The sequence below is a fragment of the Gordonia sp. SID5947 genome, from assembly GCF_009862785.1.
Taxonomy (GTDB): Bacteria; Actinomycetota; Actinomycetes; order Mycobacteriales; family Mycobacteriaceae; genus Gordonia.
Genome location: NZ_WWHU01000001.1, coordinates 1207121 through 1264133, shown reverse-complemented (window position 1 = coordinate 1264133; position 57013 = coordinate 1207121). Strand labels below are relative to the sequence as shown.

The 57013-nt window shown below is 67.3% G+C and carries 54 protein-coding genes and 1 pseudogene (2 of these 55 cut by a window edge); 36 read left to right on the top strand and 19 right to left on the bottom strand.

Annotated features, from left to right (window positions below):
• The 3 genes from GTV32_RS05880 to GTV32_RS05870 all read left to right on the top strand — a co-directional run.
• Positions 1-2229, top strand: the 3' portion of a protein-coding gene (locus GTV32_RS05880) for a polyribonucleotide nucleotidyltransferase (RefSeq protein ID WP_161059332.1). 42 nt of this gene lie to the left of the window's left edge; the window shows 2229 of its 2271 coding nt (coding positions 43-2271); its start codon lies off the left edge, out of view; its stop codon occupies positions 2227-2229.
• A 126-nt stretch (positions 2230-2355) separates the two neighbouring features.
• On the top strand, positions 2356-3843 hold the full coding sequence (locus GTV32_RS05875) for a putative nucleotidyltransferase substrate binding domain-containing protein (protein ID WP_343287223.1): 1488 nt from the start codon (positions 2356-2358) through the stop codon (positions 3841-3843).
• A gap of 11 nt (positions 3844-3854) precedes the next feature.
• Complete coding sequence (locus tag GTV32_RS05870) at positions 3855-4622, top strand: NRDE family protein (protein WP_161059331.1); 768 nt, start codon at positions 3855-3857, stop codon at positions 4620-4622.
• 132 nt (positions 4623-4754) lie between these two features.
• On the opposite strand, the gene ald is transcribed toward GTV32_RS05870, so the two are convergent.
• On the bottom strand, positions 4755-5861 hold the full coding sequence (ald, locus tag GTV32_RS05865) for an alanine dehydrogenase (RefSeq protein ID WP_161059330.1): 1107 nt from the start codon (positions 5859-5861) through the stop codon (positions 4755-4757).
• A 138-nt stretch (positions 5862-5999) separates the two neighbouring features.
• Here ald and GTV32_RS05860 point away from each other — a divergent pair, with 138 nt between their 5' ends.
• From GTV32_RS05860 to GTV32_RS05845, 4 genes are read left to right on the top strand one after another with little or no spacing between them, the layout of a single operon-like run.
• Positions 6000-6488, top strand: coding sequence for an Lrp/AsnC family transcriptional regulator (locus GTV32_RS05860; protein WP_161059329.1), 489 nt, complete (start codon positions 6000-6002; stop codon positions 6486-6488).
• Positions 6489-6543: 55 nt separating this feature from the next.
• Positions 6544-7296 (top strand): 4-hydroxy-tetrahydrodipicolinate reductase, encoded by a 753-nt coding sequence (gene dapB, locus GTV32_RS05855; RefSeq protein ID WP_161059328.1) that lies wholly within the window; start codon positions 6544-6546, stop codon positions 7294-7296.
• 5 nt (positions 7297-7301) lie between these two features.
• Positions 7302-7781, top strand: coding sequence for a hypothetical protein (locus GTV32_RS05850; RefSeq protein WP_161059327.1), 480 nt, complete (start codon positions 7302-7304; stop codon positions 7779-7781).
• Positions 7778-8233 (top strand): flavodoxin family protein, encoded by a 456-nt coding sequence (locus GTV32_RS05845; RefSeq protein WP_161059326.1) that lies wholly within the window; start codon positions 7778-7780, stop codon positions 8231-8233. The genes GTV32_RS05850 and GTV32_RS05845 overlap by 4 nt, the downstream gene beginning before the upstream one ends.
• Positions 8234-8262: 29 nt before the next feature.
• Here GTV32_RS05845 and GTV32_RS05840 read toward each other — a convergent pair whose 3' ends face one another.
• Positions 8263-8955, bottom strand: a complete 693-nt coding sequence (locus GTV32_RS05840; protein ID WP_161059325.1) for a TetR family transcriptional regulator — start codon at positions 8953-8955, stop codon at positions 8263-8265.
• A gap of 65 nt (positions 8956-9020) precedes the next feature.
• Here GTV32_RS05840 and GTV32_RS05835 point away from each other — a divergent pair, with 65 nt between their 5' ends.
• From GTV32_RS05835 to GTV32_RS05820, 4 genes are read left to right on the top strand one after another with little or no spacing between them, the layout of a single operon-like run.
• Complete coding sequence (locus GTV32_RS05835) at positions 9021-9338, top strand: hypothetical protein (protein ID WP_161059324.1); 318 nt, start codon at positions 9021-9023, stop codon at positions 9336-9338.
• A 43-nt stretch (positions 9339-9381) separates the two neighbouring features.
• Entirely contained in the window at positions 9382-10218 is an 837-nt protein-coding gene (locus tag GTV32_RS05830; protein ID WP_161059323.1) for a thymidylate synthase, read from the top strand.
• A complete protein-coding gene (locus GTV32_RS05825) occupies positions 10218-10754 on the top strand; it encodes a dihydrofolate reductase (protein ID WP_161059322.1) in 537 nt (178 codons plus the stop codon). The genes GTV32_RS05830 and GTV32_RS05825 overlap by 1 nt, the downstream gene beginning before the upstream one ends.
• Positions 10751-11974 (top strand): crosslink repair DNA glycosylase YcaQ family protein, encoded by a 1224-nt coding sequence (locus GTV32_RS05820; RefSeq protein WP_161059321.1) that lies wholly within the window; start codon positions 10751-10753, stop codon positions 11972-11974. The genes GTV32_RS05825 and GTV32_RS05820 overlap by 4 nt, the downstream gene beginning before the upstream one ends.
• 6 nt (positions 11975-11980) lie before the next feature.
• Here GTV32_RS05820 and GTV32_RS05815 read toward each other — a convergent pair whose 3' ends face one another.
• Complete coding sequence (locus GTV32_RS05815; RefSeq protein WP_161059320.1) at positions 11981-13000, bottom strand: NADP-dependent oxidoreductase; 1020 nt, start codon at positions 12998-13000, stop codon at positions 11981-11983.
• A gap of 87 nt (positions 13001-13087) precedes the next feature.
• Here GTV32_RS05815 and GTV32_RS05810 point away from each other — a divergent pair, with 87 nt between their 5' ends.
• Entirely contained in the window at positions 13088-13663 is a 576-nt protein-coding gene (locus tag GTV32_RS05810; protein WP_161059319.1) for a TetR/AcrR family transcriptional regulator, read from the top strand.
• A 91-nt stretch (positions 13664-13754) separates the two neighbouring features.
• Positions 13755-14519 (top strand): HAD-IIB family hydrolase, encoded by a 765-nt coding sequence (locus GTV32_RS05805; protein ID WP_161062372.1) that lies wholly within the window; start codon positions 13755-13757, stop codon positions 14517-14519.
• Between the two features lie 39 nt (positions 14520-14558).
• On the opposite strand, the gene GTV32_RS05800 is transcribed toward GTV32_RS05805, so the two are convergent.
• Both GTV32_RS05800 and GTV32_RS05795 read right to left on the bottom strand, forming a co-directional pair.
• The gene (locus GTV32_RS05800; protein ID WP_161059318.1) at positions 14559-15383 is read right to left on the bottom strand and encodes a tyrosine-protein phosphatase; all 825 of its coding nucleotides are present in this window, start codon (positions 15381-15383) and stop codon (positions 14559-14561) included.
• Positions 15384-15435: 52 nt separating this feature from the next.
• Entirely contained in the window at positions 15436-17067 is a 1632-nt protein-coding gene (locus GTV32_RS05795; RefSeq protein ID WP_237421714.1) for an alkaline phosphatase D family protein, read from the bottom strand.
• Between the two features lie 274 nt (positions 17068-17341).
• On the opposite strand from GTV32_RS05795, the gene GTV32_RS05790 reads away from it, so the two are divergent.
• The 6 genes from GTV32_RS05790 to GTV32_RS05765 all read left to right on the top strand — a co-directional run bounded on the left by GTV32_RS05790 (position 17342) and on the right by GTV32_RS05765 (position 25726).
• The gene (locus GTV32_RS05790) at positions 17342-18121 is read left to right on the top strand and encodes a DUF427 domain-containing protein (RefSeq protein ID WP_161059316.1); all 780 of its coding nucleotides are present in this window, start codon (positions 17342-17344) and stop codon (positions 18119-18121) included.
• 135 nt (positions 18122-18256) lie between these two features.
• Positions 18257-19009, top strand: coding sequence for an FAD-dependent thymidylate synthase (gene thyX, locus GTV32_RS05785; protein ID WP_161059315.1), 753 nt, complete (start codon positions 18257-18259; stop codon positions 19007-19009).
• A 62-nt stretch (positions 19010-19071) separates the two neighbouring features.
• A complete protein-coding gene (gene dapA, locus GTV32_RS05780) occupies positions 19072-19977 on the top strand; it encodes a 4-hydroxy-tetrahydrodipicolinate synthase (protein WP_161059314.1) in 906 nt (301 codons plus the stop codon).
• On the top strand, positions 19977-22028 hold the full coding sequence (locus GTV32_RS05775; RefSeq protein WP_161059313.1) for a ribonuclease J: 2052 nt from the start codon (positions 19977-19979) through the stop codon (positions 22026-22028). The genes dapA and GTV32_RS05775 overlap by 1 nt, the downstream gene beginning before the upstream one ends.
• Before the next feature lie 43 nt (positions 22029-22071).
• Positions 22072-22704 carry a TIGR03085 family metal-binding protein gene (locus GTV32_RS05770; RefSeq protein ID WP_161059312.1) on the top strand — a complete coding sequence of 211 codons (633 nt, stop codon included), beginning with the start codon at positions 22072-22074 and terminating at the stop codon, positions 22702-22704.
• Between the two features lie 97 nt (positions 22705-22801).
• On the top strand, positions 22802-25726 hold the full coding sequence (locus GTV32_RS05765) for a DNA translocase FtsK (protein ID WP_202421653.1): 2925 nt from the start codon (positions 22802-22804) through the stop codon (positions 25724-25726).
• A gap of 47 nt (positions 25727-25773) precedes the next feature.
• Here the strand turns inward: GTV32_RS05765 and GTV32_RS05760 are convergent, their stop codons facing one another.
• On the bottom strand, positions 25774-26196 hold the full coding sequence (locus GTV32_RS05760) for an MmcQ/YjbR family DNA-binding protein (protein ID WP_161059311.1): 423 nt from the start codon (positions 26194-26196) through the stop codon (positions 25774-25776).
• 245 nt (positions 26197-26441) lie between these two features.
• On the opposite strand from GTV32_RS05760, the gene GTV32_RS05755 reads away from it, so the two are divergent.
• Positions 26442-27428 carry a TerC family protein gene (locus tag GTV32_RS05755; RefSeq protein WP_161059310.1) on the top strand — a complete coding sequence of 329 codons (987 nt, stop codon included), beginning with the start codon at positions 26442-26444 and terminating at the stop codon, positions 27426-27428.
• A 30-nt stretch (positions 27429-27458) separates the two neighbouring features.
• Here GTV32_RS05755 and GTV32_RS05750 read toward each other — a convergent pair whose 3' ends face one another.
• Both GTV32_RS05750 and GTV32_RS05745 read right to left on the bottom strand, forming a co-directional pair.
• Complete coding sequence (locus GTV32_RS05750; RefSeq protein ID WP_161059309.1) at positions 27459-27743, bottom strand: YciI family protein; 285 nt, start codon at positions 27741-27743, stop codon at positions 27459-27461.
• A 17-nt stretch (positions 27744-27760) separates the two neighbouring features.
• Positions 27761-28360: an amino-acid N-acetyltransferase gene (locus tag GTV32_RS05745; protein WP_202421651.1), complete on the bottom strand. Its 600-nt coding sequence runs from the start codon at positions 28358-28360 to the stop codon at positions 27761-27763.
• 156 nt (positions 28361-28516) lie between these two features.
• On the opposite strand from GTV32_RS05745, the gene pgsA reads away from it, so the two are divergent.
• The 7 genes from pgsA (at position 28517) to GTV32_RS05710 (ending at position 34109) form a co-directional block, all read left to right on the top strand.
• The gene (pgsA, locus tag GTV32_RS05740; protein WP_161059308.1) at positions 28517-29242 is read left to right on the top strand and encodes a CDP-diacylglycerol--glycerol-3-phosphate 3-phosphatidyltransferase; all 726 of its coding nucleotides are present in this window, start codon (positions 28517-28519) and stop codon (positions 29240-29242) included.
• A 239-nt stretch (positions 29243-29481) separates the two neighbouring features.
• Positions 29482-29838: a helix-turn-helix transcriptional regulator gene (locus GTV32_RS05735; RefSeq protein ID WP_161059307.1), complete on the top strand. Its 357-nt coding sequence runs from the start codon at positions 29482-29484 to the stop codon at positions 29836-29838.
• A gap of 132 nt (positions 29839-29970) precedes the next feature.
• Positions 29971-30792 (top strand): PspA/IM30 family protein, encoded by an 822-nt coding sequence (locus GTV32_RS05730; RefSeq protein WP_161059306.1) that lies wholly within the window; start codon positions 29971-29973, stop codon positions 30790-30792.
• A 124-nt stretch (positions 30793-30916) separates the two neighbouring features.
• Positions 30917-32122, top strand: a complete 1206-nt coding sequence (locus GTV32_RS05725) for a nucleotide disphospho-sugar-binding domain-containing protein (RefSeq protein ID WP_161059305.1) — start codon at positions 30917-30919, stop codon at positions 32120-32122.
• Positions 32123-32131: 9 nt separating this feature from the next.
• Complete coding sequence (locus tag GTV32_RS05720) at positions 32132-32326, top strand: DUF3046 domain-containing protein (protein ID WP_161059304.1); 195 nt, start codon at positions 32132-32134, stop codon at positions 32324-32326.
• Positions 32327-32539: 213 nt separating this feature from the next.
• Positions 32540-33583, top strand: a complete 1044-nt coding sequence (recA, locus tag GTV32_RS05715; protein WP_161059303.1) for a recombinase RecA — start codon at positions 32540-32542, stop codon at positions 33581-33583.
• 7 nt (positions 33584-33590) lie between these two features.
• Positions 33591-34109, top strand: coding sequence for a regulatory protein RecX (locus GTV32_RS05710; RefSeq protein WP_161059302.1), 519 nt, complete (start codon positions 33591-33593; stop codon positions 34107-34109).
• Positions 34110-34137: 28 nt separating this feature from the next.
• Here the strand turns inward: GTV32_RS05710 and GTV32_RS05705 are convergent, their stop codons facing one another.
• The 4 genes from GTV32_RS05705 to GTV32_RS05690 are packed head-to-tail and all read right to left on the bottom strand — an operon-like array spanning position 34138 to position 37490.
• Entirely contained in the window at positions 34138-35031 is an 894-nt protein-coding gene (locus GTV32_RS05705) for an amino acid ABC transporter permease (RefSeq protein ID WP_161059301.1), read from the bottom strand.
• Entirely contained in the window at positions 35028-35711 is a 684-nt protein-coding gene (locus GTV32_RS05700; RefSeq protein WP_161059300.1) for an amino acid ABC transporter permease, read from the bottom strand. Before GTV32_RS05700 ends, GTV32_RS05705 begins: the two co-directional genes overlap by 4 nt.
• Before the next feature lie 20 nt (positions 35712-35731).
• Positions 35732-36760, bottom strand: coding sequence for a glutamate ABC transporter substrate-binding protein (locus GTV32_RS05695; protein ID WP_161059299.1), 1029 nt, complete (start codon positions 36758-36760; stop codon positions 35732-35734).
• A gap of 1 nt (position 36761) precedes the next feature.
• Positions 36762-37490: an amino acid ABC transporter ATP-binding protein gene (locus tag GTV32_RS05690; RefSeq protein ID WP_202421649.1), complete on the bottom strand. Its 729-nt coding sequence runs from the start codon at positions 37488-37490 to the stop codon at positions 36762-36764.
• Between the two features lie 226 nt (positions 37491-37716).
• Between GTV32_RS05690 and miaB the strand changes: the two genes are divergently transcribed.
• Together miaB and GTV32_RS05680 are read left to right on the top strand one after the other, a co-directional pair.
• Positions 37717-39228, top strand: coding sequence for a tRNA (N6-isopentenyl adenosine(37)-C2)-methylthiotransferase MiaB (gene miaB, locus GTV32_RS05685; protein WP_343287434.1), 1512 nt, complete (start codon positions 37717-37719; stop codon positions 39226-39228).
• Positions 39228-39878 carry a hypothetical protein gene (locus GTV32_RS05680; RefSeq protein ID WP_237421485.1) on the top strand — a complete coding sequence of 217 codons (651 nt, stop codon included), beginning with the start codon at positions 39228-39230 and terminating at the stop codon, positions 39876-39878. Before miaB ends, GTV32_RS05680 begins: the two co-directional genes overlap by 1 nt.
• Before the next feature lie 21 nt (positions 39879-39899).
• Here GTV32_RS05680 and GTV32_RS05675 read toward each other — a convergent pair whose 3' ends face one another.
• Positions 39900-41324 carry a DUF349 domain-containing protein gene (locus tag GTV32_RS05675; RefSeq protein WP_202421647.1) on the bottom strand — a complete coding sequence of 475 codons (1425 nt, stop codon included), beginning with the start codon at positions 41322-41324 and terminating at the stop codon, positions 39900-39902.
• A gap of 195 nt (positions 41325-41519) precedes the next feature.
• On the opposite strand from GTV32_RS05675, the gene GTV32_RS05670 reads away from it, so the two are divergent.
• The 4 genes from GTV32_RS05670 to hflX all read left to right on the top strand — a co-directional run bounded on the left by GTV32_RS05670 (position 41520) and on the right by hflX (position 45724).
• Positions 41520-42257, top strand: a complete 738-nt coding sequence (locus tag GTV32_RS05670) for a hypothetical protein (RefSeq protein WP_161059296.1) — start codon at positions 41520-41522, stop codon at positions 42255-42257.
• On the top strand, positions 42254-43165 hold the full coding sequence (gene miaA, locus GTV32_RS05665; RefSeq protein ID WP_161059295.1) for a tRNA (adenosine(37)-N6)-dimethylallyltransferase MiaA: 912 nt from the start codon (positions 42254-42256) through the stop codon (positions 43163-43165). The genes GTV32_RS05670 and miaA overlap by 4 nt, the downstream gene beginning before the upstream one ends.
• Positions 43166-43213: 48 nt before the next feature.
• Complete coding sequence (gene dapF / locus GTV32_RS05660) at positions 43214-44146, top strand: diaminopimelate epimerase (protein ID WP_161059294.1); 933 nt, start codon at positions 43214-43216, stop codon at positions 44144-44146.
• Positions 44147-44221: 75 nt separating this feature from the next.
• On the top strand, positions 44222-45724 hold the full coding sequence (hflX, locus tag GTV32_RS05655) for a GTPase HflX (RefSeq protein WP_161059293.1): 1503 nt from the start codon (positions 44222-44224) through the stop codon (positions 45722-45724).
• 129 nt (positions 45725-45853) lie between these two features.
• Here hflX and GTV32_RS05650 read toward each other — a convergent pair whose 3' ends face one another.
• The 4 genes from GTV32_RS05650 to GTV32_RS05635 all read right to left on the bottom strand — a co-directional run bounded on the left by GTV32_RS05650 (position 45854) and on the right by GTV32_RS05635 (position 50199).
• Positions 45854-46114, bottom strand: a complete 261-nt coding sequence (locus tag GTV32_RS05650; RefSeq protein ID WP_161059292.1) for an HPr family phosphocarrier protein — start codon at positions 46112-46114, stop codon at positions 45854-45856.
• Between the two features lie 107 nt (positions 46115-46221).
• The gene (locus GTV32_RS05645; protein ID WP_161059291.1) at positions 46222-48357 is read right to left on the bottom strand and encodes a fructose-specific PTS transporter subunit EIIC; all 2136 of its coding nucleotides are present in this window, start codon (positions 48355-48357) and stop codon (positions 46222-46224) included.
• 68 nt (positions 48358-48425) lie between these two features.
• A complete protein-coding gene (locus GTV32_RS05640; RefSeq protein WP_161059290.1) occupies positions 48426-49415 on the bottom strand; it encodes a 1-phosphofructokinase family hexose kinase in 990 nt (329 codons plus the stop codon).
• Positions 49416-49428: 13 nt separating this feature from the next.
• Positions 49429-50199, bottom strand: a complete 771-nt coding sequence (locus GTV32_RS05635; protein WP_161059289.1) for a DeoR/GlpR family DNA-binding transcription regulator — start codon at positions 50197-50199, stop codon at positions 49429-49431.
• A gap of 179 nt (positions 50200-50378) precedes the next feature.
• Between GTV32_RS05635 and ptsP the strand changes: the two are divergent.
• Positions 50379-52090: pseudogene (ptsP, locus tag GTV32_RS05630) on the top strand (phosphoenolpyruvate--protein phosphotransferase).
• 2 nt (positions 52091-52092) lie between these two features.
• On the opposite strand, the gene lexA reads toward ptsP, so the two are convergent.
• Positions 52093-52851 carry a transcriptional repressor LexA gene (lexA, locus tag GTV32_RS05625; protein ID WP_161059288.1) on the bottom strand — a complete coding sequence of 253 codons (759 nt, stop codon included), beginning with the start codon at positions 52849-52851 and terminating at the stop codon, positions 52093-52095.
• 239 nt (positions 52852-53090) lie between these two features.
• On the opposite strand from lexA, the gene GTV32_RS05620 reads away from it, so the two are divergent.
• Both GTV32_RS05620 and nrdR read left to right on the top strand, forming a co-directional pair.
• The gene (locus GTV32_RS05620) at positions 53091-53657 is read left to right on the top strand and encodes a LysM peptidoglycan-binding domain-containing protein (protein ID WP_161059287.1); all 567 of its coding nucleotides are present in this window, start codon (positions 53091-53093) and stop codon (positions 53655-53657) included.
• A gap of 103 nt (positions 53658-53760) precedes the next feature.
• The gene (gene nrdR / locus GTV32_RS05615; protein WP_202421643.1) at positions 53761-54240 is read left to right on the top strand and encodes a transcriptional regulator NrdR; all 480 of its coding nucleotides are present in this window, start codon (positions 53761-53763) and stop codon (positions 54238-54240) included.
• Between the two features lie 34 nt (positions 54241-54274).
• Here nrdR and hrpA read toward each other — a convergent pair whose 3' ends face one another.
• A protein-coding gene (hrpA, locus tag GTV32_RS05610) for an ATP-dependent RNA helicase HrpA (RefSeq protein WP_161059285.1) crosses the window boundary here: on the bottom strand, positions 54275-57013 show its 3' portion. Its footprint extends 1170 nt past the window's final position; the window shows 2739 of its 3909 coding nt (coding positions 1171-3909); its start codon lies beyond the right edge, outside the window; it ends in the stop codon at positions 54275-54277.

The following is a 57013-nucleotide window of genomic DNA, read 5'->3' as shown; positions in this document are numbered from 1 at the left end:
ACCGAAGCGACCGCCGTGATCGACAACGGCAGCTTCGGCACCCGCACCATCCGATTCGAGACCGGCCGCCTTGCCCTGCAGGCCGCCGGATCGGTCACCGCCTACCTCGACGAAGAGAGCATGCTGCTGTCGACGACGACGGCCTCCAAGCAGCCCAAGGAGCATTTCGACTTCTTCCCGCTGACCGTGGACGTCGAAGAACGCATGTATGCCGCCGGCCGCATCCCCGGATCGTTCTTCCGTCGCGAGGGTCGCCCGTCGACCGACGCGATCCTCACCTGCCGTCTGATCGACCGTCCGCTGCGCCCGACCTTCGTCGACGGCCTGCGCAACGAGATCCAGGTCGTCGTCACCGTGATGTCTCTCGATCCGAAGGACCTCTACGACGTCGTCGCGATCAACGCGGCGTCGGCATCCACACAGCTCGCAGGCCTGCCGTTCTCCGGACCCGTCGGCGGCGTGCGCGTCGCGCTGATCCCGACAGAGGAGAACAAGGCCGGCCAATGGGTCGCGTTCCCGACCGTCGAGCAGCTCGAAGGCGCCGTTTTCAACATGGTCGTCGCCGGGCGGATCGTATCCGGTCAGGGAGATTCGGCCGATGTCGCGATCATGATGGTCGAAGCAGAGGCCACCGACAACGTCCTCGAGATCATCGCCGGTGGCGCGCAGGCGCCGACGGAGGCGATCGTCGCCGAGGGCCTCGAGGCCGCCAAGCCGTTCATCGCGCGTCTCTGCGAGGCGCAGAAGTCGCTCGCCGACGCGGCCGCGAAGGAGACCGGCGAGTTCCCGCTGTTCCCGCCGTACGAGAGCGATGTCTATGACGCCGTCGCCGCTGCCGGGACCGATCGCCTGAGTGAGATCCTCACGATCGCCGGTAAGCAGGAGCGCGACGACAAGACCGACGAACTCAAGGCCGACATCCTGGCCCAGCTCGGCGCGCAGTTCGAAGGCCGCGAGAAGGAGATCGGCGGTGCCTACCGCTCGCTCACGAAGAAGCTCGTGCGTCAGCGGATCCTGACCGATCACTTCCGCATCGACGGCCGTGGCATCACCGACATCCGGTCGCTCTCGGCCGAGGTCGCCGTGATCCCGCGTGCCCACGGCAGCGCACTGTTCGAGCGCGGCGAGACCCAGATCCTGGGTGTCACCACCCTCGACATGGTCAAGATGGCCCAGCAGATCGACTCGCTCGGACCCGAGACCTCCAAGCGCTACATGCATCACTACAACTTCCCGCCGTACTCCACCGGTGAGACCGGTCGGGTCGGCTCGCCGAAGCGGCGCGAGATCGGACACGGAGCGCTCGCCGAACGTGCCCTGATGCCGGTGCTGCCGAGCGTGGAGGAGTTCCCCTACGCGATCCGTCAGGTCTCGGAGGCGTTGAGCTCCAACGGTTCCACCTCGATGGGATCGGTCTGCGCGTCGACCATGTCGCTGCTCAATGCCGGTGTGCCGCTGAAGGCCCCGGTTGCCGGCATCGCGATGGGACTGGTGTCCGACACCGTCGAGGGTGAGACCCGCTACGTGGCGCTGACCGACATCCTCGGCGCCGAAGATGCCTTCGGCGACATGGACTTCAAGGTCGCAGGCACCAAGGACTTCGTCACCGCGCTACAGCTCGACACCAAGCTCGACGGCATCCCGTCGTCGGTGCTCGCCGGGGCGCTCGGTCAGGCCAAGGACGCCCGGCTGACCATCCTCGACGTGATGGCCGAGGCCATCGACGAGCCCGACGAGATGAGCCCGTACGCACCGCGGATCACGACCATCAAGATCCCGATGGACAAGATCGGTGAGCTGATCGGCCCCAAGGGCAAGACGATCAACGGGATCACCGAGGACACCGGCGCCAACATCTCCATCGAGGACGACGGCACCGTGTTCATCGGCGCATCCGACGGCGAGTCCGCACAGGCGGCGATCGACAAGGTCAACGCCATCGCCAACCCGCAGCTCCCCAAGGTCGGCGAACGCTTCCTCGGCACGGTCGTGAAGACCACCGCCTTCGGTGCGTTCGTGTCACTGCTGCCGGGACGCGATGGACTCGTGCACATCTCGAAGCTCGGCAAGGGCAAGCGGATCAACAAGGTCGAGGACGTCGTGAACGTCGGCTCCAAGCTCCGCGTCGAGATCGCCGACATCGACGAGCGCGGCAAGATCAGCCTGGTGCCGGTGGACGACGACGCCGCCGCCGAGAGTGCGCCGGAGGCCGCCGAGGCCAACGCCTGATCGGCTGAACGCCTGATCGTCTGACGACGCGTACGGCCCGTCACCCAGAATGTGGGTGACGGGCCGTTTGCATCCGGCGTGGATAGGCTGTCGGATACCCCCGTGACGACCGGAGGACGAGGACCCGTGCCGGAGCCCGAAGACAGGATTCCCACCGACAAGCTCACCGTCGCGCGCCGGCGGGACACCGGCGTGCGCGATCGCGGCACCGTCGACGAGTTGGTGGTGACCGAACCCGTCGTCGGGTGGGCGGGCATGACCGTGCAGGATGCGGCCGCGCTCATGACCGAACGGCACCAGGACTATGTGCTGATCCCGATGGATGGCCACGAGTACGGGTTGCTGACCGACGCCGACATCAGGTCCCGGGTGGTGGCGACCGGACTCGGCGTCGACACCCCGATCGGCGATGTGGTCTCCGGTCCGGTCCGCGGCGTGCGCCGCGACACGGCGGCCGTCGACGCACTCGGCGAACTGCTCGACCGAGAGCTCGGTGTCCTGCCGGTGGTCGAGGCGAGCGGTGACGTCGTCGGTGTGGTCGCCGCGGCGGATTTCGTCGCCGCGCCATCCGGGCCGGCGATGTCGTTGCGCGGTCAGGTGTCCCGCGCCACCACGATCGACGACCTGCAGACGCGCGGGCGACGCGTCCCGTACCTGCTGGCCGATCTGTTACGCCGCGGGCAACCCGTCCACGAGATCACCGCGGTCGCGGCACTGATCCACGACGCCGTCGTGCGGCGCGCTCTGGAGCTCGTCCTCACCGGACACCCGGACCTGAATCCCGGTGCGCTGACCTGGCTCTCGCTGGGCAGCAATGCCCGCCGCGAACCGGTCCTGACCTCGGACATGGATTCCGCGGTCTCGTTCGACGACGAGGTCGGCGACGAACAGATCCCGGCGTACCGGTCGGCGTTCGCCGAGGTCGACGCGATCCTCCGCGGTGCCGGGATGGCGGTCGACGAGAACGGCGCGATCGCGTCGAAGCCGCTGTTCTCGCGGACACACGCACGCTGGCGGGCTTCGGCGCGGGACTGGATCGAGGCGCCGCTGGAGAACAAGGGGATGATCTTCACGTCCCTGCTGCTCGACGGCCGACCCATCTGGGGGGACCAGGGATTGTCGGCCGTCGGCGAGGTCTTCACGGACCTGCGTTCCCATCCCGGTACGTTGGGCCTGTTGTTGGCCGAAGCCTTGTCCTACAGGGCGCGTCTGCGGTCGATGCGCGACACCCTGGCCCGCCGCGGCGACGTCTTCGACATCAAGGCGCACGCGCTCACCCCGTTGGTGAACATCGCTCGATGGGCCGCGCTGAGCGTGGGGAGTGCGGAGCTGAACACGAGGTCGCGTCTGCGGGCGGCGGCCGGCAGTCCGATGTTGACCGACGACCAGGCCGCCACGCTGGTGGAGGTGTTCGATGTTCTGCAGCGGGTCCGGCTCACCTATCAGGTGGCCCAGTTCGACCGGGGCGAGCCGGTGAGCGACGTGTTGACCATGAAGCGTCTCTCGCCCCTCGATCGCAGCCTTGTCGCCCAGGCGGTACGGGAGATCGCCGGGGTCCAGCGCCGGATGTCCAATCTCAGCAACTATCTGCCGATCACCGACCAGTCGAGGTGAGTTGACAAGCCGTGTGTCTGATCCTGTTCGCCTGGAACACCGATCCCCATCGCCGACTGGTGGTTGCCGCGAATCGCGATGAATACCACCGCAGGCAGACGGCGCCGCTGTCGCGGTGGTCCGACCTCCCGATCATCGGGGGACGTGATCGCGTGGCAGACGGGACATGGATGGGTCTCGACGCCGTGAATCCGTCGCGCGTCGCGATGGTGACGAATGTTCGCGTGGGCCGTCCGGGCGCTCCGGGTCCGCGCTCACGCGGTGCGCTACCTGTGCAATTCCTCGTGGGAGCCGATGACCCCGGCACGTTCGCGCGGCGGGTGCGCCGCGAGGGACATGAGTACCTACCGGTGAACCTGCTGGTCGGTGACGAGCACGAACTCTGGTGGATGACGAACTGGCCGGAGCCACATGCCGCCCAGGTGGACGCCGGGGTGCACGGTCTCTCCAACGGTGCGCTCGACAGCGACTGGCCGAAGGTCATCGACGGGCGCGCGACCCTGGACGAGCTGCTGAGGCGTCCCGTCGAGCCGCCGACCGTCGAACCCTTTCTCGAGATGCTCGCCGACCGGAGTCGTCCCGCCCCGCGGCGTCTGCCCGCCACCGGGATACCGGACGAGCTCGAGGCCGACCTGTCACCGATGTTCATCGACATGCGCGGATACGGCACCAGGGCCTCGACGGTCCTGCGGATCGGTCGGGACGGACGCGGTGACATCACGGAGCGGCGGTTCACCTACCGCGGCCGTCGTCGAGGCACCTCCTCGATCCGCTTCTGACGCGGGCACAGGACCTCGTCGATCGGGCACGCAACCTCGCCGATCGCAGGTCGACGAGTAGCAGCGCCCGGTCCGCGAGAACCTGCGCCCGATCGATGAGAAAGTGCGCCCGGTCGGCGGAGGACGGGTCGGTCAGAACGGCATGGGGGAGACCGGGATGTCGAGGGCGGCACCGACCTCCGGGGTGAAGAGCGCGCCGTCGTGGGTGCTTAGTCCTGCGGCGAGCGACGCGTCGTCACGACAGGCCTGTTCCCATCCCTTGTCGGCGAGACGCAAGACGTAGGGAAGGGTCGCGCCGGTCAGTGCGGAGGTGGATGTCCGGGCGACGGTGCCGGGCATGTTGGCCACGCAGTAGAAGACCGTGTCGTGCACGGTGAAGGTCGGGTCGTCGTGGGTGGTGGGACGTGAGTCCTCGAAGCATCCACCCTGATCGATCGCGATGTCGACCAGCACGGCGCCCGGCTTCATCTGTGCCACAAGGCTGTTGGACACCAACACGGGAGCCTTCGCGCCGGGGACCAGGACCGCGCCGATCACGAGGTCGGCGCCGCGGATCGCTTCGGCCAGCGCCAGGCCGGTGCTGTAGCGGGTGTGGACGCGGCCGGCGAAGCGCGCGTCGACGGCGCGGAGCTTGGCGATGTCGACGTCGAACACCGTCACCTGAGCACCCATGCCAACGGCGATCGTGGCCGCGTTGACACCGCTGACGCCGCCACCGATCACGACGACATCGGCCGGTTCGGTACCGGGCACGCCGCCCATCAGCACACCGCGCCCGCCCTCGGAACGCATGAGGTGATAAGCGCCCACCTGTGGCGCGAGACGTCCGGCGACCTCACTCATGGGTGCGAGCAACGGGAGCGAACCGTCGGCGCCGCGGACGGTCTCGTACGCGATGGACGTCGTCTTCGACTGCACGAGCGCCTCCGTACACGGGCGGCTGGCGGCGAGATGCAGATAGGTGAAGAGGGTCTGTCCCTCTCGCAGCAGCGGATACTCGGCCGCGATCGGCTCCTTGACCTTCAGCAAGAGGTCGGACTGTTCCCAGACCTGTTCGGCGGTCGAGAGGATCTGTGCTCCGGCCTCCTTGAAGTCGTTGTCGTGGATGGCCGAACCCTCGCCTGCCCCCGCCTGGATCACCACGTCGTGTCCGCGATGGTGGAGTTCGGCGACGCCCGCGGGCGTGATCGCCACTCGGTACTCGTTGTTCTTGATCTCGGTGGGGATGCCGACGCGCATGACGGGTCTCCTAGCGGATGGTTGCGGAACGGGAGTGTTGAGTTCAGAGTGAAGGAACTACGGAAGTAGCACAATGTTTGTGTAGATCATTCTCTCATCGCTGTTGCTGGCGAATAATCGACGATATGGAGCGATGACATGTCCATCCAGCCGAAGGATGTTCGGAGCGCGGATCGTGCCCTCGACGACACCGATCGAACTTTGCTGCGTCTGCTGCAGGCCGATGCGCGGATGCCGAACAGCGAACTCGCGTCGCGCGCGGGTATCGCGGCCTCCACCTGCCACGGGCGTGTGCGACGGCTGACCGATCTCGGGGTGATCCGCGGATTCTTCGCCGATGTCGATCCGGCAGCGGTGGGACGCCCACTGCGGGCCATGGTGGCGGTCAGCCTGCAGTCAGAGGCCCGAGGTGAGATCCGCCATTTCGTCGGTGAGATCGCCCGGCAGGACGCCGTGATCGATGTCTTCTTCTTGGCCGGCGCCGACGACTACATGCTGCACGTCGCGACCGCCGACACCGAAGCCCTCCGCGAGTTCGTCGAGATGCTCAATTCGCGGCGCGAGGTCTCCGGCACCACCACGTCGCTTGTCTTCGAGCATCGCCGGGGTGGTGCGCCGATCTTCTGACGACGACGCGCAATAGACTCGGGTGCGGTGTATCGCGGAACGAAGGGACTTCTCGATGTCAGGTGAGATCCGGGTCGGTGTGCTCGGCAGTGCGGGCAAGGTCGGCCAGGCCATCGTCGCCGCGGCGGAGGCCGCCGACGACCTGACGTACACGGTCGGGGTGGACAAGGGCGACTCGCTGGAGAAGTTCACCGAGTCCGGCACCACCGTCGTCGTGGACTTCACGCATCCCGCCGTGGTGATGGACAATCTCGAGTTCTTGATTCGCAACGGAATTCACGCGGTGGTCGGAACCACGGGCTTCACCGACGAGCGACTCGATCAGGTCCGGACCTGGCTGTCCGACAAGCCGGGGGTAGGCGTCCTGATCGCGCCGAACTTTGCGATCGGGGCGGTGCTGTCGATGCGTTTTGCGGCGCAGGCCGCACGGTTCTACGACTCGGTCGAGGTGATCGAGTTGCACCATCCGCACAAGGCGGATGCACCCTCGGGGACCGCGTACCGGACCGCCGGCCTGATCGCACAGGCGCGTGCCGACGCCGGCGTCGGGCCGAGTCCCGATGCCACCACGGAGGAACTCGACGGCGCACGAGGCGCCGAGGTGGACGGCGTCCGCGTGCACTCGGTTCGCCTGGCGGGCCTCGTGGCGCATCAGGAGGTGATCCTCGGCACCGAGGGGGAGACGCTCACGATCCGCCACGACTCGCTCGACCGCACGTCGTTCGCCCCGGGTGTGCTGCTGGGGGTACGTGAGATCGGTGACCGGCCGGGTCTCACCGTCGGCCTGGAAGAATTGATGGACCTCTGAGAGACATGGCCGCCGAACCGAAACAACGGGATGCCCGCCCGATCGTCTGGATGATCGGGTTCCTGGTGGTGGCGATGATCGTGTACTTCGTCATCCTCGGGGAGCGCGGTATCGATCTGATCTCGTCGGGGACCGTCGCCGGGATCGGCGTGGGAATCGGTGTGCTGATCCTTCCGTTCATCGGGGCGTGGCTGATCTATGCGACGCTTCGGGCAGGCATCGAACACCAACGGCTGGCCAGGATCATGGCCGAGGAGGGGCGCGAGCTCGACGTTTCCGCGCTGCCACGCCGACCCTCCGGACGCATCGAGCGTGACGCAGCAGACGAATTGTTCGCGCAGGTCAAGGCGGAGTGGGAGGCCGATCCGTCGGAGTGGCGCAACACGTACCGGATCGCGCGCGCCTACGACTACGCCGGCGACCGGGGACGAGCGCGCCAGATGATGAAACGGGCCGTCGCGCAGTTCAAGGGGGAGGAGTCGTGAGCACCCTGCTGATCGTCCATCACACGCCCTCGCCGTACTGCCAGGCGATGTTCGAGGCGGTGGTCTCCGGCGCGACCGATCCGGAGATCGACGGGGTGGACGTGGTGCGGCGGGCGGCGCTCGCGGTCACTGCCACCGACATGTTGGAGGCAGATGGATACGTACTCGGCAGTCCCGCCAACCTCGGTTACATCAGTGGCGCGCTGAAACACGCCTTCGACAGCACGTACTACCAGATCCTCGACTCGACGAAGGGGCGTCCGTTCGGGCTGTACCTGCACGGCAACGAGGGAACCGAGGGCGCGCAGCGCGCAGTCGACTCGATCACCACCGGACTCGGGTGGGCCAAGGCGGCGGAGTACATCACGGTGTCCGGCAAGCCGGAGAAGGCCGACCTGGAGCGCTGCTGGGAACTCGGGGCGACGGTCGCCGCCGGACTGATGGCGGACTGAGCGGGGTCGACTCACGTCCCCACGAAGGGTCAGGCCGTCGGGTCGCCGGATCCGTCCTCGTCGAGGAGCAGGCGACACCACGCGTCGAACAGCCACTCGCCGAAACGCTGCTCGGACCACCCGCGGTCGATCACCAGCAGTGAGTAGTACTCGGAGCTGTTCATCGTCCAGATGACGTCGGCGATCTCGTCAGTGGTGAGGTCGGCCCGCGTGGCACCTGTGGACGCGAGATCCGCTGCGAGCACGCGCATGTTGTCAGATCGTCGTCGGGTGATCTCGTCCCACAGCGCCTTGAGTTCGGTGTCCACGGCGGAGGCTTCGCGCAGCACCAGGAACAGTGGGGCCAGGCGTGCCTGGATGGCGGTGATCGCCTCGGCGTAGACGGCCAGTTTCCGACGCGGATCGGTGGTGGCACGGATTCGCATGGCGTAGTCGCGTTGCGCGCCGGGCACCGGCCGGCCGGTCCCCGAGAGCGCGAGCTCGATGAGTACCCGGAACAGCTCCGCTTTGCGGCCCACCGTCGCGTAGACGGTGTCCGGCACGACATCTGCCTGTCGGGCGATCGCAGCGATCGTCGTCGCGGCGTACCCGTCGGCGATGAACAACCGTCGAGCAGTCGCGAGGATGCGTGCGCGTGTCTCCTCCGCAGCTGCGCGCCGCCGACTGGAATCGTAGCGGCGGGTGCGTTGACCTGGGGATCGACCATTGACGGAGTCGGACATCGGGTCTAGCGTAGCGTTCAACCAATTGATCCGATACAGAGTCGGATGAAAAGTGGGTGATCATCATGAGCTTCTACGCCTGGACTCAGAATGTCCCGATCACAGCCGAGATCTACGGTGAGATCGCCGATCGGATGGGTGCCACCCCGATGCCTGGTCTGATCGTTCACGTCGCCGTCGAGAACGAGGACAAGACCGTGAGTTACCTCGATGTGTGGGAGTCGGAGGCGAGCTGTGAGGCGGCGCTGGAGACTGTGGTGCACCCGGCGGTCCATCCTGTTCTCGCAGCGCGCGGGATACATCCGCCTGGTGAGCCGCCGCGCACACCTGCCACCGTCCTCGAGGTCCGCTTCGGCGACGGAAACCACCGACGTCTCGCGTAGGCGCTACGAGAGATCACGCGCGGCCGCCCGTAAGCTGTTCACCGTGAGCACGGCCACCCAGTCGGCGACCTCCCACGCCGCGAAGATCCCGACCCCGTACGAAGACCTTCTGCGTCTGGTCCTCGAGACCGGCACGCCCAAAGCCGACCGCACCGGAACGGGAACACGTAGCCTGTTCGGCCATCAGCTGCGATATGACCTGGCTGAGGGCTTTCCGCTGATCACCACCAAGAAGGTTCACCTCAAGTCGATCGTCTACGAGTTGCTGTGGTTTCTGCGCGGCGACTCCAATGTGCGCTGGCTGCAGGAGCACGGGGTGACCATCTGGGACGAGTGGGCGAGCCCGGACGGGGATCTGGGTCCGGTCTACGGCGTGCAGTGGCGAAGCTGGCCCACCCCCTCGGGTGAGCACGTCGATCAGATCTCTGCGGCCCTCGATCTGCTCAGGACCAACCCGGACTCGCGCCGCAACATCGTGTCAGCATGGAATGTCGGGGAGATCCCCCAGATGGCGCTGCCGCCGTGCCACGCCTTCTTCCAGTTCTACGTCGCCGACGGCAAACTCTCGTGCCAGCTCTACCAGCGCAGCGCCGACATGTTCCTCGGCGTCCCGTTCAACATCGCGTCCTACGCCCTGTTGACGCACATGATGGCGCAGCAGGCCGGGCTCGAGGTCGGCGAGTTCGTCTGGACCGGCGGTGATTGCCACATCTACGACAACCACCTCGACCAGGTGCGCAAACAGCTGTCCCGCGACCCGTTTCCATATCCCGAACTCGAACTGCGGAAACGTGATTCGATCTTCGACTACGAGTTCGACGACATCGCGGTGATGGGATACGAGTCGCACCCGGGGATCAAGGCGCCGGTGGCCGTCTGATGGCGACCACGGTCACGTTGCTGTGGGCCCAGGATCGGGTGGGTGCCATCGGGCGCGACAACACCATCCCGTGGCGGGTGCCCGAGGACCTGCGGCGTTTCCGCGAGCTCACCGGAGGCGGCGCGGTGGTGATGGGACGCAAGACCTGGGAGTCCCTGCCGGACCGTGTCCGTCCTCTGCCGGGCAGGCGAAACATCGTGATCACCCGGTCTGCCGCGTTCTCGGCCGAGGGTGCCGAGATCGTGCACACCATCGGCGACGCCCTCGACCTGGTCGACGGACCGGTGACCGTGATCGGTGGCGGACAGATCTACGAGGCGTCGATGAATGTTGCGACGCACCTGCGCATCACCGAGATCGACATGCTGGTGGAGGGCGCCGACGCCTTTGCGCCAGAAGTGGATCCGTACACGTGGGAGGTCGCCGTCGCCGGGGGCTGGGAACCGTCGTCGACGGGCGTCCACTACCGGTTCGTCGACTATCTCCGACACGCGAGCGCGCCGTCGAAGCGTCGAGGCACACAGCCACTCGCATGACCCGTACCCGTCTCTCGGCCGCGCAGGCGCGGCGAATCGCGCTCGCCGCCCAGGGATTCACCGATCGTCAACCGTCTGGCGCCCCGACGTCGGCACACTTACGCAGGGTCGTCGGGCGGACCAGGTTGTTGCAGATGGATTCGGTGAACATCGCCGCGCGTGCGCATTACATGCCGATGTTCAGCAGGTTGGGGCCGTACGATCGCGACATCCTCGACCGTGCGGCGTGGCGGCCGCGGCGCGGTACTCGACTCCTCGTGGAGTACTGGGCACATGAGGCGGCGCTCATCCCGATCGACGATTGGCCTCTCTTCGGTTGGCGCAGAGATGAATTCCGTGATGGACGCTATCGGTTCACCCGCGACGTCATGCGTCGTAACCGGGAGCTCGCCCGCGATGTGCACGCGGTCATCGCCGACGGTGGGCCCAGCACGCCGAAGCAGATCGAAGATCATCTCGGCATCGTCCGGCCGGCGGGTGTCCCCGGGGGTTGGTGGCATCGCGGGGAGGTCAAGCACCTCTGCGAGGCCATGTTCGCCGCCGGTGACCTGTCGGCAGTGCGCAACGAGAACTTCGTGCGCCACTACGATCTGACCGAGCGTGTCATCGGTACCGACGTCGCAGGTGTCCATGTCGAACGCGACGACGCCCACCGGGAGCTGACCGCGCGGGCGGCGGCCGCACTCGGCGTCGCGACCCTCGCCGATCTCGCCGACTACTACCGCACCAAGACCGCTGATGTGCGGCCGGCCGTCGACGAGCTCCTCGACGCGGGTGAGCTGACGCCGGTCACCGTCGACGGGTGGCGCGACCAGGCATACCTGCACGCCCGCGCCGTGATCCCGCGCCGGATCGACCGTGCCGCGATCATCTCGCCGTTCGACCCTCTGGTGTTCTTCCGCCCACGCGCCGAGCGGCTCTTCGACTTTCACTACCGCATCGAGATCTATGTGCCGGAACACAAACGGGTGCACGGATATTACGTGCTCCCATACCTGATGGGCGAGGACATCGTGGCCCGCGTGGACCTCAAGGCCGATCGCAAGGCAGGTTCGCTCCTGGTACTCGGTGCCTTCCTCGAGGACGGGCGGCCCGAGAAGGTCGTCACCGAACGGCTCGCCGCCGATCTGTCGGCGATGGCGCACTGGCTGGGCCTGGACCGCGTCGTGGTCGGGGAGCGGGGTGACCTCGTCCGCGCTCTCGCGAGAGCCGTTCGGTGAGTGGGGTCAGGACGGGATGCGCACGACCATCTTGCCGGTGTTCTGGCCGCGCATGAGGCCGAGGAAAGCATCCACCGCGTTGTCGATCCCGTCGACCACGGTCTCGTCGTGTACGACCTCACCGTCGGCGAACCACTGACCCATCGTCGCGGTGAACTCCGGCAGCTGATCGAAATGGTGGCCGACGGTGAACCCGGTCAACGTGAGGCCGCGAGTGATGATGTTGGCCATGTTGCTGGGTCCTGGAGTACGAGTCGTGCTGTTGTACTGGGCGATCGCGCCGCAGAGCGCCGCACGACCGCCGTCGTTGAACGAGTCGAGGGCAGCCTCGAGGTGATCACCGCCGACGTTGTCGAAGTAGACGTCGATGCCGTCCGGTGCGGCCGCGCGGAGCTGCTTGCGGACCGATGGCTCGTCCTTGTAGTTGAACGCGGCGTCGTAGCCGTAACGCTCGGTGAGCAGCGCGACCTTCTCGGCCGATCCGGCGGACCCGATGACGCGTCCGGCACCCTTGAGGCGGGCTATCTGTCCGGCGGCGGTCCCGACGGCACCTGCGGCGCCCGAGATGAACACGGTGTCCCCGGCGCGCATCTGCGCGATCGTCAGGAGTCCGACGTACGCGGTGAGGCCGGTCATGCCGAGCATGCCCAGGTACACCGACGACGAAACGCCTTCGGGTGGTTCGGGCAGGGCACGGAACCCCGTGGCGTCCTCCTGCACGAGGTCTCGCCATCCGTACTGATGCGACACCAGGGTGCCGACCGGTAGGTCGTCGCTCGTGGACTCGACGACGCGGCCGACGGCACCGCCGGTCATCGTCTCGTCGAGGACGAACGGGGGGATGTAGCTGCGGGTGTCGATCATCCGGCCGCGCATGTACGGGTCGACCGAGACGAACTCGTTGACGACACGCACCTGCCCGGGCGCCAGAGCGCCGTACTCGACGGTGACGGTGCGGAAATCTGCGTCTGTGGGCCAGCCGGTCGGCCGGTTCGCGAGCTGGATCTGGGTGCTGGTCTGAGTCATCGTCGACTCCCTTCCGGATTGTGTACCGATCAGTCCACAACAGCGTACACTCGCTGTGGAGACGAACGACCGAGTCAGAGGACGACCATGGGTAGAGCACCGGCGTACGACACCGCCACCGTTGTTGCCTCGGCGCGGAATCTGTTCTGGAAGAAGGGGTTCGACGCGGTTTCGCTGTCCGATGTGGAGAAGGCGACCGGATTGTCGCGGTCGAGCATCTATCACGCGTTCGGGAACATGCGTGGTCTGTTCGATGCGGCGGTGCAGGACTATCTGGACACCGTCGTGCGGCCCCGTATCCGGCCGCTGCAGGCGCCGGATGTGGCGTCCGACGCGTTGGCCCGGTACCTCACCGGGTTGGCCGACGCGATCGGGCGGCTCGGGGATTCCGACGAGCCGACCGGTTGTCTGCTCGTCGGCACCGCGGGGACCGCACTCGGGGACGACGCCGCGATCCGGCAGGTCGTAGGTGCCTATCACGCCGAACTGCTGGCGGCTGTCACCAGGGGAGTTGCGGCACGCTTTCCCGACGATGACGCGGAGACCGTGGCCGCACGCGCCACGTCCATCGCAGGCGCAACCATCGCAGCGATGACCCTCGCGCGTGTCGACCGGCGTGAGGCGATTCGGCTCCTCGACGTGACGTCGGCCATGATTCGCTGACGGTGCACCCCGACTGGTGCACGTTCGACGGCGAGATGCCATGCTTCTGCTCGACCACTGCGCACCGACGCGCTCGACCGGAAGGCTGATGATGGCGGTTACGTACCAGGGCAAGGACTACCGGTTGGTCATGTTCGATCTCGACGACACGCTGGCGCCGTCGAAGAGTCCGATGGCCGACGACATGGTCGCCCTGATGCGCCGCATGCTGGACCAGAGTCTCGGCTGCATCATCTCCGGCGGCCGGTTCGAACAGTTCGCCGCACAGGTGCTGGCCCGGCTCGGGACCTTCGACTCGATCGGAAACCTCCATCTGATGCCCACCTGCGGCACGCAGTACGTGCGCTGGTCGGGCTCCGAATGGGAGACCGTGTACGCCGAGTACCTCACCGACGATGAGAAGTCGCGCACGCTCGCCGTCCTGGAAACCGGCGCCAAGGAACTCGGTCTGTGGGAGACGGAGACCTGGGGACCGATCCTCGAGGACCGCGGAAGCCAGATCACGTTCAGTGCGCTGGGTCAGGCGGCTCCGGTGGAGGCCAAGGCCGCGTGGGATCCCGACGGTGTCAAGAAAGAGTCGCTACGCGCTCATGCCGCCGCGCGACTGACCGACCTCGAGGTGCGCAGCGGCGGATCCACCTCGGTCGATGTCACCAAGAAGGGCATCGACAAGGCTTACGGGGCAAGGAAATTGATGGACATCCTCGATCTCGGAACCGGTGACATCCTGTTCTTCGGGGATCGTCTCGACGAAGGTGGCAACGATCGCCCGGTCCTGGATCTCGGGATCGAGTCCATCGCCGTCGACGGCTGGCAGGACACCTACGCGAAGCTGTCGGCGATCGTCGACGGGTAGTCGCCGACGATCGCCGAGAGGCGCCGGGCGTCGCGGCGACTACGCGTGCTTGACGAGGAGGGCCTTCTTGAGCCCGGCGATGTCGGCACCGGTCAGACCCAGACCCTTCGAGACGTAGTTGTCGAAGCTGCCGTAGGTCGTGTCCGCGGCCGAGAAGGACGCCCGCAGCCAGGAGATGTTCACACCGTTCAGCGGGTCGTCGGCATTGGCATGCCGGAACGTGTTGCTCGCCAGGTAATCCTGCTCGACCGTGCCGCGGTCGACTCCAAGGACGGACAGCAGGACCGCGGATGCCCAGCCCGTACGGTCCTTGCCCGCGGTGCAGTGGTAGAGCGCCGTGTTGCCCTTGGCCGCCGTGTTCTTGATGTCCAGCAACGTCTTTCGGAAGGCTGCGCGTGCCGACGGATCGGTGACGAACGACCGGTAGGAACTCTGCATGTCGACCAGGGTGGTGGGAGGTTGTGCGCCCAGCACGTCGAAGTACTGGATCGTCGCCCCGGGAACCGAGCGGTCGGGCTGTACGGCGCGTTCGATCTGGGTGCGCAAGTCGATGATCGATGTCACGTGAGCCCGGGCGAGCTTCTGCCGATCGGCCGCGGTGAGCTGTGACAGGTTGTCGCTGCGGAGCACGCGACCGTTGATCGTGTGACCGTCGACGGTGCGGTAGTTCGTGAACGTCCGGGTGTTGTCGGTGCCGGCGAGGTCGAAGGCGGCAGGAGCGACCGTCGGCGCGGCCTGCGACGGGACGGCAGTTGCCGTTCCGATCGCGGTCGGTGCGATCGCCGGTGCACCGATCACGGCGAGAGCGGCCGCTGCGGACACGAGCCGGCGTCGTCGTGCGGAGCGGTGCGAAGGTGTGGTCATCTCGGGCCTTTCGATTCCTGGGTGGACGTGACGCTCGCGGTTACGGCCGACGCTAGTCGGCGGGTCCGGTGGCGGCTTCGACGTGTGGTGATCCGGACCGTACCCGGAACGATCTGGCGTGATAGCGGCTGGTCCGCGGGTCGGCCTTGTCGACGAGGAAATACCAGTCCATCTGCGCAGCCGCCCGGGTGACGGTCAGCACCGCGTAACCGTGCGCATCGAAATCGTTCCATCGGACGTGCCGGTTGGCGGCCATGATCGCGGTCGGTACGGCAGCCCCGACGGTGTGCTCGGGGACTCCGAGGATGTCGTCGATGTTGGACGACGTCACGGAGGGGACGACCAGCTCTGTCGCGACCGAGCCGGCGGGGTAGCGGGCCGCGTCCAGCGGGATGTCGCATGCCCAGGACGAATGGATGTCGCCGGTGACGAAGACCACGTTGTCGACACCATGGTCGTGGATGGTGTCGAGCAGTCGGCGGCGGTCGGCGGTGTAACCGTCCCACTGATCGGCGTTGTACGGCACGCCGCCCGAGGGGAGGCCGAGCACTTCGGTGACCGCCGCGGTGTTGCGTGCATCGAGCGGCGGGATCAGGACGGGCGCGATCATCACCGGGTTCCCGACGATCTGCCAGCGTGTCGTCGACGAAGTCAGACCGCCCGTGAGCCATCGCATCTGAGCTCGTCCGGTGATGCTCCTTCGCGTGTCGTCGACGTCGGCCGAGGTTGCGGACACCTGCTGGTCCCGATACGTCCGCAGGTCCAGCATCGACAACTCGAGCAGACGGCCGAAACGGAGCCTGCGGTAGATATGCCTGCCGGTTCCCGCGGCCTCCGGCCGCACTGGCATCCACTCGTAATACGCGCGCTCGGACGCGGCTTTGCGTGCCGCCCAGGGGCCTTCACCCGGGCCGTGGTTCTCGGCGCCGCCCTTCCATGCGTCGTTCGACGACTCGTGGTCGTCCCATGTGCAGATCCACGGCAGGAGACGGTGGAGTTCGGCGAGATCGGCATCGGTCTTGTAATGGGCGTGCCGAATCCGATAGTCGCGCAGCGACACCGTCTCGTTGGCCGGTTTCGTCCGCCGCACCACGCCGGACTTCCCGCCGTAACCGCCGGTCTCGTATTCGTAGAAGTAGTCGCCGAGGTGCACGATCGCACTGAGGTCGTGATGCGCCCGCAGGTGCCGGTACGCCCCGAAGTACCCCGCCTCCCAGTTGGCGCACGAGACCACCCCGAAGCGCACCCGCTCGACCTCGGCGTCGACGGCCGGTGCGGTACGGGTGTGCCCGGTCGGCGACGTGGCGCCCACCGGCGGCCCCGAGGTGACCCGGAAGCGGTAGACGTACCGCGTGTCGGGCTCCAGGCCGCTGACATCGATCTTCACCGTGTGATCCGACTCGACCGATGTGCGGATGGAGCCGGATGCGACCGTGCGCGCGAACGTGGCATCCCGTGCGACCTCCCAGGTGACGTCGACGGCGGGCCCGCGACCGGAACCCGGCGTCGCCGCAGTCGTCGGCGTGACGCGCGTCCAGAGGATCACGCCGTGCGGCAGCGGATCGCCCGAAGCGACGCCGTGGGCGAACACCGCGGATGATCGTGGCACGGGCGCGCCCGGGGCGGGGGAGACGACGAGGCCTGCGGTCGACACCCCGGCTGCCACGGCGCCGGTGCGCAGCATGGCGCGGCGGCTGATCCCGGTACGTTCCGACGGTTCGGCAGGTTGGACGCCGGACTGATCGGCGTCGCGGGGCGATGTGGGCACGTCGCTCATCATGCGGCACCCGATGCCATCGTGGCGAGCGGGGTGCTCGTCTCGGATCCGCAGCGCCGTGGGCTTTCTGACGAGGGCCGCCGAACGTTCATCTGCCGGCCGCCCGACGGACATCCGGCAGTCTGCCGTCGAGCCGCCGCGGGTCTGGTGTCCACCGGACAAGAGGAGCAGGATCGGCGGCATGGCGATCGAGATGGACCGGTTCACGATGTCCCGACTCGGCGAACTCCGCTGGTGTGCGATGCGGCGCCGCGTTCGTGCCTTTGTCGATGGCGAGCCGGTCATCGATTCGAGAGGTGCGCTGCAGGTGTGGGAGCCCGACCGGGTGGTGGGCTTCTACGCCGTCCCGCTCGCCGACGTCACGCTTGTCGCCCCGGTGGCCGTCGTCCCGGCCGAGCATCGGCCACCCATCCTGACCCCCGACGACGCGTTCCTCCTGCACACCTGCGCGGGGACCGCCTGGAGCATCCCGACCCCGGATCGCACATTGGTGGCGGCCGCGTTCACTGCCGACGATCCGGATCTCCAGGGTCACGCGGTCCTCGATTGGGCCGCCTTCGACGAGTGGCGTGACGAGGAGCAGACGGTTCTCGCACACCCCCACGACCCGTTCAAGCGGATCGACTGTCTCGAGACCAGCCGCCATGTGGTGGTCCGCATCGACGATGTGGTCGTCGCCGAGAGCCGTCGCCCGACGCTCTTGCTCGAGACCTACCTGCCACCACGTCACTACCTACCGCGCGCCGATGTCCGGATGGAACTGCTTCATGCCAGTGAGACGCGCACGACGTGCGCCTACAAAGGCCACGCCGCATACTGGTCGGCCACGGTGCACGGCCGTTCGGTGGCCGACGTCGCGTGGTGTTATCCGGACCCGCTGATCGACGGGGAGCCGGTGCGCGACCTGATCTGCTTCGACGACGACCGAGTCGACATCACGGTGGACGGTATCGCGGGGTGAGAGGGAGCGCGGTCGGCAACTGGTGGACAATCGACGGGGCCGGTCGGCAGGACCGCGGCGCGGATCGAGCGGAATGCGCGAGCGGTGGCGGTGACATTGTCGGGCGGCGACACAAGAGTGCGGTGAGGAGGCAACGTGTCCGAGTTGGTGCCGTTGACGGTGCAGATGGTCGCCGCGACGCAGTTCACGCCGCCCCCGGACGTCGACTGGACCACCGACGCCACCGGCGGTGAGGCGCTCGTCGAGTTCTCGGGCCGAGCCTGCTATCAGAGTTGGGACAAGCCCAATCCCCGCACTGCGACCAACGCCGGTTACCTGAGGCACATCCTCGAGGTCGGCCACCTGTCGTTGCTCGAGCACGCGTCGGTGACCTTTTACATCACGGGCATCTCCCGTTCGTGTACCCATGAACTGATCCGGCACCGCCATTTCTCGTACTCCCAGCTGTCCCAGCGGTTCGTCCCGGAGCACGACTCGAATGTGGTGGCGCCGCCCGCGATCCGCGGCGACGCGGAGCTCGAGGCACTGTTCACCGAGGCGACCGATGCCGCCCGAAAGGCCTATAGCGAGTTACTCGACGCCCTCGAGGCCAAGTTCGCCGATGTGCCGAATGCGATCCTGAGGCGCAAGCAGGCCCGGCAGGCAGCACGGTCGGTGTTGCCCAACGCGACCGAGACCAAGATCGTGGTGACCGGCAACTACCGGGCGTGGCGACACTTCGTCGGGATGCGTGCGACCGAGCACGCCGACGTCGAGATCCGGCAGCTCGCCGTCGAGTGTCTGCGTCAGCTCATGGAGGTCGCGCCGACGGTGTTCGGCGACTTCGAGATCGGCACGCTGGCGGACGGAACCGAGGTCGCCACCTCACCGTTTGTCCTCGAGGGCTGAGCGGCGCCGCGCCGGGTGCCCACACGCGTGTACCCGGTGGAGAGAAGGTAGCCTTGAGCACCATGAACGCAGGCGTAGACCAGCCGCAGACGCACCCCTTCGGGACCATCGGCGTCGCCATGGTGACCCCCTTCACCCCCGACGGTGCGCTGGATCTGGACAAGGCCGCCGAGTTGGCCGAACACCTGGTGTCCAAGGGATGCGACGGACTGGTGGTCTCGGGTACGACCGGCGAGTCACCCACCACCACCGTCCCGGAGAAACTCGAGCTGCTGCGCGTGGTGCTCGACGCCGTCGGAGACCGGGCGCGGGTCACCCAGGGCGCGGGCAGCTACGACACCGCCGAGAGTGTTCGCTTCGCGATCGAGGCGGAGAAGGTCGGCGCCCACGGGCTGTTGGTGGTGACGCCGTACTATTCCAAGCCGCCGCAGGCGGGCCTGTATGCCCACTTCCGGTCGATCGCGGACGCCACCGAACTCCCCGTCCTCCTCTACGACATCCCGCCCCGCTCGGTGGTCCCGATCCTCAACGACACGATGCTCGCGCTCGCGGAGCATCCCCGGATCAAGGGTGTGAAGGACGCCAAGGGTGATCTGCACTCGGCCGCAGGGATCATCGCCTCCACCGACCTCGAGTACTTGTCCGGCGAGGATGCGCTGAACCTGCCGTGGTTGTCGGTGGGCGCCACCGGATTTGTCAGTGTGATCGGTCACCTGGTCGCGGATCGACTGCGCGACATGCAGATGGCGTTCGAGAAGGGCGACATCGCAACGGCGCGGGAACTCAACATCTCGATGCTCCCGCTGGTCAACGCGATGGGCCGATTGGGTGGTGTGACCATGGTGAAGGAATCGCTGCGGATTCTCGGCTTCGACGTCGGACGACCCCGACTGCCACAGGTGCCTGCAGACGGACCCCAGATCGAGGCGCTCGTCGCCGATCTCCGCACGGCAGGCGTGTTGAACTGATGACCGGGCCAGCGCGGCGCCGCCGCACCGCAAGCCGAAAGGCGGGACCTCCGGCCCCGCCCGCCGAGACCGCACCGACGACTCCGCCTGCCGAGTCCGCACCGATACCTCCCGCCGAGACCGTGCCACCGGTCAAGGCCTCCGGTGGCGCGAAGAGAGCTCCCAAGAAGGAAGCTCCCAAGAAGGAAGCCCCCAAGAAGGGCAACACGTCGGCGTCGCGAAGCGGTCAGGACGTCGAACCGAAGCACGCCGCACGCTCTGAGCGCGCCCAGTCGGGCCAGGCGCGGTCCGGTGGGGGACGTCACGAGCGCCGGGATCGGCGCGGCGACAACCGAGATCGCGGGTCGCAGGCTTCATCGGTCCCGGCGGTCGATCGTCTCGGCACCCCGCGTCGTGCCCCGCGCACCGGTCTTCGCATCGTCGCCCTCGGCGGCATCGGCGAGATCGGCCGGAACATGACGGTGTTCGAATACGGTGGGCGACTTCTCATCGTCGACTGTGGTGTGCTGTTCCCCGAGGACGCCCAGCCCGGCGTCGATCTGATCCTGCCCGACTTCACCTACATCGAAGACCGGATGGACGACGTCGACGCGATCGTGTTGACGCACGGGCACGAAGACCACATCGGCGCCGTTCCGTTCCTGCTGCGGTTGCGCAGCGACATCCCGGTGATCGGTTCGAAATTCACGCTCGCGTTGGTCGACGCGAAGTGCCGTGAACACCGGTTGCGGCCCAAGCTCGTGCAGGTGGTCGAGGGTGAGCGGACCACGCACGGGCCGTTCGACTGCGAGTATTTCGCGGTCAACCACTCGATTCCGGACGCCATCGCGGTGGCCATCCGGACCCCGGCCGGCGTGGTCCTGCACACCGGTGACATCAAACTCGACCAGCTGCCGCTCGACAATCGACTCACCGATCTCGCCGGCTTCAGCCGCCTGGGCGACGAGGGGGTCGACCTGTTCCTGGTCGACTCGACCAACGCCGAGGTTCCCGGGTTCGTGACGCCGGAACGCGAGATCGGCGGTGTCCTCGACCAGGTCATCGGTCGCGCCCGCCAGCGGGTGATCGTCGCGTCGTTCGCCAGCCACGTGCACCGGATTCAGCAGGTCGTCGACGTCGCCCTCGCGCACAACCGACGGATCGCCTTCGTCGGACGGTCGATGGTCCGCAACATGCAGATCGCGCAGGACCTCGGCTACCTGTCGGTCCCGGACGGCGTCCTGGTGGATCTCGACACGGCCGCGACCCTGCCCGACGACCGGTTGGTGCTGATCTCGACCGGCTCGCAGGGCGAGCCGCTCTCGGCGTTGTCGCGGATGGCGCGCGGTGAACACCGCCAGATCAACATCCGCGCCAACGACCTCGTGGTGTTGGCATCATCACTGATCCCGGGCAACGAGAACTCCGTGTTCGCCGTGGTCAACGGGCTGGCGAAGCGTGGTGCCACGGTCGTCACGCAGCAGAGCGCCAAGGTGCATGTCTCCGGGCACGCGTCCGCCGGCGAACTGCTGTACCTCTACAACGCCGTCCGGCCGTCGAACGTGATGCCCGTCCACGGCGAATGGCGCCACCTACGGGCCAATGCCGCGCTCGCGGTCGCGACCGGTGTTCCCGAGGACCGGGTGGTGCTGGCCGAGGACGGGGTGGTGGTGGACCTCGTCGACGGCCGCGCGGAGATCGCCGGGCGTGTCCCGGTTGGTCACGTCTATGTCGACGGGCTGTCGGTGGGTGACGTCAACGAGTCGACGCTCTCGGAACGACTGGTGCTGGGGGAGGGTGGCTTCATCTCCATCACCGTCGCGATCGATGCCACCACAGGGCGCGCCGTGAGTGTCCCCGAGGTGTCCGGCCGTGGCTTCTCCGACGATCCCGATGCGCTGAAGGCGGCGGCCGACATCGTGCATCAGGCGCTCGACTCCCTTGCCGCGGAAGGTGTCACCGATGCGCACCGGATCGCCCAGACCATCCGACGCGCCGTGGGCCGGTGGGTCGCCGAGACCTACCGTCGCCGGCCGATGATCGTGCCGACGGTGCTCGCCGTCGGATCCTGATCGAGGTCGGTGGACGGCCACAGCCGCGGTTAGGGTGTGAGATGTGACTCTCGCACAAGATGAACGTGCCGCTCTGGTCGAGACCCTCCGCTCGATCGGTCCAGATGCCCCGACCATGTGTGACGGTTGGACCACGCGGGACCTCGTCGCCCATCTGGTGGTCCGGGAACGTCGGCCGGACACCGGCCCAGGGATCATGATCAAGCAGTTCGCCGGCCATACCGAGCGCGTGCGCGCCGGCGCTGCGACGCAGCCGTGGGACGTGCTGCTCGACCAACTGGCGTCCGGGCCGCCCACCTTCTCGCCGTTCAAACTCGTGGATCGCTGGGCCAACCTCGCCGAGATGTTCGTCCACCATGAGGACGTGCTGCGCGGCGGTGCCGGGAGGGACGCGCCGTGGACTCCGCGGCCCTTGTCGCCCGACATGCAGGAGGCGCTCGTCGCGCCGGCGAAGTCGATGGGCAAGCTCGCCCTGAAGGGGTCGCCGGCCTCGATCACCCTCACCACCACGGACGGCCGGGAACTGGTCACCGCCGGGTCGGGCAAGCCGGTCGTGGTGACCGGCACCCCGGGCGAGCTGGTGCTGTTCGCGTTCGGACGGGCGCCACTGGACGTGACGTACGAGGGGGACGGGGACAGCGTGTCGGCGGTCATGAGCGCCGAGCGGGGCTTCTGACTCCTTCGATTCCGTTCGGTTACGAATTCGACACACAAATGCGTTGCCAGTGTTGCCCATGTGACTGAGGTGACGGTAGGCGACTAGTCTGTCCGGCATGGCTTCGAAAGCAACCGCTGGTGCCCAGAAACGGGGTGCGTCGCAGAGGAGTGCGCCGAAATCGGCATCGCGTGCGACTGCGGGAACGACGAAGTCGGGTGCACGGGGAACGCGCGGTACGAGTACGCGGACGTCGCGCTCGACCTCGGCCGGTACCCGTGCGACGACGGCACGTAAGAGTGGCAGCACCTCGACACGCGCTCGAGCCGCACAGCGCGCGGTGGCGTCCGAAGACATCCACCGCCGGTCCGTGGCGGCGACCGGGGCGTCCGCCGTCGGGCGAGGACTCGGCGCGGGGTGGTCGCTGATGGCCCGCGGCGTCGGCGGTCTGGCCCGCGCCGGGGGAGTCCGGTCGACAGGGGTGGGCGAGCAGTTCGACGACCTCGACGGTGACGATCCGGTCGACGATGGGTTCGATCTCGACGGTCCGATCGTCGACGACCCGTTCGACGAGGAGCGACCCGCCGATCGCCGAGGGCGGACGACACCCCGGCGGGACCTGAGCGGGCACTCGCACCGGCGCGACGGTGTCGCGCTGGCGATCCTCGCGTTTGCACTTCTGGTGGGCGCAAGCGTGTGGTTCGGGGCCGCCGGACCGGTCGGTGCATTCATCGAGGCACTCATCCGTGCGATCGTCGGAGCGGCATCCGTGGTGGTACCGCTCGCCCTGGTGGCGCTGGCGGTGGTGCTCATGCGCCGGCCGCCGAACCCGCATCGTCGAGCCCGGTATCTCGGTGCGGGCCTCCTCGTGGTCTTGCCGGTGCTCGGACTCATCCATCTCGTCGCCGGCGCACCGGAGGATCTGCCCGGCCGGTCGTCGGCAGGCGGTTTCCTCGGCTTCGCCGTCGGCACCCCGCTCACCGACGGTGTGACAGCGTGGATCTCGGTGCCCATCCTGCTGTTGTGCGTCGCCTTCGGTGCATTGATCTTGAGCGGCAAGACGGTCCGAGAGGTGATCGACGGTGCCGCCGGGTATCTCGGCCTCGGCCAGGTCCCCTACGCCGACGACGTCGCGCCGTGGGACGAACTCGACGATGACGATGACGACCGGGTCGACGACGATGGCGAGAGCGCTCCCCGTCGGTCGCTTCGTGGCCGTGCGGGTCGTCGAGGCGCGGGTGATGACGTGACCGAGGTGCTCGAGACACCCGCCGGCTACTCACCCGACCCCTACGACAACTATCCGCCCGACGCCGAGCCGGTGCGCCGCAGCCGCCGGTCCCGTCGTCCGGTCGACCCGGATGTGGATGCCGCGGATTTCGCGGCCGCGACGACGATCCCGCTCGACGACGAGGTCACCGAGCAGATCGAGACCGAACCCGCCGAACCGTCGCCGCCGCGAAAGACGCCGACGAAGCGGTCGGCGGCACGACCGCAGACGCCCGCGGTGCCGACCGAGAGCTCGGGAGCGCTCGTCGACCGCACAGTCGAGGGCGAGTACCAGTTGCCGCCGTCGGACCTGCTGATCGACGGAGACCCGCCAAAGCAGGGCGGACGCTCCAACGACGACATGATCGACCGGATCACCGGAGTCATGGAGCAATTCAAGATCGACGCCGCCGTCACCGGCTACACCCGTGGACCGACGGTGACCCGCTACGAGGTCGAACTCGGTCCGGGCGTCAAGGTCGAGAAGATCACAGCGCTGCAGCGCAACATCGCGTACGCGGTCGCCACCGACAACGTCCGCCTGCTCGCGCCGATCCCGGGCAAGTCGGCGGTGGGCATCGAGGTGCCCAACGCCGATCGCGAGATGGTCCGCCTCGCCGACGTGCTGAAGTCGCCGAAGACGCGCAAGGACGGGCACCCTCTGGTGATCGGACTCGGCAAGGACATCGAGGGCGACTTCGTCAGTGCGAATCTGGCCAAGATGCCGCATCTGCTGGTCGCGGGCTCGACCGGCTCGGGTAAGTCGAGCTTCGTGAACTCGATGCTCGTCTCGCTGCTCAGCCGTGCCACCCCTGACGACGTCCGGATGATCCTCATCGATCCCAAGATGGTGGAACTCACCCCGTACGAAGGCATTCCGCACCTCATCACGCCGATCATCACCCAGCCCAAGAAGGCCGCGGCGGCACTGGCGTGGCTGGTCGAGGAGATGGAGCAGCGCTACCAGGACATGAAGGCGTCGAGGGTGCGCCACATCGACGATTTCAACGCCAAGGTGCGTTCCGGTGAGATCACCACGCCGTTGGGCAGTGAGCGCGTGTACACGCCGTATCCCTACATCTTGGCGATCGTCGACGAGCTCGCGGACCTGATGATGACCGCACCACGTGACGTCGAGGACGCCATCGTGCGCATCACCCAGAAGGCGCGTGCGGCGGGCATCCACCTCGTGCTGGCCACCCAGCGTCCTTCCGTCGACGTGGTGACCGGTCTGATCAAGACGAATGTGCCGTCGCGCCTGGCGTTCGCGACCTCGTCGCTGACGGACTCACGAGTCATCCTCGATCAACCCGGTGCCGAGAAGCTGATCGGTATGGGTGACGGGCTCTTCCTGCCGATGGGCGCCAACAAGCCGATCCGAATGCAGGGTGCCTTCATCACCGACGAGGAGATCCAGGCAGTCGTCGACTTCACCCGCGAGCAGAGCGAGCCTGAGTACACCGAGGGCGTCACCACCGCGAAGGCAGGCGAGAAGAAGGACATCGACGGCGACATCGGCAACGATCTCGACGATCTGCTGCAGGCAATCGAACTCGTGGTGTCGAGCCAGTTCGGCTCCACGTCGATGTTGCAGCGAAAGCTGCGTGTCGGATTCGCCAAGGCCGGGCGGCTGATGGACCTGATGGAGACGCGCGGCGTCGTCGGACCGAGCGAGGGCTCCAAGGCCCGTGAGGTCTTGGTGAAACCAGAGGATCTCGCCGGCGTGATCACCTCGATCACCGGCGGCGGGAGCGACGACGCCACCGCTGAGTGAGTCAGCTCCGGACGCCCGGGTCGGCCGCCATGCGGCCGATTCGATCCTCAGGTGAGCCCGTGTTCGGACAGCCAGGAATGGGCACGCCGCGCCGACGCCCGGCTCAACCAGGCGTCCTGGATGACCTCCGTCAGTTCGGCTCGGGTCAGCTCGCCGATCCTCGACGTACGCACGAGCACCGAGAGGTGCCCGTCGAAGTGGCTTGTCGTGAAGAACGGTGAACGCTCGTCCTGGACGAGTGCGAGCTTGTCGTCTTCCGTCGGGACCCAGATGACGACGACGTCGTCGAACCGTTCGCCGGTGTCGGGATCCCGGGCGTCGGGACGAGGCGTGCGGAAGAACACGAACGACTTCCCGCCCACCTGATACACCGGTCGATCCGTCGACGATCCGGCATCCGTCACGTGCGGCATCGCCTGTGCGACGGTGTGGATGTCGCCGACGGTCGCCGGGCGCTGTGGTGGCGCCATGGTGCAACCATACCCGCGTGTACTAGGCTGGCCGGTGATCGAAGAGGGGAGTATCCCCACCCTTTGCGGCGTCTCCGTCAATACGGTCGCCCCGGGCCGCGATGCCGATCATCGCGGCGCGGACGGCCCGGATTCGTCGGTCGGCCCGATGAGCGCATCATCCTGATGCGAGCTCATCGCACCCCCCGGCGGGAGAGACCTCTGGCATCGCATGCTTGTGCTGCGCGCTGGAGGAGATCACTTTCATGGATATCTCGACAACGGTCTGGATCGTCACCTGTGTGGTGATCGCAGGCCTGTTCGTCTTCGACTTCTTTGCCCACGTCCGGGTCCCACACGCCCCGTCCCTGAAGGAATCGGGGGCCTGGTCGGCCGTCTACATCTCGATCGCCCTGGTCTTCGGGCTGTTCGTCTGGTGGAAATGGGGCGGCACGTTCGGCGGTGAGTACTTCGCCGGTTACGTGACCGAGAAGGCGCTCTCGGTGGACAACCTGTTCGTCTTCGTCATCATCATGTCGAAGTTCGCGGTGCCCAAGGAGTATCAGCAGAAGGTTCTGCTGCTCGGCATCGTGATGGCCCTGGTCATGCGGACGGTCTTCATCCTGGTGGGCGCCGCGGCGATCAACGCCTACAGCTGGGTCTTCTACCTGTTCGGTGCGTTCCTGATCTTCACCGCGGTCAAGCTGGTCAGTGAGAGCGACGACCCGGTGGAGCACGAGGAGCAGCGGGAGAGCCGCCTCGAGCGGTTCGTGAAACGCTATCTGCGTACCTCGGACGAGTACGACGGCGACAAGTTGTTCACCAAGGCCAACGGCAAACGCCTGGCGACCCCGATGCTGATGGTGCTCGTGGTCATCGGTTTCACCGACGTGCTGTTCGCGCTCGATTCGATCCCGGCGATCTACGGTCTCACCCAGGAGCCCTATCTGGTCTTCACCGCAAACGCGTTCGCACTGATGGGACTTCGCCAGCTGTACTTCTTGCTCGGCGGGCTGCTCGATCGACTCGTCTACCTGTCGTACGGGCTGTCGTTCATCTTGGCGTTCATCGGCGTGAAGCTGATCCTGCACGCGCTGCACGAGAACACGCTGCCGTTCGTCAACGGTGGTGAGCATGTGTCTGTGCCCGAGGTGACCACCCCGGTCTCGCTGGGGGTGATCATCCTGACGCTGGTGATCACCACCGTGGCGAGCCTGGTCAGGTCGCGGAATTCCGAACCGACGGCTCGCTGACGATCGCCAACCGGCGGTGGTCCGGGTGGATCAGGCGTCGAACGGCCCGAAGACCTGGGTCCATTCGATCACCCGGACACCGTCGACGGCCTCGTGTGCGATGAACGGATCGTTGGCCAGAAGCGCCTCGGCGGCGGCGAGGCTCTCGGCGCGGACGACGATCAGCGCGCCGGAGCCGTCCGGGTAGGGGCCGGCCAGCAGGACGTTGCCGGCGGTGTTCTCCTCGCCCAGCCACTCACGATGTAAAGGCCGGTACTGGTCGCGCAGCGCCGCCTTGGGCGGTTCGTAGGTGTAGTGGACGGCAAAGGTCGCCATCGGGACTCCTGTCCTGATCAGTTGAGGTTGGCCAGCATCCGGGTGTTGCCGAGGGTGTTGGGCTTCACGTAGCTGAGATCGAGGAACTCGGCGACGCCGGTGTCGTAGGAACGGCACATCTCCTCGAACACCTCGCGGGTCACGGGCGTGCCGTCGATCTCACTGAAACCGTGCCGCGCGAAGAACGAGGTCTCGAAGGTGAGCACGAATACGCGTGACAGCTGCAACTCCCGGGCCATGTCCATCAGCCGCGCGACGATCCGGTGACCGACACCGCGGCCCGCGTACCCGGTGTCGACCGCGACGGTACGCACCTCGCCGAGGTCGGCCCAGAGGACGTGCAGCGCGCCACATCCGACGACCACACCGTCGAGGTCGGCCACCCAGAACTCCTGTACCGCCTCGTAGAGCGTGACGAGGTTCTTCTCGAGAAGGATGCGGCCCGCGTACTGATCGATGAGTTCCTTGATCCGGGGTACGTCCGACGTTCGTGCCCGTCGGATCACCGCGTCGCGAACCTCTGCCGCGGCAGGGGCGTTCGCGTCGTCTCCGGCGGTTGGTCCCGGGGAGCCGGGCGGCGGCGTCCGGGGCTCGGGGTCGGGGACTGCAGGGGGCATGAGACCTCACAGTAGTCGCGCGCAGGACGGCCGCGCACGCGCCTTTCGAGCGGAGTCCGCCCTCGCGGACAGCCCGCGACCGGGGTGCCGATAGGCTGTGGGCGTGCGGGAGCAGTATCGCCTGGTCGGTCGGCGACCACGAGAGATCGGTGCGTCATGACCGATCGGATGCGCCGTGCCGTGCACGAGCACGGGATTGCCGGCGCCGGTCGTGGACCCGACCACATCACCGACCCCGTAGACCCGGTACCACTGGTCAACATCGCCAACGCGCTCACCGTCTTCCGCATCGTCCTGGTCCCCGTGTTCGTCGCGGCCCTCTTCATCGGCGGCGGGCACGACACAGCATGGCGGATCGTTGCGGCGGTGATCTTCGCGATCGCTGCCATCACCGACCGCTACGACGGCCGTCTGGCGCGGGAGCGAGGCCTCGTCACCGATTTCGGGAAGATGGCCGACCCGATCGCAGACAAGGCGCTCATCGGTGCGGCTCTGCTCGGCCTGTCCGTTCTCGGCGACCTGTCGTGGTGGGTCACCGCGGTGATCCTCGCCCGCGAACTCGGTGTCACGGCCCTGCGATTCTGGGTGCTGCGTCACGGTGTGATCCCGGCGAGCCGCGGCGGCAAGCTGAAGACCCTGCTGCAGGCGGTGGCCATCGGTCTCTATCTGTTGCCGCTCGACGGACCGTGGCACGTGGCCGCCGCCGTGGTGATGGGCGTCGCGCTGGCCGTCACCGTCTTCACCGGCTTCGATTACATCTGGCAGGCACTGGCGCTGCGGAACCGTTCTGTTGCGGCAGACCGATCGGAGACCCCGGTGGGCGATGCATCTCCGGATGCCTCGGACCCAACCGGTGTTCGCCCTCGGCGCAACTCCGGATGACGCGCGCGATACCGCGCGGCACCGGCAGTCATATTCGACTACTGTCGTCGTCACGACGGTGACTTCCGCCGAACCCGCGACCGTGGCGACAGGGAACCGGTGTGGTGTCCCAGACGTTGTGGTGGTGATGGTCCGGTCGTGAAGACGTTGTCGTGAAGATGTGGTCGTGACGAACGACGGCGTGACGAATCCAGAGTTCGCCACGGCCGAAGGCAACCGAGCAGTGAGGAGGACGCCCGATGGCAGTGCTACTGCGAGAGGCGCTGGGCGAGAGCCTGCGCCGGGTACGCACGACCCAGGGCCGCACGCTGCGTGAGGTCTCCACCGACGCACGGGTCAGTCTCGGCTACCTGTCGGAGGTCGAACGTGGGCAGAAGGAGGCTTCCAGCGAGCTCCTCGCTGCGATCTGCGATGCACTCGACGTGGAGATCGCCGAGCTCCTGCTCGACATCGGCCTCGCGATGCTGCCGGCCGACAGCGATCGCCTGGTCGGCGCCGAGACGGTTGCGACCGCGGACATGGGCGTACTCGACGCCAAGGTCGTCATCCCCGGGCCTGCCGGTCGTTCCGAGGGGGCGGCGCTCGCCGCCGCCTGATGCTCCCGCGGTTGTCGCGCCGCGACGATCGCGCCGCGTACGGGACCGGCATCGTGGGTGTCGCCGCGCCACGGTCCCAGACGCTAGATTGGTTACACACCACCGACCACCCGGAATGGAGTTGACGCAAGTATGGCGAACCCGTTCGTGAAGGCGTGGCGCTACCTGATGGCACTTGGTAACGCCAAGATCGACGAGAACGCAGACCCGAAGATCCAGATCCAGCAGGCGATCGAGGACGCTCAGCGTCAGCACCAGGCACTGTCCCAGCAGGCTGCATCGGTCATCGGTAACCAGCGTCAGCTGGAGATGAAACTCAACCGTCAGCTCGAGGAGATCGAGAAACTCCAGGCCAACACGCGTCAGGCGCTGACGCTGGCGGATCAGGCGACCGGCGCGGGCGACACGGCGAAGGCGCAGGAGTACACCAACGCCGCCGAGGCCTTTGCTGCGCAGTTGGTGACCGCGGAGCAGAGCGTCGAGGATCTCAAGGTGCTGCACGATCAGTCGTTGCAGGCGGCCGAGCAGGCCAAGAAGGCCGTCGAGCGCAACGCGATGATGCTCCAGCAGAAGCTCGCCGAGCGGTCGAAGCTGCTGAGTCAGCTCGAGCAGGCCAAGATGCAGGAACAGGTGAGTGCGTCGCTCAATCAGATGAGCGAACTCGCGGTGCCGGGCAACACCCCGAATCTCGACCAGGTGCGCGACAAGATCGAGCGTCGCTACGCCAACGCGTTGGGGCAGGCCGAACTCGCGCAGAACACCGTTCAGGGCCGCATGCAGGAAGTCGAGCAGGCCGGGGTGCAGATGGCCGGGCATGCCCGGCTCGAGCAGATCCGCGCCAGCATGGCGGGTGGAGCGCTGCCCTCGGCCGGTGCCGGCACCGCACAGCCGGCCGCCCAGCCCGCGCAACCGACCACACCGGCCACCGAACAGCCGCCACAGGCCGGCAACTGACCGACCCGGACCACGATCCGACCACGACGAACGGCCTCCCGCCGATGGGGGCCGTTTGTCGTCCGATGAGCCCGAGACCGCTGCGGCCCACCCGGACCCGGCGTGCGCGGCAGCGAGGAGATCCATGGCACGCGTCGCGATCGTGGCAGGACCTGATGCGGGACATGCGTTTCCGGCTTTCGCCCTCGCCGAGCGGCTGGACGCCGACGGCGTCGAGACGATCGTCTACACGGGGCTTCGGTGGCGCGCGGCGGCGGCCGGACGTGGCGTGGAGGTCGCCGAACTCCCCGGCCTGGCCGTCGAGGTCGGGGACGACGACGCGGACGCCGGCGCGAAACTGAGCGCACGCGCCGCGCGCATCGCGGTGTCACTGGCGCCTGTGCTGGCCGAACGTCGGGTGGACCTGGTGATCTCGGACGTGATCACCGTCGGGGGCGCGTGGGCCGCCGAACTCGTCGGTGTGCCGTGGGTGGAACTGTCGCCGCACCCGCTGTACCGACCATCCCGTGGTCTGCCGCCGATCGGCGCGGGCCTCGAACCCGGCGCCGGTTGGCGGGGCCGGCTGCGTGACTCGGCGATGCGTGCGGCGACCGCGCGGTCGCTTCGTCGTGGTGAGCGGCAGCGGGATCACGCACGGTCCGAGATCGGCCTCGGTGCATCGAGGTCCCGGCCCTCGGCGCGGCTCATCGCCACACTCCCCGCGCTCGAGGTGTATCGGCCGGACTGGCCGGTGGACACCCACCTCGTGGGTCCCCTGCTGTGGGAGCCGACCGAATCCGTCTTCGACCGGCCGCCGGGAACGGAGCCGCTTGTCCTCGTCGCGCCTTCGACCGCGGTCACCGGCGCAGCGGACATGGCCGGGACCGCGGTCGCCGCACTTGCCGCCGATGAGCTCGGTTTCCCTGTGCGCGTGGTGCTCTCGGCCCTGAATCCGCCGTCGGCCGAACAGCTCCCGGACCATGTCGTGGTGGGCACGGCCCGACAGGACGAGATCCTCTCGGACACCGATCTGGTGATCTGCGGTGGCGGACACGGGATGTTGGCCAAGGCACTCTCGGCCGGTGTCCCGGTTGTGACGGTTCCCGGGGGCGGTGACCAGTGGGAACTGGCGAACCGGGTGCAGCGTCAGGGGAGTGGCGTGCTCGTCCGGCCGGTGGGGGTGCCCGCCATGGTGTCGGCGGCCCGGGAGGTGCTCACCGATCCGTCGTACACGGCGGCCGCGGCGCGTGCCTCGGCGTCGGCGGCCGGAGTTACCGACGCGGTGCAAGTGGTCCGCCGCCTGTTGCCGCCGTCTGTTGCCGCGTCGAGAAGGGTCGTTCGGCGTGGGTAGGCTGGCCGCGTGCGCCTGACCGAATTCACCGAGCTGATCACCACCGAGTTCGGGGAGCGGGCGGCCGATTCGATCCTGGTCGACCACGTTCTCCTCGAATTCGGAGGGCGTACCGGGGCGCAGGCGATCGAAGGCGGTGCGGATCCCCGGGATGTCTGGGTGGCCATCTGCCGAGATTTCGACGTCCCTCGCGAACGCTGGTGACCCTGGGCGTGTCGGTGCTTGCCATCGAACACATGTTCGTTCATTGTGGGTGTTGTCGGAACCACGGACTCCGGGCGTGCGTCAGACATTGAGACGACCAAGCAACGACGCGCGTAGACGGAAGTTGTCGGAACCCGTGGCTAACGTGCAACTCACAACAGCCACACCAGACCACCTGGCCGGTCACCGGCCCTGAGTTCGGAGGAGAACCCCATGGCAGCAGCACCCCAGGACAGGGAGAAGGCGCTCGATCTGGCCCTCGCACAGATCGACAAGAACTTCGGCAAGGGATCGGTCATGCGACTCGGCGAGGAGACCCGTCAGCCGATCGCAGTCATTCCGACCGGCTCCATTGCGTTGGACGTGGCGCTCGGTATCGGTGGTCTCCCTCGCGGCCGGATCGTCGAGGTGTACGGGCCGGAATCCTCGGGTAAGACCACCGTCGCCCTGCATGCGGTGGCCAATGCCCAGGCCGCCGGCGGTATCGCCGCTTTCATCGACGCCGAGCACGCTCTCGATCCCGATTACGCGGCCAAACTCGGCGTCGACACGGATGCACTGCTGGTCTCACAGCCCGACACGGGAGAGCAGGCGCTGGAGATCGCGGACATGTTGATCCGCTCCGGTGCGCTCGACATCCTGGTCATCGACTCGGTCGCCGCTCTCGTCCCGCGCGCCGAGATCGAGGGTGAGATGGGCGACAGCCACGTGGGCTTGCAGGCCCGCCTGATGAGCCAGGCACTGCGCAAGATGACGTCCGGGCTGAGCAACTCGAAGACCACTGCGATCTTCATCAACCAGCTGCGCGAGAAGATCGGCGTCATGTTCGGATCACCGGAGACCACCACCGGCGGCAAGGCTCTCAAGTTCTATTCCTCTGTCCGGCTGGACGTCCGGCGTATCGAAACCCTGAAGGACGGCACCGACGCAGTCGGCAACCGCACCCGGGTGAAGGTGGTCAAGAACAAGGTTGCGCCGCCGTTCAAGCAGGCCGAGTTCGACATTCTCTACGGCCAGGGCATCAGCAAGGAGGGGTCGCTCATCGACATGGGTGTGGCGGAGGGCTTCATCCGCAAGTCGGGCTCGTGGTTCACCTACGAGGGCGACCAGCTCGGCCAGGGCAAGGAGAATGCGCGAAAGTTCCTGCTGGAGAACGACGACGTCCGGGACGAGATCGAGAAGAAGATCAAGGAAAAGCTGGGCATCGGTGCCGTGGTCGACGCCGACGAGGTCGCGCCGGCCCCGGTCGAATTCTGATCGAGTCATGAGCAGTACCACACCGGACCCCGAGGAACGGAACGGTCCCAGCGCCTGGGATGCAGCACTCCGACTCCTCGGGGTCCGCGCTCGTTCGCGACAGGAAATGGCTGACCGGTTGGCCCGTAAAGGGTTTGATGCCGAGGCTGTCGATGATGTGATGAGCCGTCTGGAGAAACATCAGCTCGTCGACGATGCCGAGTTCGCCAACGAATGGGTCCGGTCACGGCACGCCCATTCTGGACGAGGGCGTGTCGCCCTCCGCCAGGAACTCCGCACAAAGGGTGTCGACGCCCGCATCATCGAGGCGGCTCTCGACGACATCGACCCTGATGATGAGCGAGCCGTCGCCGCCGAACTCGTCGCCAAGAAGCTGACTCCCACCCAGGTGGACCGGCTGCACGCCGATCCGGCGATGCGCGACACCTTGTTCCGACGGCTGGCCGGGATGCTGATGCGTCGCGGTTACCCGCAGTCGATGGCCATCGACGTTGTCACCGAGGCGCTCGACGGCGTGAACACCTGAATCGTACGGTCAGAGGTTCGTGCCGAGATCACTTCGGCCCGAAGCTCGGTAGGTTCTCCATGGCCGCCAGGTCGGCGGCGTCGGCATCGGGGACCACCCGCTTGGTTCGGCCCTGACGCAGCCGCCGTTCGAGATAGGTGGCAAGCGACGACAACCCGAAATTGATGATGATCATCACGATCGCTACCACGACCAGTGCCGGAAGATAGTTTCCGTAATAGGAAGCGGACTGGATGCCCGAACGGACCACCTCGATGTAGCCGATGGCGTATCCGAGCGCGCTGTCCTTCAAGGCGATGACCATCTGCGAGATCAACGCAGGCAGCATCGCCGTCACCGCCTGGGGGAGCAGGATGATGCGCATCATCTGCGATTTGCGCAGACCCAGCGCCATGGACGCCTCGGTCTGCCCCTTCGGGAGCGAGTTGATCCCGGAGCGAAGGATCTCGGCGATCACCGAACCGTTGTAGAGGGTGAGACCGGTGACGACGGCTGCGAACGCCAGTTGTGATGACGGGAAGATCGCATAGTCGGCGAACAGATAGTAGGCGAAGATCATCAGGATCAGCACCGGGATCGCACGAAAGACCTCGACGAACAGTCCAGACAGGGCTCGTAACCATCGATGATCCGACAATCGCCCGATGCCGAGGACCGAGCCGAGCAGCAAGGCCAGGACAATCGAGAGTGCCGCCGCCTTCAGCGTGCCCCACAGTCCGGGCAGGACGTAGGTGGTCCAGGTGGTCGACTTGACGAACGGATCCCACTTCTCCGATGTCAGCTGGTCATTTCCGCCCAGGATGTAGAGAACGTAGGCGGCGACAGCGACCAGGATGGCGATGAAGGCGAACGCGATGAGGCGATTGCGTCTGCGCGCTTTGGGGCCTGGTGCGTCGTAGAGGACGGTGGCGCCGTTGCTCATCGTTTCACCGCCAGTCGCTTGGCCAGGTACCCGAAGACGAAGCCTTCGGTCAGCGTGATGATCATGAAGCCGACCGCGATGATCGCGAACACCGCGACGATCTGGTCGGAGAAGGTCTCGAGCTCTTCCTTCATCAGCAGTGAGGCCTCGGCCACACCGATGACGGAGGCGATCGTGGTGTTCTTCGTGAGGGCGATGAGCACACTGCCCAGCGGTCCGATCACCGAGCGCAGCGCTTGGGGCAAGATGATAATGCCGAAGACCTGGGTGAACGTGAGCCCCAGTGATCGGGCGGCCTCGGCCTGGCCGATCGGCACCGTGTTGAAGCCCGAACGCAGTGTCTCGCACACGAAAGTGGCCGTGTAGAGCACGAACGCCAGGACTGCGAGCCAGAAGTTGTTGTTGTCGATGAAGTTCTCATTGTCCGGTGCCAGAGCGAGGCCGAGGTTCTGGTAGAGCCCGATGGAACAGAACAAGATGATCAACGTCAGCGGGGTGTTACGGACCACGTTGATGTAGACCTCGGAGAACCCGCGCATAACGGGAACCGGGGACACCCGCATCGCGGCCAATATGGTGCCCCAGATCAGTGCCCCGATCGAGGAGAAGAAGGTCAGTTTCAACGTCACCCAGAAGGCCGGCCACAGTTGTGGCCCCATATCTGCCCAGAGTTCACTCATCGACGATCAGCCCTTCCTTGTCAGCTCAGGCCCGGTGGGCAGGGGGTGGAAGTGGAATCGAGGAAATCGAGATCGCCCGGATCCGGTGCGAATTTGTACTTGGAGTCCGGGCTGTCGGCGCGGGCGACCATGGAGTCCACCGTCTGGTTGCCGATGGCGTCTCGAAGCGCACGGTCCCATGGTGATTGTCCATCGGGGCCGGGGACCAGCATCGCGTCGATCGCCTTGTTGACCGCGGTCACGGCGTCGGGATACTCCTTGGCCATGCCGATGCCGTAGTACTCCGTCGAGAACGGCGTGCCCGCCTTCTTCAGCGCGTCTTTCACGCAGGCGTCCTTCGGGTAGGACATCCCGACGAGCTTGAACTCGTCGGGGAAGAAGTTGGCATATCCGGCCAGGATCACCTCGTCTGTGGTCAGCGCGTCGACCTTGCCCCGCCGCAGCGCCTCCACGCACGACGAATAGGAGTCGTACTCCTGCAACTGCACATTGGGCAGCTGTGCCTTGACGTTCTGCGCCGGGGTCGAGCCGGTGACGGAGCAAAGTTTCTTACCGGCACTCAGGTCGGTCAGTGAGGAGATCGAGTCGTCGTCTTCGCGGACGAGCAGGCCCTGATAGTTGATCAGGTACGGTCCGGCGAACGCGACTTCCTTGGCGCGTGCCGCGGTGATCGAGTAGGTGGCCGCGATCATGTCCACCTCCCCGTTGTCGATGAGTGTCTCGCGCTGCGCCGATGGTGTTTCACGCCAACGGATCCGGGGATGTTCGACACCCATCGAATCGGCGATGTTATTCACCACGAAGGTCGACACCGACGGATCGAATCCGGTGACGGACCTGTCGGGGTTGCGGATTCCGAGGCCTGGCTGGTCGTACTTGGTGCCCAGCACGACCGAGCCGCTGCGGATCGAGTCGAGAAGGTTACGTGGGTCGGTGTTGCCGCAGCCTGCCAAGGTGCCCGCGACAAGGGCCAGGGTGAGGACGAGGGTTCCGACGCCGATGGCCCGATGCGTGCGCCGAACCGACGTCGATGATGAGGTGGCCGCCATATCAGTGGCCCAGGATCTTCCCGAGGAAATCGCGGGCGCGTTCGGATCGGGGATCGGAGAAGAAGCTCTCCGGGTCCGAGTCCTCCACGATCGCGCCGTCGGCCATGAATATCACCCGATCAGCTGCCTTACGCGCAAAGCCCATCTCGTGGGTGACCACGATCATGGTCATCCCTTCCTTGGCGAGGGAGACCATCACGTCGAGGACCTCGTTGACCATCTCCGGGTCGAGGGCCGAGGTCGGCTCGTCGAAGAGCATGATCTTCGGGGCCATCGCCAGCGACCGCGCGATGGCGACACGCTGCTGCTGGCCTCCGGACAGCTGGGCTGGATACTTGTCCTTCTGACTCTCGATGCCGACGCGTTCGAGGAGTTCGAGGGCTCGTTTGTTCGCCTCGTCCTTGCTCTTCCTGCGCACCTTGGTGGGCGCGAGCGTGACGTTCTGCAGAATTGTCTTGTGCGCGAACAGGTTGAAGGATTGGAAGACCATCCCGACGTCGGCGCGCAGCCGGGCGAGGTCCTTGCCCTCGTCGGGCAGCAGCTTGCCCTCCACATAGATCTCGCCGCTGTCGACGGGCTCGAGTCGGTTGATGGTCCGGCACAACGTGGACTTGCCCGACCCGGAGGGTCCGAGCACCACCACGACCTGTCCCGCCGGGACCTCGAGGTTGATGTCACGTAGTACGTGCAGTGATCCGAAATGCTTCTGAACGTCTTTCATGACGATCATCGGTTGCGACGCAGCCGTCGGCTCGGTCGTCACAGGTTCCTCGATCGGCGAATCGGTCATAGAGAAGAAGCCTAGTGTGACCGGGGCCGGCACGTCCCGTTCCTCGGCCGTCCGAGTGTCGAAAAGCGGATTTGCGCAGGCCCGTACCCTGGGAAGGGTGAGTATCGAGTTGTCCGAACGGCGTGGCGCACCTGACGCCGGAGCCGGCGCGGGGTCAGACCTCGCCGTGCCTGCCCGCAGCTATCAGGTGCGGACCTATGGCTGTCAGATGAATGTGCACGATTCGGAACGTATCGCTGGGCTGCTGGAGGACGCCGGCTACACCAAGGCGGCCGACGACGCCGACGCCGATCTCGTCGTGTTCAACACCTGTGCCATCCGGGAGAACGCCGACAACAAGCTCTACGGGAACCTGTCACACCTCGCGCCTGCCAAGTCGGCGCGTCCCGGCATGCAGATCGCCGTCGGCGGATGTCTCGCACAGAAGGACAAGGACACCGTCCTGCGCAAGGCGCCGTGGGTGGACGTCGTGTTCGGCACGCACAACATCGGTTCGCTGCCCGCGCTGCTCGACCGCGCCCGGCACAACGATTCGGCGCAGGTCGAGATCCTCGAATCGCTCGAGCGGTTTCCCTCGACGTTGCCGGCGAAGCGTGACTCTGCCTACTCCGGTTGGGTGTCCGTCTCGGTCGGCTGCAACAACACCTGCACGTTCTGCATCGTGCCGTCGCTGCGCGGCAAGGAGGTCGATCGCCGTCCGGGTGATGTCCTGGCGGAGGTCCAGGCGCTCGTCGATCAAGGCGTCAGTGAGGTGACCCTGCTGGGCCAGAACGTGAACGCGTACGGGATGTCGTTCGCAGATCCCGACCAGCCTCGCAACCGCGGGGCGTTCGCGGAGCTGCTGCGCGCCTGCGGGACCATCGAAGGCCTGGAGCGCGTCCGGTTCACCTCGCCACATCCGGCCGAGTTCACCGACGACGTCATCGACGCGATGGCGGAGACCCCGAACGTGTGCCCGCAGTTGCACATGCCGCTGCAGTCCGGGTCCGATCGGATTCTGCGCGCCATGCGTCGCAGCTACCGGCAAGGCAAGTTCCTCGGCATCCTCGACAAGGTTCGGGCGGCCATGCCGCACGCCGCAATCACCACCGACATCATCGTCGGATTCCCCGGTGAGACCGAGGAGGACTTCCAACAGACGCTCGACGTGGTCGCCGCGGCCCGCTTCTCCAGTGCCTTCACCTTCCAGTACTCGCCGCGTCCCGGGACACCCGCCGCCACGATGCCCGACCAGGTGCCACCCGAGGTGGTCGGGGAGCGTTATCGACGATTGATCGCCCTTCAGGAAGAGATCTGTCTCGCCGAGAACCGTGCGATCGTCGGCACCGAGGTCGAACTGCTCGTCGTCGCGGACGACGGACGAAAGTCGGCGCACACCCGGCGGATGACCGGTCGAGCGCGCGACGGGCGTCTCGTCCACTTCGCGGCGGGGGAGCGTGTCGGGATCGATGTGATCCGGCCGGGCGACGTGGTGACGACGACCGTGACCGGCGCTGCCCCACACCATCTCGTCGCCGATTCGGGCGTGGCCACACACCGCCGGACCCGTGCGGGCGATGCCCACGAGGCGAGCCGCATGCCGACGACACCGCCGGTCGGCGTCGGGCTCGGGATACCGACGATCGGTGCGGCGCCCGTCGAACCGGTGGCCACCGGATGTTCAGGAGGTTGTGGCTGATGACCGACGCGAGTGACCGTCCGCAGGACGGAACGGGCGGGGACACCCCTGCCGGCCGCGATCATGCGACCGACGCGGGCCGATTCGCCGAGTACGAAGGAGATCTGCGTAAGGCCGAACGAAAGGTCGCAGGCGAGATCGATCCCGGCATGCGCGCACTCGTGGTGGCGGTCGCGGTCCTGGTGGCGATGCTCTCGCTCGTACTGCCGCACACCGGTTCGGCCACCGGGATCGAGGTGCTCACGTTCTCACCCGACGCGGCAGCCGAGCGGGTCACCATCACATCGAAGGTGTTCGTCTACTTCGTCGCCATCTTCGGGATCGGCTTCTCGGTGCTGGCGCTGCTGACCCGACGTTGGATCGTCGCGTGGATCGCGCTGTGCGGCAATGCCATCGCATGCGTGGCGGGCATGCTCGCCTGGTGGTCACGCAACACTCCCGGCGTCGGGGGTGTCGAACCGCCGTCGGGTGTCGGCATCGGGTTGATCATCGGCTGGCTGGCCGTCCTGGTGCTGACGTTCCACTGGGCCCGAGTCGTGTGGGCTCGTAGCACCTACCATCTGGCGCTCGAGGAGGAGCGTCGCAAGGAAGCTGCCACCCGCGACGCCCTGGCGCGCTCGCTGCAACGCAAACCCGGCCAGGACGGCTGAGAGAGGCCGAGCGTCACGCGATCACCGATCGGCGATCGCGCTCGCGGCGGCGTCCGCCCATTCTTTCCATTGCGCAGCCTGATCACGGAGTTTGGCTGCGTCCTTGGCCTTTCCGCGTTCCTCGGCCTTGCGGGCCTGATCCTCGAACTGGGCCGCGCGGTCGGCGAACTGCGCGGCCCGCGCCTGCGCCTCGGGATCGGTGCGCTGCCACTGAGCGTCCTCGGCGTCGCGAATCCGCTTCTCCAGCGCACGGGCGCGACCCTCGAGACTGCTCATCTGTTCACGGGGGACCTTGCCGATCTCATCCCACTTGTCACGGAACGCCCGGAACTCGCGTCGGGCGGCCTCGAGATCAGACGCCGGGTCGATGGTCTTCTCCGCGGCATCGAGGAGGGCGACCTTCGCTGTCGCGTTGGCCGCGAACTCACTGTCGCGCTCGGAGGTCGCGGCGTTGCGGGCCGAGAAGAAGACGTCCTGGGCAGCTTTGAATCTCTGCCACAGGGCGTCGTCGGCGTCGCGGGGCGCGCGGCCGGCCGCCTTCCATTCGGCGAGGAGTTCGCGGAACTTCCCTGATGTGGGTCCCCAGTCGGTGGAGCCGGAGAGTTCTTCGGCGCGTGTGATGAGCTCTTCCTTGCGCGCTTTGGCGCCCGCTCGCTCCCGGTCGAGCTCGGCGAAATGGGCGCCGCGTCGTCGGTTGAAGGCGTCACGTGCCTTGGCGTAGCGCTTCCACAGGGCGTCGTCGGTCTTCCGATCGACCCCCTTGATGGTCTTCCACTCGTCGAGGATCGCCCGGAGCCGGTCGCCCGCGGCCTTCCACTGCGTCGAGTCGGCGCCGATCTCCTCGGCTTCGGTCGCCAGCTGCTCCTTGCGTGCGATCGCCTCGGTGCGCAGCCTGTCGCGCTCGGACTTGATCGAGTCCGCGACCTCGTCGGCACTGCCGACGATGAGGTTCAACCGCTCCTCGAGCGCCGCCACATCACCGATCACCGCGGCGCTCGGCAGTGCGTCGAGAAGGTGCTGAGCGGCCGCCTGCGCCTTGCGGGGATCACCTGATCGGGCAGCGAGACGCTCTTCGAGTATCTCCACCTCGGTGGCGAGGTCGTCGAACTTGCGAGCGAAATGGGCGAGGCCTTCCTCGATCGAACCCGCCTGCCACGATCCGATCTCGCGTTCTGCGGAGCCGACCTTGAGCCAGACCACCCCGTCGGAGTCGATACGTCCGAAATGGTGCGGATCGCCGTGCGGAACGGGGGTCGGCACCGGTGGTAGCTCACTCGGACGTGGGTGCGGACCCGGCCGGGGACCGGGTTTCGGGCCTGGTCGGGGCCTCGGCCGCGGTGTCGCCTCCGGCGCGGACGGGGACGTACTGCCTGCCGCCGCGGTGTCGGCAGGGGTCGTCGACTCCGTCACCTCGGAGGCATTTGTCGGATCGGTCGGATTCGTCATGTGCAGGTGCCCTCTCCCGCAGGTTGGTTGCCGCGCGTCACGGCTGCCGTCGCATCGATACCTCCGTGGCGCCCGGCGTCGACACGGAGGTCTCCCCATTCAAACAGGTCAGGGCTCTTCGTGGGGCCGCTGCCACGACATTGCACCGCGATGCCGGTGCCGAGTGCGCCGCACCGCTCGACTAGCGTCGTGGTCGTGCTGGCGTCCGTGGTCTTCGTGCCGAGTGCTCCTCTGCTGGTGCCGGCCCTGGCCGGGCCGCGTGCAGTCGACACCGAAGAGGTGCGTGCCGCGACCCTGGCGGCGGGCCGAGATCTGGCTGCCGACGCCTCGACATGGATCGCGATCGGCGCCACCGACAGCGGCATCGACCAGGTCGGCAGCGCCGGCACCTTCCTGCCATTCGGTGTCGATGTCCCGGTCTTCCTCGACGGTTCGGACGGCGACGGGCGGCCCGACGAGCAGTCGCCGTTGCGTCCCGGTCTGCCGCTGTCGTTCCTCATCGCGGGCTGGCTGCGTGCCGAGTCCGGAGCTGCGGCGGTCAGGCCCGTGCCGGTCTCGTCCACTGCGACGGCCACCGAGTGTGCGCAACTGGGAACCCAGCTCGCCGCGCGTGTCGACGGCCATCGGGAGCCGGTCGGGATCCTCGTCGTCGGCGACGGCGCGACCTCGTTGTCGGCGCGAGCGCCCGGGGGTGGGATGCGGGAATCGGGCGCCCGACTGCAGCAGGTGATCGATGCGGCGATCGGCTCCGCCGACGTCGCGGCCCTCGCCGGACTCGATCCCGACGAGTGCGCGACCGAGGGGGTGAGCGGACGTGCGGCCTGGCAGGTCGTCTCGGCACTCTGCGCCGATCGTCCGATGCGTCCGGAACTCCGATACGCCCGGGCGCCTTTCGGTGTCGGGTACGTGGTGGCTGTCTGGACCCCGCGATGACCTCGCCGATCCCGGTTGCGGTCGTCGGACCCACCGCCGGCGGTAAGTCCGATCTCGCGCTCGACCTCGCAGAGCGGCTCGACGGCGAGATCGTCAACCTCGACGCGATGCAGCAGTACCGCGGAATGGACATCGGGACGGCAAAACTGACACCTGCCGAGCGCCGGGGCATCCCGCATCACCAGATCGATGTGCTGGATGTGACCGAGACGGCAACCGTCGCGCGGTACCAGCAGGCCGCCACCGACGACGTGGAAAGACTGCTCTCGGCCGGGCGGACGCCGGTCCTGGTCGGTGGATCGATGATGTACATGCAAGGGCTGCTGGACAATTGGCAGTTCCCGGCCACGGATCCGGCCGTTCGCGAGAAGTACGAGGCGATGCTCGGCGACATCGGCGTTGCGCGTCTGCACCGGCGGCTCGCCGAGGTCGATCCGCAGGCGGCGTCGGCCATCCTCGACACCGACGGCCGGCGGATCGTGCGTGCACTCGAGGTCGTGGAGATCACCGGAATGCCGTTCGCGGCGTCGGCACCCACCATCGGTGATCCGCGGTGGGGCACGAGGATCGTCGCGCTCGACCGCGAGACCGCCGCCCTGGACGAGCGGATCCGGTCACGGACCAGCCGGATGTTCGCCGACGGCCTGGAAGCGGAGGTCCGCGCTCTGTGCGAGCTCGGACTGCGCGAGGGGCGCACGGCTTCCCGGGCCATCGGGTATGCACAGGTGCTGGCAGCCCTCGACGGTGATTACGACATGGCGACGGCCGAGGAGCTCACCTTTGTGGGGACACGGCGCTACGTGCGACGCCAGCGCTCGTGGTTCCGGCGGGATCACCGCATCGTGTGGCTCGACGCGGGGGCACCGGACCTGCTCACCACCGCGCTGCGCGCGATCGGCAACGGCTGATCGGTCCGTGGCCGGGTCTGATCGCGGGGCCGTATCCTGGATGGGGTGATGGCGAGACAGTCCACGACGCGACCCGAACCAGCCTCCGACCCGCGGCGTTTCGTGAAGGGGCACGGCACCCAGAACGACTTCGTCATACTCACCGACCCGGCTGCCGACCTCGACCTGACCGCGCCCGCGGTGGCCGCACTGTGCGATCGCCGGAGAGGTATCGGTGCGGACGGTCTCCTGCGTGTGGTGCGATCGGCGGCCCTTGTGGAGTCCGGCGTGCTGGACGCGTTGCCCGACGGTGTGGGACCCGACGACTGGTTCATGGACTACCGCAACGCAGACGGATCGATCGCGGAGATGTGCGGGAACGGCGTTCGGGTCTTCGCTCACCATCTGCGGGCGGCGGGCCTGGTCTCCGACGACGAGTTCACCGTCGGGTCGCGCGCGGGTGCCCGACCGGTGATCGTGCATGCGCACGACGACGTGTGCGCCGACGTGACGGTCGAGATGGGCCGGGTGCGTATGGACGGCGAATCGTTGGTCCGCATCGGTGACGACGCCTATCGCGGTGCGATGGTCGATGTGGGCAACCCCCATCTGGCCTGCGTGGTGCCCGACATGACCGCGGCCGATCTCGCCGCCGTCGACTTCACCGCGGGGGTCGAGATCGACGACCAGGCGTTCCCGAACGGCGCCAACGTGGAGCTGGTGACGCCTGCCGGGCCGGTGGACGAACGTGGACGCCTGCCCGCGTCGATGCGGGTGTTCGAGCGCGGTGTCGGTGAGACCCGCAGTTGCGGGACGGGCCTCGTGGCGGCGGCCGTCGCGGTGCTCGCGGCGCGTGACGAGACCACTGGAACCCTGTGCATCACTGTCCCCGGCGGACGTGTCGAGGTCGGTATCCGCGCCGAAGGCACCTACTTGCGCGGACCGTCGATGCTGGTCGCGGACGGTGAACTACGTTCAGGGTGGGATCGACTCGACGACTGAGCACCGCGACGGTCCGCTGCGCACCGGAAAACCGGGTGCTGCGCGGTCCCGGGACGTGAGATCATGGTTCTGCCTATGACCGAATCAGCATCCACACCATTTTCTCCGTCCACCCCGGACGACGACGATCTCACCGATCTCCCCGAGACCGTCACCGCGCCGGGCGCCGGCCGCGACATCGTCCGCGGGCTGGCCCAACCCACGACAGGTGAGCTCCAGCTCTCCGAGCGCGCCTCGCTGCAGAGGGTCGCCGGCCTGTCGACCGAACTCACCGATGTCACCGAGGTCGAGTACCGGCAGCTGCGACTCGAACGTGTCGTTCTGGTCGGTGTCTGGACCGAGGGCAGCGCCGCACAGGCGCGCGCGAGCATGGTCGAACTCGCCGCCTTGGCCGAGACGGCCGGCTCCCAGGTTCTCGATGCGCTGATCCAGCGGCGGTCGCGGCCCGACTCGGCCACCTACATCGGGTCCGGCAAGGCCGACGAACTGCGGGAGGCCGTCCTCGTCTCCGGCGCCGACACGGTGATCTGCGACGGCGAGCTCACGCCCGCTCAGCTCACCGCGCTCGAGAAGATCGTCAAGGTCAAGGTCATCGACCGGACCGCCTTGATCCTCGACATCTTCGCCCAGCACGCGACCTCACGCGAGGGCAAGGCGCAGGTGTCCCTCGCGCAGATGGAGTACATGATGCCCCGCCTGCGCGGCTGGGGTGAGTCCATGTCCCGCCAGGCAGGTGGTCGTGCGGGGAGCAACGGAGGCGTGGGCCTGCGCGGTCCAGGCGAGACGAAGATCGAGACCGATCGTCGTCGGATCCGCGAACGGATGGCCAAGCTGCGTCGCGAGATCCGCGGGATGAAGAAGTCGCGCACCGTGATGCGCGCGGCCCGCGAACGCAATGCGATCCCGAGGTTGACGGTCGCCGGCTACACGAACGCCGGAAAGTCCAGTCTCGTCAACGCGATGACCGGCTCCGGCGCCCTCGTGCAGGATGCGTTGTTCGCCACGCTCGACCCCACCACCCGCCGCGCCACCCTCGACGACGGGCGTGTGGTGGTGTTCACCGACACCGTCGGATTCGTGCGTCACCTGCCGACACAACTCGTCGAGGCGTTCCGGTCGACGTTGGAGGAGGTGGTCGACGCGGATCTGGTCCTCCACGTCGTCGACGGATCGGATTCCTTTCCAGCCGAACAGATCTCAGCCGTTCGGCAGGTGATCAACGAGGTGGTCGCCGAGGAGGATGCCACGCCACCGCCGGAACTGTTGGTGATCAACAAGATCGACGCCGTGGACGCGACCCGGATGGCCGAACTCCGCGGTGCCTTCGGCGATGCGGTCTTCGTGTCCGCACGCACCGGTGAGGGACTGCCGGAGCTGTTCGACCGGGTGCGCGAGTTCGTCGGCCGGTCCGATGTCGAGTTGACGATCGACGTGCCGTACACCCGTGGTGACCTCGTCTCGCGCATTCACCAAGAGGGCGAGGTGTTGTCGAGCGAGCACACCGCGCACGGCACGAGGATGCGTGTGCGTGTCCCGGTGGCCTTCGCGGGCGCACTCGACGACCTCACCGTGTCGTGACCCCGCCGCGCGTGCGCACCCTGTGTAGGGCACACACGCTCGATGTGAACCCGCGCCCGGTCGACGGAAAAACTGCGCCCGCTCGAGGAAGGCGTACCGGCGGAGCGGGAGGTGTCGCGGTGGGCGGCGTCAGTCGGCGTCGAGATCTCTGGCGACGAGCGTGGCGATGGCGTCGAGGGTGTTCTGATCCTCTGCGGTGACCACGACGTTGGTGCCCTTCTCGGCGCCGAGGGTCATGATCATCAGCGCGGAGCCGGCGTCCACCGGGTCGCCGCCCTCGAGGCCGATGGTGACCGCGCTGCCGGTGTCGCCGACCGCCTCGGCGATGATCGTCGCGGGGCGGGCGTGCAATCCGACGGCGGAGCCGACGGCAACAGTGGTGCTTGGCATATGGGTGTCTCCTCACTCATTCGGTGGTGATGTCTGAAATCGTGTGTGTCGCTGACGACGATTGTGCACGCGATACGCGGTGGCAGGGCGCGCCTTGACCGATCGCCTCAGGCGGCGACGGTCTCCGGTTCGGATACGGACGTGGCCTGTGTGCGGGCCGTGCCCCATTGCTTGGCCGCGATGACGAGGACCGCGGACAGTGCCATCCCGGCGGCGAGTGCGACCAGGAACAGGACCCAGTGGTTCATCGTGAAGAACACGAAGATGCCGCCGTGCGGGGCGCGCTGGGTGACGCCGAACGCCATTATCAGTGCTCCCGACAGCGCGCCACCGGCCATCATCGACGGGATGACACGGAACGGGTCGGTCGCCGCGAACGGGATCGCGCCCTCGGAGATGAACGACGCGCCGAGCAGCCAGGCCGCCTTGCCGTTCTCGCGTTCCGGCTCGGTGAAGAGCTTCGGCCGCAGCACGGTGGCGAGGGCCAGGGCGAGTGGCGGGACCATGCCGGCACACATCACCGCGGCCATGATCTCTAGTTGCGCGTCACCGCCGATCGCGAGGCCCGCGGTGGCGAACAGATACGCCGCCTTGTTGACCGGGCCACCCAGGTCGAAGCACATCATCAGGCCGAGCACGATGCCCAGGACGATCGCCGAGCCTCCGGACATGCTGTTGAGGCCGTCGGTCATCTGGTCGGTCAGCCATGCGAGCGGCTTGCCCAGCAGCATGTACAGGAGCACGCCGATGATCAGGCTGCCCAGGAGCGGGATGATCACGACCGGCATCAGCCCTCGTGCCCACCGCGGCAACGGGAGTCGGGCGATCCAGAGGCACGCGACACCGGCGATGAGACCGCCGACCAGACCGCCGATGAAACTTGCGCCCACGGCGACCGACACGAGACCCGCGACGAAGCCGGGAGCGATTCCGGGCCGATCGGCGATGGCGAACGAGATGTAACCGGCGAGGACCGGGACCAGCATGCTCATGGCGAGGCCACCCACCGCGAACAGCACCGCGCCGATGTACTGGCCGAGCCCACCGGCGGGTAGGTCCCACAGACTGTTGTTCAACGCGATGAACTGGCCGTCGTTGAGCGCCCCGGATGTGTCGAGGGTCGAGTTCGCGATCTCATAGCCGCCCAGGAACGGGAGGAAGGCCAGGGCGATGAGCAGGCCGCCGGCCGCGACGAACGGGATCATGTAGCTGACACCGGTCATCAGCGCCTGCTGGACCTGCTTGCCGAGGCCGACACCACCGGTGTCCGCCACACCCTCCGGGACATGGTCGCCGGATCCGGCCACCACGGCGGCGTTCGGATTGTCCGCTGCCGCAACTGCTTCGGCGATCATCGTGTCGGGTTCGTTGATCGCCCGCTTGACGCCGGAGGAGATGACGGGCTTGCCGTGGAAGCGATCCTTGCCCTTGACGCCCACGTCTGTGGCGAAGATGACGGCATCCGCTTTCGCGATCACCTGCGGATCGAACGCGGTTGTCGCGGACGAGCCCTGTGTCTCCACATGGAAGTCGACGTCGGCGCGTTCGGCCGCGTATGTGAGCGCGTCCGCCGCCATGTAGGTGTGGGCGATACCGGTCGGACACGCGGTGACCGCAACGATCGACCGGCGTCGCACGGCGGCCGCATCTGTGGAAGACGTGCCGGTGGCACCCGACTGCGACTCTGTCGTCGCCGACGTCGCGGCCGGACCGCTTGTGGCCGGACCGCTTGCTGCCGCCACGCCTACCGCCGCCGCGCCGGCCGCCGTCCCAGATGTTGTGGCAGGCGAGGGATTGATCGCATCGTCGACGAGTCGCACGACCTGCTCATCGGTCTCCGCAGCGCGAAGCGACGCGACGAAATCGGGCCGGACCAGAGAGCGTGCCAAGGAGCTCAGCAACTTCATGTGCTCGGACGCACCGCCGGACGGCGCAGCGATGAGGAAGACCAGATCCGCCGGACCGTCGGGGGCGCCGAAGTCGACCTTCGCGGACAGCCGCGCCATCGCGAGACTCGCCTGGGTGACCGATTCGGCCCGGGCATGGGGGATCGCGATTCCTCCGGGCAGCCCGGTCGCGGACTTCGCCTCGCGATCGAGTGCGCCCCGGGTGAGATCGGTGGCATCGGTGGTGCGTCCTGCGGACTGTAGTGCTCCGGCGAGATAGCCGATCACGGCCGCCGGGTCGGCGCCGGCGTCGACGTCGAGACTCACCGTCTGCGTCGTGATGATCTGTTCGGACATCGGGTTTCCTTCTACATCGGGATGGGTGTCGTCGGGTGATGATGGGTCCGCGTGGGTGATGGTCGGGGTCATCCGACGTGGGCGGCTCCCGACAGGTCGGTGACCGTCACCCCGTCGAGATCGAGGTGCTCCGGCTCGGGCGGCTGGGTGCCGGCAAGAGCAGTGGCGGCCGAGCCGTAGGCGACCGCGGTACGCAGACGTTGCGCCTCGGTGTCTCCCCGGGTCTCGGCGATCAGGTACCCGGCCAGCGCCGAGTCCCCGGCACCGACCGTGCTGCGGGGCACGATCGGTGGTGGTGTGGCGAACCAGGCGCCCGCGTCGGTGACCAGCACGGCTCCGGCCGCACCGAGGGTGGCGAGGACGGCGGCTCCGGTGCGGTCCACGAGAGTGCGTGCCGCGGTGATCAACGGCGCATGGTCGCCTTGTGACACCGCGGCGACGAGACGCGCGGAATCGGCGCCGGTGGCCCCGGCCAGCTCTTCGTCGTTGGGCTTCAACAGATCCACGCGACCACGGACGGTCGCGGTCAGCGGTCCGCCCGAGGTGTCCACTGCGACACGGCAGCCGAGTCCGTCGAGCTCGTCGATCACGGTGCGGTACCAGTTGTCGGATGGTCCCGGTGGCAGGGACCCGCACAGGGCCACCCACCTCGCACCGTCGGCGTTCTCGACGATCACATCGACGAGGGCGTGCGCCTCGGCCGGGTTCAGATCGAAACCGGGCGCGTTGATCTTGGTGGTCGTGCCGTCGGGATCGGCGATCGTCACATTGGACCGGACGGCGCCGTTGATCGGGAGCGTGAGATAGGGGAGGCCCACGGTGTCGAGTGCACCGAGCAGTGGGTCGCCGGTCCGTGCGGGCAGCACGGCCCGGGTCGGCAGACCGGCCTCGGACACCACTCGCGCGACGTTGATGCCCTTCCCGCCGGGCTCGGCACGCACCGAACTGGCACGCTGCACCTCACCGTGGCGCAGAGGCGTCGCGAGTTCGAGGGTCCGGTCGAGACTCGGGTTGGCGGTGACGGTCAGGATCGCCGGCGTTGCAGATGAGGGTGTCATGGGGTCCTTCCGGTCACGCGATCACGACATCGATGCCGCGGGCCGCCAGGGCCGCGGAGGTGTCCGGGTCGAGCCCGGCGTCGGAGACCAACACGTCGACATCCGCGAGGTCTGCGAACGAGGACAGATCCTCGCGATCGATCTTTGATGAATCGGAAAGCACCACAACGCGATTGGCCACCCGGACGATGGCCGCCTTGATGGCGGCCTCATCCGGATCGGGTGTGGACAGTCCGTGAGACTCGCTGATCCCGTTGGTGCCGACGAAGGCAGTCGAGATGCGCAGTCGCTCCAGCGCCGCGACGGTCTCGGACCCCACGGTCGCCTGGGTGAGCCCGCGGACTCGACCACCCAGGATGTGTAGATCCGAGGAGCCGTGACCGGCCAGTGCGGCGGCGATGGGGATGCTGTGGGTGATCAGGGTCAACCGGCGATCGCGCGGCAGAGCGAGGGCGGCCTGGTAGGTGGTGGTGCCGGCGTCGAAGAACACGGAGCCACCGTCGGGCGGAAGGAAACGGATGGCAGCACGCCCGATACCGACCTTCTCGTGCGTGTGGGTCATCTGACGCTCATCGATACCGAGCTCGCCGACCACCGGTGTCGACCCCGGCCGAACCGCGCCGCCGTGAACGCGCTGGAGGTGTCCGGCGCGTTCGAGAGTTGCCAGATCCCGGCGCACCGTCTCACTGGTCACGTCGAACAGCGTGGCCAGTGCAGCGACCGATGCGCGGCCGTCGGTCCGCACCTGATCGGCGATCGCCTGCTGACGTTCTTCGGCGTACACGGCGTCCCTGTCTGTTGAAGTCGGTGAATTTTGAAGTCTGTGGATTTGAATGTTGCTATGTCTGTGTTTACGCCTGTTTGTGTTGACAAGTCAAGGTTTTCTTGTAACTTGGATCACAGAACTTTTGATCGCGGCCTCATTCCACATGGGGCCTGATGGCGAGAAGACCCCTTCATGCGATGTCGGGACCGATCTCGCGCCGATGGACAGATAGGACTGCCGTGGAACGGACGCAGGTTTTGCAGGGGACCCCGGTGGTGGGCGGGTTGGCGTTCGGTCCGGCTATCTGGCCGGGCGCCCGACCCGAATATGACCCGAGCGTCGAGGCCGCCGTCGCCGAGGACGAGCGGGAGATCGAGACCAGAAGATTCACCGATGCCGCCGCCGCGGTGGCGCGACGGCTCCGGGACCGGGGCTCACACGCCTCGGGCGCTGCATCCGAGGTGCTCGTCGCGACCGCCGGTCTCGCCGAAGACCGCGGGTGGGTGGGTGCCGCGTCGGCCCTGATCGCCAAGGGCACCCCGGCGCCGGCTGCGGCCGTGGCCGCGACAGAGCAGTTCGCCGCGATGTTCACCAAGCTCGGGGGACTGATGGCCGAACGCGTCACCGATCTCAATGACGTCCGCGACCGGGTGGTCGCCGAGCTTCTGGGGGTGCCAGAGCCCGGCGTACCGGAACCGTCGGTGCCGTCCGTGCTGCTCGCCGACGATCTCGCCCCGGCGGATACCGCAGGCCTCGATCCGACACTCATCACCGCGCTGGTCACACGTCTCGGTGGACCGACGAGTCACACCGCGATCATCGCCCGGCAGTTGGGGATTCCGTGTGTTGTGGCGATGGCGGCACTCGAGACCGTGGCGGTGGGCACCAAGGTCCTCGTCGACGGCACGGCGGGCACTCTCGAGGTCGCGCCGGACGAGGCGAAGGCACTCGCCGGTGTCGACGAGAGCCGGCGGAAGGCGGCCGCGGTCGCGTCGTGGTCTGGGCCCGGTGCCACCGCGGACGGGCATCCGGTCTCGGTGCTCGCGAACGTCGCCGACGGGCCGTCGGCACGCAACGCGTCCGAACACCCCGTCGAGGGCGTCGGGCTCTTCCGCACGGAATTGGCGTTCCTCGATCGGGCCGAGGCCCCGACGGCAGACGAACAGACGGAGTTGTATCGCGAGGTGATCGACGCGTTCGCCGATCGGAAAGTCGTGATCCGCACACTCGACGCCGGGTCCGACAAACCGCTCACGTTCGTGACACAGGCCCATGAGGCCAATCCCGCATTGGGGGTGCGAGGCAATCGGATCACCATCGACCATCCCGAGGTCCGCGCCACGCAGCTCGACGCGATCGCGGCGGCTGCGCAGCAGAGTGGAGCAACGCCGTGGGTGATGGCCCCGATGATCGCATCCGCTTCCGAGGCAGCGGAATTCGCCGACGAGGTGCGTCGGCGCGGACTGGTGGCGGGGGTCATGGTCGAGGTGCCGGCCGCCGCGATCCTGGCCCCGCGATACTGGCGGAGGTCGACTTCGTGTCCATCGGCACGAACGATCTGACGCAGTACACGATGGCGGCCGATCGGATGTCGGCCGAACTTGCCGCCCTGACGGATCCGTGGCAGCCGGCGGCACTGTCGCTGATCGACATGGTTGCCCGCGCCGGCCAGGCCGCAGGCAAGCCGGTCGGGGTGTGCGGGGAGGCGGCCGCCGATCCGCTGTTGGCGTGTGTGCTCGTCGGTATGGGCGTCAGCTCCCTGTCCGCGGCACCCGCGGCCGCGGCGCCGGTGGGCGCGCGCCTCTCGGAGGTGACCCTCGAGCAGTGCCGGTCGGCGGCTGCCGCGGTACTGCAGACCGCCGATCCCGCAACCGCCCGGGCCGCGGCGGCGGCGGCGTTAGCCAGCTGACCCTATACGCGCCGCATGACGGTGACGACCTTGCCGAGGATTGCGGCCTCGTCGCCCGGGATGGGATCGAACAGATCGTTGTGCGGCATGAGCCAGACGTGACCGTCCTTGCGCTTGAACGTCTTCACGGTCGCCTCGCCGTCGATCATGGCCGCGACGATGTCGCCGTTCTCGGCGACGTTCTGCTGGCGGACCACCACCCAGTCACCGTCGCAGATCGCGGCGTCGATCATCGATTCGCCGACGACGCGCAACAGGAACAGGGATCCCTCGCCCACCAGTTCCCGAGGTAAGGGGAACACGTCCTCGACGGCCTGCTCGGCCAGGATCGGCCCTCCGGCGGCGATACGTCCGAGTACGGGCACGAAGGTCGGCGTCGGCAACTCCTGACCATCCGCGAGCCCGGCGGCCGCGCCGCCCGGCGGGGTGTGGTCGCCGTCCTGGATGTTGACCGCACGGGGACGGTTGTGATCGCGCTTGAGCAGGCCCTTGCGCTCGAGCGTACGGAGCTGGTGGGCCACCGACGACGTCGACGTCAGTCCGACCGCGTCGCCGATCTCGCGGATGCTCGGCGGATAGCCCCGGTCCCGCACGGACTGACGGATGAATTCGAGGACCCCGCGCTGCCGGGGGGTGAGTGCGGCCTCGGCGACCTCGGGATCCGCGACGACCGGTGCCGGATCCGACGACCCGTCGGGGGTACCTGCGGCCTCGTGGATCCCGCGGGAGGCTCCACGCCGCCCGCCGACCTTGTCGCTCATCGCTGAGTCCTTCCTGTCGGCTGCCGTCTCGTCGGCGGTCGCCGGAATCGAGTTCGTCTCGCAAAATTGCTGGTCGATCGATCTGTCTCAGGCCCGAGGTTAACCGAACCGGCCGAGAGGTTCAAACATTTGTTCGACGCGTGTCGGGACTTTGTCGGAGCATCGTGCTACTAATCGAACATGCGTTCCATCGAACATGTGATCGAGGGAACGGCCGATTCGGATCCCAGGAGGACACGATGAGCACAGCCACCTTGACCCGCGAGGCACCGACCCGCGAGACGCCGAACCGCGAGACGCCCGTCGGCCGGACGTCGCGCAGGGGAGCCCCGCACCGTGAGTCGCCGATCGTCGCCCCGCGACGACCGGTCACGTCGGCAGGCCGCGCGCATCCTCGCCGTGCCGCACGCGTCGAGCCGACCCGTCCGGGAGACGGGCGTCCGGCCGGGCGCCGGGGGGAGGGCGCCCGGCTCGCCGGCACCAGGTGTGCGGCACCGGCAGGCGAACGGCGTGTGTATGCCCGCAGGCGCGCGGCCGCCCTGGCGGTGCTGGTCGGGAGTGCGCTTGCCGCACTCGTCTGGGTCGTCGCGATCGTGGGATCGAATTACGCCGCGTCCGTCGCACCCGAGCCGGTCGGTACCGAGGTGGTGCATGTGCGTCAGGGTGACTCCCTGAGTTCGATCGCCGATCGCGTGGCGCCGGACATGCCTCGCCAGTCGGTCATCGACCAGATCGTGGAGCGCAATGCCCTGCCGTCGTCGGGCCTTCGAGTGGGCCAGGCGCTCATCGCGCCCGCATACCGCTGAGCGGCGGGCGGTATCCTCCATGTCACAGGTTCCAGCCGGAAACCGGCACGGCGTAGCGAGCATCCGGTGCGCCGGAGTGTCCAGAGATGTGCGTGAGGACGACATGCGCTGCCCGTTTTGTAAGAACGAAGACACCAAGGTCATCGACTCGCGTGTCGCCGATGAAGGGCAGGCGATCCGACGGCGCCGTTCGTGCGCGGAGTGTGGTCGCCGGTTCTCGACGGTCGAGAGCGCCGTGCTGTCGGTGGTGAAACGCAATGGGGTCACCGAGCCGTTCAGTCGCGAAAAGGTGATGCGCGGTGTTCGCCGCGCTTGTCAGGGCCGTGCCGTGGCCGAAGATGCGCTGGCGCAGCTCGCGCAGCAGGTCGAGGACGCCGTGCGCTCCTCGGGGTCGGCCGAGATCCCCAGCAACGAGGTGGGATTGGCGATTCTCAAACCGCTGCGTGAGCTCGACGAGGTGGCCTACCTGCGCTTCGCTTCGGTCTACCGGTCGTTCGACTCCCTGGCGGACTTCCAGCGGGAGATCGACGACCTGTCGCAGGAGAAAACCGTGGACGCGGCGGGGTCGACCGTCTCTGAATGATGGCCTCGCTGATCGTGCTGCGTTGCGCGGTTGCTCAGCGGAACGTGTCCAAGGCCCGCAGCGCCCGCTTCTCGGAGATGGGGTACGCGGTTCCGAGGCGTTGCGAGAACAGGCCTACCCGGAGTTCCTCGACCATCCAGTGCGCGTACTCGTTGAAGGCGTCGCGTCTTCCGGCGGGCAACTGGGTGACCTTCCGGTTCCAGTGTGCGATCACCCGGTCGACCGCGGCGAGAGCATCATGGTCACGGCTCGACGATCCGAAGAGGTCGGCCAATCGGTTCTCGGCCGCCTGGAGGTAGCGAGGGATCTCGGTCAGATGCCCACGCGGGGTGGCCGCGACGAAACCGTCGAAGACGAGATTCTCCAGCTGCTCGGCCACGTCGTCGGCGGCGACCGAACCGCTGTCCCGATCGATCTCTGATCGAAGGGGGGCGAGATGACGGAGAACGTCGGTTGCGAGCGTGAAATACTCTGGGGCAGCGTCGGTCACGATCGGTCGGAGCTCGTCGCGTAATCGCGTGAACTGACCGGGAGTGCGGATGGTGGTGATGTTCCTGGCGGCGACGGTGTCTCGGATCGCCCTGCGCGTGCAATCAGCCAGGAGATCGTCCGCGTGCCGATAAGGGCTCTGGCTCAATGCCAATCGTCCCGCCGGGTCCAGGGTGCCGGTGATCTTTCTGGAGAGCGTCGGGATCGTCGACTCGAGCAGCACGATCACCGCCTCCGCCAGCTTGTGGTCGCGTTCGGCTGCGGTGACCGCGTCGATCCGGAGGACGCCGACCGGCCTGCCGGCGGCGTCCCGTGTGACCTCCAGTCCCGGATAGCGGGTGATCGTCTGGCCCGCAACAGTTGTCGTGGTCGTTTCGGGAAGGTCGCCGATGCCCTCGGCAGTCCACGACGTGTGGACGGTGCGTGTTTCCGGCGTGTCGTCGGAACCGGCGAATCGCTTCTGCAGGTCGGCGAGCGACTTGCTGGTCGAGAGCACGGCGCCGCTGCGGTCGCTGACGGCGAAGTTCATCGTCAGATGCGGCGGCACACGTTCGAGAGAGAAGTCACCGGGGGACACCGTCATGCCCGTGATGGACGTCAATTCGCGAGCCAGCCCGGTCACCAGCGGTTCCGAGCGAGGGGTCAGCCGCGACACGGCGAGATCGGCGAACCGCTGGGCGGGCGCCATGGACTTCCGGAGTGCCTTGGGCAGCGACTTCACGAGCTCGGTGGCGAGTTCGGAACGCAGACCGGGGACCGACCAGTCGAAACCCGCGGGCCGCATGTGATCGAGCAGCGGCCGGGGGATCACGACCGTCACGCCGTCGTCGGCTGCGCCCGGTTCGAACCGGTAGCGGAGTTCGAGTCGGGTCTCGCCCTGCTGCCAGGCTCCGGGGAAGTCGTTGTCCGCCACCGTGACGTCGGCCGCGACATCCTCCGGCGTGAGGTCGAGCAGGTCCGGGTGTTCGCGTCGCGTCTTCTTCCACCAGGTGTCGAAATGCCGCGCCGACACGACGTCGGCTCCGACCCGGGCGTCATAGAACTCGAAGAGCTGTTGCTCGTCGATCACCAGGTCGCGGCGCCGCGCGCGGTGTTCGACGTCGGCGGCCGCCTCGAGAAGATCCCGATTGCGGTGGAAGAACACATGATCGGTGCGCCAGTCGCCCTCGACGAGTGCATGGCGGATGAACATCTCCCGCGATGTCAGCGGGTCGATGGTGCCGAAGGGCACGCGCCGCGCGGCGACGAGGGTGACGCCGTAGAGCGTCACCCGCTCATAGGCCATCGCCGCGCCGCGCTTGGCAGACCAATGCGGCTCGCTGTACGACCGGCGGACGAGGTCGCCCGCGAGCTTTTCGGCCCAGAGGGGATCGATACCGGCGACGGTGTGCGCGAAGAGTCGGGATGTCTCGAGGATTTCCGCAGCCATGATGAACGGTGGCGGTTTACGGGCCAACGACGAGCCTGGGAAGATCGCCAGCGAGGTGTTGCGCGCGCCGGTGTAGTCACGCGAATCACCCTGGCGGACTGCAATGTTGCCCAACAGCCCGGACAGGATGGAACGATGGATCGCATCGGCGTCGCGCGGTGATCCGGAGGCTGTCCAATCGAGATCGGAAACGATGCGCGACAGCTGACGATGCAGCTCCTGCCATTCCCGGATCCGGAGGAAATGTAGGAACTCGGTCTCGCACATCCGGCGGAAACGATTCCCGGACAGCTCGGTGCGGCGGTCGTTCAGATACGACCAGAGTTCGAGGTAGGAGAGGAACTCGGAACCGGGCACCGCGAATCTGCGGTGGGAGGCGGCGGCCGCCTCGCGATGTTCGGCCGGTCGTTCCCGGACGTCGGGCACCGACAGTGCCGCCGCGATGACCAAGACGTGGTCGAGACATCCGAGTTCATGTGCGGAGATCAGCATGCGGGCGAGGCGAGGATCGACCGGTATCCGTGCCATGTCCCGACCGATCCGGGTGAGGACCGGCTCATGATCGTCGCGATCGGTTGCTTGGATGGCGCCGAGCTCGGCGAGCACGGCCATGCCGTCACGGATGGCGCGCGCATCGGGGGGCTGGACAAAGGGAAACGCTGACACGTCACCCATGCGCAGCGCGGCCATCTGGAGGATGACGGCGGCCAGGTTGGTCCGGAGGATCTCCGGATCGGTGAACCCCGGACGGTTCTCGAAGTCCTCCTCGGAATAGAGCCGGATGCAGATGCCCGGCGCGACCCGACCGCAACGCCCGGCGCGTTGCCGGGCAGAGGCCTGCGATATCGGTTCGAT

Bases quoted from the DNA above. Each gene is read 5' to 3' on its own strand.
- GTV32_RS05735 (WP_161059307.1), top strand. From the start codon at position 29,482: ATGGCAGTGCTACTGCGAGAGGCGCTGGGCGAGAGCCTGCGCCGGGTA.
- recA (WP_161059303.1), top strand. From the start codon at position 32,540: ATGGCAGCAGCACCCCAGGACAGGGAGAAGGCGCTCGATCTGGCCCTC.
- dapA (WP_161059314.1), top strand. From the start codon at position 19,072: ATGAACGCAGGCGTAGACCAGCCGCAGACGCACCCCTTCGGGACCATC.
- GTV32_RS05850 (WP_161059327.1), top strand. From the start codon at position 7,302: ATGGCCGCCGAACCGAAACAACGGGATGCCCGCCCGATCGTCTGGATG.
- GTV32_RS05840 (WP_161059325.1), bottom strand. From the start codon at position 8,955: ATGTCCGACTCCGTCAATGGTCGATCCCCAGGTCAACGCACCCGCCGC.
- nrdR (WP_202421643.1), top strand. From the start codon at position 53,761: ATGCGCTGCCCGTTTTGTAAGAACGAAGACACCAAGGTCATCGACTCG.
- GTV32_RS05760 (WP_161059311.1), bottom strand. From the start codon at position 26,196: ATGGCGCCACCACAGCGCCCGGCGACCGTCGGCGACATCCACACCGTC.
- GTV32_RS05800 (WP_161059318.1), bottom strand. From the start codon at position 15,383: ATGACCACACCTTCGCACCGCTCCGCACGACGACGCCGGCTCGTGTCC.
- GTV32_RS05805 (WP_161062372.1), top strand. From the start codon at position 13,755: ATGGCGGTTACGTACCAGGGCAAGGACTACCGGTTGGTCATGTTCGAT.
- GTV32_RS05860 (WP_161059329.1), top strand. From the start codon at position 6,000: ATGTCCATCCAGCCGAAGGATGTTCGGAGCGCGGATCGTGCCCTCGAC.
- GTV32_RS05700 (WP_161059300.1), bottom strand. From the start codon at position 35,711: ATGAGTGAACTCTGGGCAGATATGGGGCCACAACTGTGGCCGGCCTTC.
- GTV32_RS05825 (WP_161059322.1), top strand. From the start codon at position 10,218: ATGGCGACCACGGTCACGTTGCTGTGGGCCCAGGATCGGGTGGGTGCC.
- GTV32_RS05775 (WP_161059313.1), top strand. From the start codon at position 19,977: ATGACCGGGCCAGCGCGGCGCCGCCGCACCGCAAGCCGAAAGGCGGGA.
- GTV32_RS05750 (WP_161059309.1), bottom strand. From the start codon at position 27,743: ATGGCGACCTTTGCCGTCCACTACACCTACGAACCGCCCAAGGCGGCG.
- GTV32_RS05690 (WP_202421649.1), bottom strand. From the start codon at position 37,490: ATGATCGTCATGAAAGACGTTCAGAAGCATTTCGGATCACTGCACGTA.
- GTV32_RS05815 (WP_161059320.1), bottom strand. From the start codon at position 13,000: ATGACTCAGACCAGCACCCAGATCCAGCTCGCGAACCGGCCGACCGGC.
- dapB (WP_161059328.1), top strand. From the start codon at position 6,544: ATGTCAGGTGAGATCCGGGTCGGTGTGCTCGGCAGTGCGGGCAAGGTC.
- GTV32_RS05835 (WP_161059324.1), top strand. From the start codon at position 9,021: ATGAGCTTCTACGCCTGGACTCAGAATGTCCCGATCACAGCCGAGATC.
- GTV32_RS05710 (WP_161059302.1), top strand. From the start codon at position 33,591: ATGAGCAGTACCACACCGGACCCCGAGGAACGGAACGGTCCCAGCGCC.
- GTV32_RS05745 (WP_202421651.1), bottom strand. From the start codon at position 28,360: ATGCCCCCTGCAGTCCCCGACCCCGAGCCCCGGACGCCGCCGCCCGGC.
- GTV32_RS05650 (WP_161059292.1), bottom strand. From the start codon at position 46,114: ATGCCAAGCACCACTGTTGCCGTCGGCTCCGCCGTCGGATTGCACGCC.
- GTV32_RS05755 (WP_161059310.1), top strand. From the start codon at position 26,442: ATGGATATCTCGACAACGGTCTGGATCGTCACCTGTGTGGTGATCGCA.
- GTV32_RS05620 (WP_161059287.1), top strand. From the start codon at position 53,091: ATGAGCACAGCCACCTTGACCCGCGAGGCACCGACCCGCGAGACGCCG.
- GTV32_RS05810 (WP_161059319.1), top strand. From the start codon at position 13,088: ATGGGTAGAGCACCGGCGTACGACACCGCCACCGTTGTTGCCTCGGCG.
- hflX (WP_161059293.1), top strand. From the start codon at position 44,222: ATGACCGAATCAGCATCCACACCATTTTCTCCGTCCACCCCGGACGAC.
- GTV32_RS05730 (WP_161059306.1), top strand. From the start codon at position 29,971: ATGGCGAACCCGTTCGTGAAGGCGTGGCGCTACCTGATGGCACTTGGT.
- lexA (WP_161059288.1), bottom strand. From the start codon at position 52,851: ATGAGCGACAAGGTCGGCGGGCGGCGTGGAGCCTCCCGCGGGATCCAC.
- GTV32_RS05790 (WP_161059316.1), top strand. From the start codon at position 17,342: ATGGCGATCGAGATGGACCGGTTCACGATGTCCCGACTCGGCGAACTC.
- GTV32_RS05705 (WP_161059301.1), bottom strand. From the start codon at position 35,031: ATGAGCAACGGCGCCACCGTCCTCTACGACGCACCAGGCCCCAAAGCG.
- GTV32_RS05795 (WP_237421714.1), bottom strand. From the start codon at position 17,067: ATGCTGCGCACCGGCGCCGTGGCAGCCGGGGTGTCGACCGCAGGCCTC.
- GTV32_RS05680 (WP_237421485.1), top strand. From the start codon at position 39,228: ATGACCGACGCGAGTGACCGTCCGCAGGACGGAACGGGCGGGGACACC.
- pgsA (WP_161059308.1), top strand. From the start codon at position 28,517: ATGACCGATCGGATGCGCCGTGCCGTGCACGAGCACGGGATTGCCGGC.
- GTV32_RS05640 (WP_161059290.1), bottom strand. From the start codon at position 49,415: ATGACACCCTCATCTGCAACGCCGGCGATCCTGACCGTCACCGCCAAC.
- miaA (WP_161059295.1), top strand. From the start codon at position 42,254: ATGACCTCGCCGATCCCGGTTGCGGTCGTCGGACCCACCGCCGGCGGT.
- GTV32_RS05645 (WP_161059291.1), bottom strand. From the start codon at position 48,357: ATGTCCGAACAGATCATCACGACGCAGACGGTGAGTCTCGACGTCGAC.
- GTV32_RS05725 (WP_161059305.1), top strand. From the start codon at position 30,917: ATGGCACGCGTCGCGATCGTGGCAGGACCTGATGCGGGACATGCGTTT.
- ald (WP_161059330.1), bottom strand. From the start codon at position 5,861: ATGCGCGTCGGCATCCCCACCGAGATCAAGAACAACGAGTACCGAGTG.
- dapF (WP_161059294.1), top strand. From the start codon at position 43,214: ATGGCGAGACAGTCCACGACGCGACCCGAACCAGCCTCCGACCCGCGG.
- GTV32_RS05675 (WP_202421647.1), bottom strand. From the start codon at position 41,324: ATGACGAATCCGACCGATCCGACAAATGCCTCCGAGGTGACGGAGTCG.
- GTV32_RS05765 (WP_202421653.1), top strand. From the start codon at position 22,802: ATGGCTTCGAAAGCAACCGCTGGTGCCCAGAAACGGGGTGCGTCGCAG.
- GTV32_RS05695 (WP_161059299.1), bottom strand. From the start codon at position 36,760: ATGGCGGCCACCTCATCATCGACGTCGGTTCGGCGCACGCATCGGGCC.
- GTV32_RS05820 (WP_161059321.1), top strand. From the start codon at position 10,751: ATGACCCGTACCCGTCTCTCGGCCGCGCAGGCGCGGCGAATCGCGCTC.